Origin of the sequence: Ideonella sp. A 288, from assembly GCF_002198735.1 — a bacterium.
Taxonomy (GTDB): Bacteria; Pseudomonadota; Gammaproteobacteria; order Burkholderiales; family Burkholderiaceae_C; genus Pseudaquabacterium.
Window position 1 is genome coordinate 57,500 of sequence record NZ_MWLO01000117.1, and the last position, 43,976, is coordinate 101,475.

Here is a 43,976-nt window from a genome sequence, read left to right on the forward strand (position 1 = left end):
ACGCCGATGCCGAAGGCCTCCATTGCCTCGGGCTTGAGGTAGACGTTGATCTCGCGCTTGACCCCGCCCACGCGGGTGACCGAGCCCACGCCGCGCACGTTCTCGAGCCGCTTCTTGACCACTTGGTCGGCGTAGGTGGTCAGTTCCTGCACGCTGCGCGACCCGTCCGGCGAGGTCAGCGCCAGCGAGAACACCGGCCGGCTGGCCGGGTCGAAGCGCGACACGCGCGGCTCCTTCACCTCGTCGCGGAAGCTGGCCTTGACGATCGACAGCTTCTCGCGCACGTCGTCGGCGGCCTTGCGGCCATTGACGTCCAGGTTGAACTGCACGATGACCACCGACACGCTCTCGTAGCTGCGCGAGAACAGCTGGTTGATGCCGGCGATGGTGTTGACGGCCTCCTCGACCTTCTTGGTCACCTCGCTCTCGACGATCTCGGGCGACGCGCCGGGGTAGTCCACCTGCACCACCACGGTGGGGAAGTCGATGTCGGGGAACTGGTCGACCTTCAGCCGCTGGTACGAGAACAGGCCCATCACGACGAAGGCCAGCATGACCATCACGGCCATGACGGGGTTGCCGATGGAGACGCGGGTGAACCACATGGCGGCGCAGGCTCAGCGCGCCGCAGCAGGCTTCAGGCCTGGCGGCACGGTGGCCTTCAGGTCCTGCGGCGTGGCGGCGGCCGACGCTGCCGCGGCGGCAGGCGCGGGCGCTGCCACGCGCACCATCACCCCGCTGGGCACCAGGCCGACCGAACCAGCCAGCACCGTGTCACCGTCGGCGAGACCGGACAGCACCTCCACCGATTCGACGCCGCCGGACTGGCCGCGGCTGCCCAGTTGCAGGTCGGCGCGCTCCGTGCGGCCCTGGGCCAGCCGGATGGCATAGGGGCGCGCCTGGTCGCTGCGCACGGCCGACAGCGGCAGCAGCAGCGACTGCCGGCGTTCCAGGTCGATGCGGCCCCGGGCGAACAGGCCCTGGCGCAGCGCCGGGTGCGGCGCCAGGGCCAGGTAGGCGGTCACCGTCCGCGAGCCGGCCTGCGCGCTGGGGTTGATGCGCGCCACCGTGGCCTGCAGGGGGTCGGTGCCGCCGTCGATGGTGAGGGTGGCGACCTGGCCGACCCGCAGCGCGGCCAGCTCGGCGGGCGGCACTGCGGCCTCCAGTTCCATGCGCGAGAGGTCGACGATCTCGAGCAGGCGGCCGTCGACCGGCACGCGCTCGCCCGGTTGCACCAAGCGCTGCGCGACAAGGCCGCCGATGGGCGCTTCGATGGTGGCATCGCCCCGCGCCTTGCGTGCCAGTTCCACCGCCGCCATCGCCGCCTGCAGCGTGGCCTGCGCGCCGGCTTCGCTGGAGACGGCGGTATCCAGTGCCGTGGGCGAGATGAAGCCCTGCGCCACCAGGGCCTGGTTGTTCAGCAGTTGGCGGCGTGCGATGTCGAGCTGCGCCTTGGCAGCGGCGGCCTGCTGCTCGGTCTGGCGCAACCGCCATTCGAACTCGGTGGTGTCGAACTGGCCCAGCACCTGGCCCGCGCGCACGGTGTCGCCCTCGCGCACAGACAGCGCGCGCAACTCGGCGGCCACCTTGGCCTTGACGAAGGCGCTGTTGACAGCCTTCAGAGTGCCCGACACCTCGATGCCACGGACGAGCTCACCTTTCGAGGTGCGCAAGACATCGGTCGGCGCGAGTTCCAAGCGCTGCTCGGCCGGTGCACTGGCCGCCGAGGCCGCGGCCTGGGTCGCCTGGCGGCCCGACATCACACGGGCGATGCCCAGCGCCACGCCGACCACGGCGACCGCCACCAGTGCGCCACGCAGGCCCTTGTTCATGCGCGTCCTTTGTGCATCACTCTACCCGGCCACCCGGCGCGCACAGGCCGTCGAGCAGCAGGTTGATGTGGTCAGGGATGAAGCGATGCCCGTCGATCTCCATGCTGCACGGTGCACAGGCGCCGAGCGAGTGCTTGTGCAGGCAGAGCATGATCAACGGGAAGACCAGCGAGTGAACCGCGACGTTCACGTCGACCGCGCGGAATTCGCCGCGGTCGATGCCTTGCTGGATCACGCCACCCAGCAGCACATGGGCCCGCTCCACCACCTCGCGGTGGTAGTAATCGGCGATCTCGGGAAAGTTGCGCACCTCGGTGATCACCAGCTTGAACACGCCGGACGCCGGGCTGTCGTAGAGCTGGGTCCACCAGGTCGTAAGGAGGTCGCGCAGCAACTGGGCGCTGCTGCCGCTGAAGCCGGCGGCCAGCGCAGCGCCCTCCGAGATGCGGTCCGACAAGTGCTGGGCGATCACCGCCTTGAGCAGGTCTTCCTTGCTGGGGAAGTAGAGGTACAGCGTGCCTTTGGAGACCCCTGCCTTCAGGGCCACCTCGTCCGTGCGTGTGGACGCGAAGCCCTTCTCGACGAAGAGTTCGAGCGCCGCGTCCAGCAGTTCCTGCGGGCGCTCGTCCTTGCGGCGGCGGCGATGGGGGGCGTCGGTGGCGTTCACAGTGGAGGCGGCATCGTGGATCGCGTGAGCGATTCACAGTTCGACGGCTTTTTAATGACTGACTGGTCAGTAATATAAACCAAGCCAGGGCCGGCCGCTATGATCCGCGCCTTTGACCGGAGAGACGTGTTGGACGCTGTGCTGCTGCTGAAGGCCGCCATCATGGGGGTGGTCGAAGGCCTGACCGAGTTCCTGCCGATCTCGTCCACCGGCCACCTGATCCTGGCGGGCTCGTTGCTGGGCATGGCCGACGCCAAGGCCAAGGTCTTCGACATCGCCATCCAGACCGGCGCCATCGGCGCGGTGATCATCGTCTACTGGCAGCGTCTGCGCGACGCGGTGGTGCAACTGCCCAGCAGCGCCCAGGCCCGACGCTTCGTGCTGAACGTGGCCATCGGCTTCCTGCCGGCGGTGATCCTGGGACTGGCGTTCGGCAAGGCGATCAAGGCGCACCTGTTCACCGCGCCGGTGGTGGCCAGCACCTTCATCATCGGCGGATTCATCATCCTGTGGGCCGAACGCCGGCCCGCGTCGTCGGTGCGCATCGCCACCGTCGACGAGATGGGGCCGCTGGATGCCTTGAAGGTGGGTCTGGTGCAGTGCCTGGCGATGATCCCGGGCACCAGCCGCTCGGGCGCCACCATCATCGGCGGCATGTTGCTGGGCTTGTCGCGCCAGGCCGCCACCGACTTCAGCTTCTTCCTGGCCATTCCCACGCTGGTGGGGGCCGGCGCCTACAGCCTGTACAAGGAGCGTGCGCTGCTCAGCATGGCCGACCTGCCGATGTTCGCGGTGGGTCTGGTGGCGTCCTTCATCAGCGCCTATGCGTGCGTGCGATGGCTGCTGCGCTACATCGCCAGCCACAGCTTCGTGCCCTTTGCGTGGTACCGCATCGCCTTCGGTCTGGTGGTGCTGGTGACGGCCTGGACGGGCGCGGTGCAGTGGGCCGAGTGACCGCGGCCGATTGACCGCGACCGGCTGAGCGCGACCGGCCGCCGGCCTTTCGCGGTCGAATCGTGTCAGCCGCCCTGGCGACGCCAGAACCACCACACCAGCACGGCAATCACGGCGGCGACCAGCGGCCACACGCTGTCACGCGAACGCGGCACTTCGCCGGGCGACAGCCCGCCGCTGCCAGCGACCATGCTCAGCGGCGAGGCCTCGATCGCATCCTTGGCTTCCTTCAGGCCGAGGCCGCTGTGCTCGCGCAGCAGACGGATGGCCTCGAGCTTGTGGCCGTGAGCGAGCGCGGTGACCACCGCAGGCGGGAAGCCCACACCGGTGTGCAGGGCCGGCCGAACGGTGGCCGACGCCGTGGGCAGTGCGGCCGCCTGGCTGGCGCCCGTGCGCGCCTGACCGTCGATCAGTCGCTTGGCCTCGCGCAGGCTCACGCCGCCAGCGGCGCGCAGGCGCTTGACGGCCTCGAGGATGTCACCGCGGCGCAAGGCCTCGATCACGTCGTCGGGGAGTGGACTGCCGGTTGCGGCCATGGAGCCTCCGTGCCTCGGGGGAAGGATCGAGTATGCGGCGGGCGGCCCCGCCCCGCGAACCGATCGGGCTTCAAGCCCTGCGGCGGAACAACAGATCCCAGACGCCGTGGCCCAGCTTCAGCCCGCGCTGCTCGAACTTGGTCAGCGGGCGCATCTCCGGTCGCGGCGCATATGCCTCGGCCGTGTTCTCCAGCGCAGGGCAGGCGGACAACACCTCCAGCATCTGTACGGCGTAGTCTTCCCAGTCGGTGGCGCAGTGCAGGGTGCCGCCCGGCGCCAGGCGGGACGCCAGCAAGGCCACCAGTGCAGGCTGGATCAGGCGCCGTTTGTGGTGACGCTTCTTGTGCCACGGGTCCGGGAAGTACACATGGATGCCGGCCAGCGAGTCGGGCGCCAGCATGTGCTGCACCACCTCGACGGCATCGTGCTGGATCAGCCGCAGGTTGCCCAGCCCGCGCTCGTCGATGCGCTGCAGCAGGGCGCCCACGCCGGCCTCGTGCACCTCGACCCCGATGAAATCGATCTCGGGGTGGGCCGCGGCGATGGCGGCGGTGGCGTCGCCCATGCCGAAGCCGATCTCCAGCACCACCGGGGCCTGTCGACCGAACAGCGCCACTGGGTCCAGGCAGGTGGCGGCGTAGCCGATCGAGTACCGCGGCGCCAGTTCCTTCAGTGCGCGCACCTGGCCGCTGCCCATGCGGCCGGCCCGCAACACATAACTTCGGATCGGGCGGCGCGGGTACGGCGAGGGGTCGGTGCTCATGGTCGGCGGGGTCGGGGCAGACGGAACGCGCGCGGGCCTGGGGTGGCGCACGAGATCTCGTTCAAACGGGGGAGGAGCCGGTACTTCTGCGTTTGAGAAGCCGGTGGCGGGGACTATTCTTCAGGTGTGAGGAATTTTGCCCGATCGTTGCCCCGTCACGCCCTTGGCCGGCGCGCTTGCCTGCTGGCGGCGGGCGCGTGGCTGGCCGAAGCGGCTCTGGCGGCCAAGGCCCCGGCCCCCAAGGTGCCGGTCGTGGTCGAGCCTGCCGTCGACTGGAGCAGCCTGCCTGCCGCGCTGAGGCCCGTGGTGGCGTCGGCAGGCCTGCCGCCGCACAGCATCGGCCTGATGGTGCAAGCCATGGGGCCGCGTGCCACACCGCTGGCCGCCTTGAATGCCGAGTTGCCGTTCCAACTGGCCTCGACGGCCAAGGTCGTCACCGTGCTGGCCGCGCTCGACCTGCTGGGGCCGCACTACCGCTGGCGCACCCATGCCTTCCTCAGCGGACCGATCCACGAGGGCCGCCTGCTCGGTGACCTGGTCATCGTGGGTGGGGGCAATGCCCACCTGCGTTCGTCCGACCTGCAGCAGTGGTTCGCGTCGATGCAGTCGCAGGGCTTGCGCGAGGTGTGGGGCGACATCGTGCTCGACCGCTTTGCGTTCCGACTGACCGAGCACGACCACGCCCATACGCCCGAACCCACCGCCGAGCGACCGCACCATGCGCGCCCCGACGCGCTGACGCTGGACGAAGGCGTGCTGCGCGTCGCCGTGCAGGCCGAACCCAAGGGCCCCCCGAGCGTCACGCTGACGCCGCCGATGGCACGCGTGCGTGTCGACAACGCGGTGTCGACCAAGGGCCCGGGTTGCACGGTGTTTGCCCAGGCCACGCGCGACGCCGATTTTCCGCAGGTCAGCGTGCAGGGCCGATGGGGCCCGCAATGCGGCACCCGGGAACTGATCATGGCGCCGTGGTCGCACGGCGAGTTCAGCGTGCGTGCGGTCGAAGGCCTGTGGCGCGCGGCCGGAGGCAAGCTCAAGGGCCGTGTGATCGACAAGCGCAGCCCCGACCGCGAATCTCCCCTGCCCACCGGGCCCGACGGCGAGGCCCTGCTGCCCTTCATGGTGCACCAGTCGGATGAACTGCCCGCGGTCATCCGCGACATCAACAAGACCAGCGACAACCTCGGGGCGCGCAACCTGATGCTGTCGCTGGCCAACGACTTCCCGAACCGGGCGGCGACGATGGCCGAGGCCCGGCGCCGCGTCGACACGTGGCTGCAGCGCCAGGGCCTGCAGCCTGGTGACATCGCGCTCGAAAATGGCTCGGGGCTGTCGCGCGAGGAACGCGGCAAGCCGCGCGCCATGGTTCACCTGCTGCGGCGCGCCTGGGCATCCACCCAGTCGAAGGCCTTCGTCGATTCCCTGCCGGTGGCCGGTGTCGACGGCACGCTGGCCAACCGCATGACCGACGGGCCTGCACGCGGCGTGGCTTTCCTGAAGACCGGCAGCCTCATCGACACCCGGGCACTGGCCGGCTACGTGCGCGCCCGCAGCGGCAAGGCCTATGCCGTCACCGCGCTGGTGAACCACCCCGAGGCACCCCGGGCCACCCCGGCCCTGGACGCCTTGATCGAGTGGGTGGCGACGAACGGTTGAATGCCGTCCGCCATACGACACAGGGCCCGCGAGGGGCCCTTTGTCTTGTCTGGAGCGGGTGAAGGGAATCGAACCCTCGTATGAAGCTTGGGAAGCTGCCGTTCTACCATTGAACTACACCCGCGGTGCGGGGCGTAGTGTAGCGCGGGCACCGGGCTTTCCAGCGTGGCGGACGCCTGTTCCGTGCGGCAGCATGGCGTGCACGACGTCACCGGGCGTCGTTCTCCTGGGCACCGCAACCAATGACCGCACGAAACTTCCTCGTCGCCCGACACGACCTGCATCGCACGCAGGTGGTCGACGATCCCCTGGCCTCACAGCCACTGGCCGACGGGCAGGTGCGCATGGCCATCGTCAGCTTCGGGCTGACCGCCAACAACATCACCTACGGAGCCTTCGGCGACGCCATGCGCTACTGGGGCTTCTTTCCGAGCGGCGACCCGGCCTGGGGGCGCATCCCGGTGTGGGGCTTCGGCGACGTGGTGGAGTCGCGCGTCGACGGCCTGGCGGTGGGCGAGCGCTTCTACGGCTACTGGCCGATGAGCCACCAACTGGTGCTGCAGCCCGATCGGCTGGGACCCGGCGGGTTCACCGATGCCACGGCCTGCCGCCGCGACCTGCCGTTGATCTACAACCAGTATGTTCGGTGCAGCACAGACCCCGGGTACGCCGTCGAGCACGAGGCCCACATCGCGCTGCTCAGGCCGCTGTTCACCACGTCCTTCCTGCTGGCCGACTTCCTGGCCGAGCACCGGGCCTTCGGCGCCGAGACGGTGCTGGTGTCCAGCGCGTCCAGCAAGACGGCCTACGGCATGGCCTTCTGCCTGCGCGGCAGCGGTCCGCGACTCATCGGCCTGACGTCACCGAGCCACCTGGCATTCACCCGTTCGCTGGGCTGCTACGACGAGGTGCTGCCCTACGATGCGGTGGGCACGCTGCCATCCGGGTTGCCCGTGGTCTATGTCGACTTCAGCGGCAGCGCGACCCTTCGGCGCGCGGTGCATGGACATTTCGGCGATGCGCTGCAGCACAGCGCGGCCGTCGGTGGCACGCACTGGGCCGACCTGGCCGGCCAGGAGCGGCTGGCCGGGCCACGGCCGACCCTGTTCTTCGCGCCGTCGCGGGCGCAGCAGCGTCTGGCCGACTGGGGCCCGGTGGCCTTCCGACAAAAGCTCCATGCGCGATGGGAGGGCTTCATCGCCGCCCTGCAATCGGCCGACCCGCCGTGGATGACGGTGACGCACAGCCATGGTGCGGCTGCTGTGCAAGCCGTCTACCTGCGGCTGCTGGACGGTCAACTCGACCCGACCGACGGCCAGATGCTGTCGATGTAGCCGGCGTCGGCCATCGGCGCCGTCAGCGCGTGGCAATGCACCGGATTTACCATCGTGGCGACGACGCAGTCGCTGCGGCATGATCGCCGTCGAATCTCCCAAATGAACCCTCCTGTTCAACTGTTGCTGCTCGGCTCCAGCGCGCCGGACCTGGCCACGTCGGCCTACGGCCCCTTCGTCGTGGAGACGGTCGCGCGGCTCGACGACGTCTCGGCCGAACTCGACCAGCAGCGCTACGACGCCATCGTGCTGCAGTTGCCCTCCACCGCGTCGCTGGCGGCCTGGACTGGCCTGGCCCGCGCGGTGCTGGAGTCGGCCGTCGTGGTGGTGGTGCCCGAGCCCGAGGCCGTCGATGCGTTGCGTTTGCTGCGCCTGGGCGTGCAGGATGTGTTGCCGCAGCGCGAACTGGTGGGCGTCGGCGCGCTGGCCCGGGTGCTGCGCCTGGCGGTCGAACGCAAGCGCCTCGAGCGCGGGGCCCGCAAGGCCTACGCCACCGACCTGGCCACCGGCCTGCCCAACCATGCCCAGTTCATGGAGCACATGACCCACCTGCTGGCCCTGCGAGAACGCGAGCCCGCCGCGATGGCCCTGCTGGCCGTCAGCATCGATGGCCTGGCGGCCACTGAAGCCCGTCTGGGTGCCGAAGCCGCCAATGTGCTGCGACGCAAGGTGGCGGTGCGGCTGCGCTCGGGCCTGCGCGCCAGCGACGTGGTGGCCGCCATCGGCGTGGACAGCTTTGCGGTGATGCTGGCCTGGATCGACGATCCCGAAGACAGCAACCGGGTGGCGGCCAAGCTGGCCGCGTCGCTGCAGCGCCCGTTCTCGGTCACCGGTCAGGACGTGGCGGTGGCCGTGCGCCTGGGTGTGGCCCGCTACCCCGACCAGGGCAAGGATGCCGACTCGCTGCTGCGCCTGGCATTGGGGCAGGCGGGCGACGTGAATGCGCTGGGCCGGGTCGGCCTGGCACCACGGGGCGGCAGCCCGGCGGCCAACGACGAGTGATCAGCGGCGGCGGTGACCCGGCCGGGCCGCCACCGCAACTCACTTCAGCACATCGCCCAGGCAGAGGTACTTGACCTCGACATAGTCGTCGACGCCCTGGCGGGCGCCTTCGCGGCCCAGGCCCGATTGCTTGACGCCGCCGAACGGCACCTCGGTGGTCGAGATCAGGCCGGTGTTGATGCCCACCATGCCGTACTCCAGCGCCTCGCCGACGCGGAAGATGCGGCCGATGTCGCGGCTGTAGAAGTAGCTGGCCAGCCCGAACTCGGTGGCGTTGGCCAGTTCGATGGCCTCGGCCTCGGTCTCGAAGCGGAACACCGGGGCCACCGGGCCGAAGGTTTCTTCCTTCGAGCACAGCATGTCCGACGTGACGTCGGCCAGCACCGTGGGCGTGTAGAAGCGATCGCCGATGCGCGTGCCGCCCACCACCACCCGCGCGCCCTTCGACACCGCGTCCGCCACATGCGATTCGACCTTGGCCAAGCCCTGCTCGTCGATCATCGGGCCCTGGTTGACGCCTGGCTCGAAGCCATTGCCCACCTTGATGCCACCGGCCTTGGCGGCCAGCTTGGCGACGAAGGCGTCGTACACGCCGGCTTGCACGTACATGCGGTTGGCGCAGACGCAGGTCTGGCCAGCATTGCGGTACTTGCTGACCATCGCGCCCTCGACGGCCGAGTCGATGTCGGCGTCGTCGAAGACGATGAAGGGCGCATTGCCGCCGAGTTCGAGCGAGATCTTCTTGATGGTTGGCGCGCACTGGCGGGCCAGGATGCGGCCCACTTCGGTGGAGCCGGTGAACGACAGGTGGCGCACCACGTCGCTCGAGCACAGCACCTTGCCCACCTCGATCGAGCCCTCGGCATCGGCCGTGACAATGTTGAGCACGCCGGCCGGCATGCCGGCGCGCTGGGCCAGTTCGGCCACGGCAAGCGCCGACAGCGGCGTGGCCTCGGCCGGCTTGATGATCACGGTGCAGCCGGCGGCCAACGCTGGGGCCACCTTGCGCGTGATCATCGCGATCGGGAAGTTCCACGGCGTGATCGCCGCGCACACGCCGATGGGCTGCTTGATGACGATGTAGCGCTTGTTGGCGTCGGTGGTGGGGATGGTCTCGCCGTAGATTCGGCGGGCTTCCTCGGCAAACCACTCGATGAAGCTGGCGCCATAGGTGACCTCGCCCTTGGCCTCGGCCAGCGGCTTGCCCTGCTCGGCGGTCATGATGCGCGCCAGGTCGTCCGCGTGCTGGTGCAGCAGGTGGAACCACTTCATCATGATCGCGGCGCGTTCCTTGGCCGTCTTGGTGCGCCAGGGGCCCCAGGCCTTGTCGGCGGCGACGATCGCGGTGTGGACCTGGGAGGGGTCGAGGTTGGCCACGTCGGCCAGCTTCAGGCCGGTGGCCGGGTCGGTGACGTCGAAGCGGCGGTTGCCGGCCACCCACTCGCCGCCGATCAGGGCGTCGGTCTTGAGCAGACTCGGGTCGTTCAGCGTCGACAGGGGGGAAGTCTTCATGTCCATCGGGTTCTCCAGAACAATCGTGCGACTCTAGCGCGTGGCGTGCCGCGCCAACGACGCGCAGGCGTCAGCGGGTCGTCACGCCCGGCAACACGCACAGCATCTCGTACAGCAGGTTGGCGCCCAGCAGCGCGGTGTTGCCGCTGGTGTCGTAGGGTGGCGAAACCTCGACCAGGTCGGCGCCGACGAGGTTCAGGCCGTGGCAGCCGCGGATGATCTCCAGCGCCTGTGGCACCGACAGGCCGCCGATCTCGGGCGTGCCGGTGCCGCCGGCGTAGGCGGGGTCGATGCCGTCGATGTCGAAGCTGAGGTAGCACGGCCGGTCGCCGATGCGCTCTCGCACCGTGGCCATCAGCGGCGCCAGCGACTGGAACCACACCTCGTGCGCGGGCACCAGCGTGAAGCCCTGGCGGCGTGGCCAATCGAAGTCGTCCGCCGCGTAGCCCGTGCCGCGCAGGCCGATCTGCCACACGCGATCGGTGAGCAGCAGACCTTCCTCCACGGCACGGCGGAAGGGCGTGCCGTGGGCGATGCGTTCGCCGAACATGTCGTCGTTGACATCAGCGTGGGCGTCGACATGCACCAGCGCCACCGGGCCGTGTGTGGCGGCGACGGCGCGCAGGATGGGCAGCGCGATGGTGTGGTCGCCACCCAGCGTCAACGGCCTGCAACCGGCGGCCAGCACCGGCCGGTAGAAGGCCTCGATGAGGGCGACCGACTTCTCGAGCGAGTAGGTGTTGATCGGCACGTCGCCCAGGTCGGCCACCTGCAGGCTGTCGAACGGCGCCGCGCCAGTGGCCATGTTGTAGGGGCGGATCAGTGCCGACTCGGCGCGGATCTGCCGCGGACCGAAGCGTGCCCCGGGGCGGTGGCTGGTGCCGATGTCGAGCGGCACGCCGATGAAGGCCGCGTCCAGCCCCAGTGGCGATTCGGCCTGCGGCAACCGCATCATCGTGGCGATGCCGCCGAAGCGCGGCATCTCGTTGCCGCCCAGCGGCTGGTTCTTCATGGGAGCACCCGTGGGCCTGCGGCCCGTCCCGCCAAGCGGGCATGAGCCCCTTCGGACGGCCGGGCGGGGCTCATGCCCTGCGACCGCGGATCCATTCGAGCGCCAGCATCAGTGCCGTGGTGAAGATCGTCAGCAGCGTGGCCACGGCAGCGATGGTCGGGTTGATGTTCTCGCGGATGCCGGTGAACATCTGCCGTGGCAGCGTCACCTGCGTCGGCCCGGCCAGGAAGAGCGTGACGACGACCTCGTCGAATGAGGTGGCGAAGGCGAACAGCGCCCCCGAGATGACGCCCGGCGCGATCACTGGCAGCGTGACGCGGAAGAAGGTCTCCACCGGGTTGGCACCCAGACTGAGGCTGGCCCGCACCAGGTTGTGATTGAAGCCCTGCAGCGTGGCCAGCACGGTGGTCACGACGAAGGGCGCCCCCAGGGCCGCATGCACCAGGATCAGCCCGAGGTAGGTGTCGGACAGCCCGATGCGGGCAAAGAACAGGTAGGTGGCCACGCCGACCACGACGATGGGCACCACCATCGGCGCGATCAGCACGCTCATCAGCAGGCCCTTGCCCGGGAACTGCACGCGCGCCAGTCCCACCGCGGTGAGCGTGCCCAGCACGGTGGCGACGAGCGTGGCGGCCGGGGCCACGATGAAGCTGTTTCTCGCGGCGCGGCCCCACTCGGGCGAGGTGAAGAGGTTCTCGTACCACTGCAGGCTGAAGCCCGGCATCGGGTACGACAGGAACGAACTGGCCGAGAACGACAGCGGCACGATCACCAGGATGGGCAGCAGCAGGTAGGCCAGCACGGCGATCGCAAACAGGCGCAAGGCCCACCAGCCTGCCTTGTCGAACGGCGTGTAGTAGGCGGGGAAGATGGGCAGCTTCATCCCTGGGTCATCCGAGACTGAGTTCAGCCCTGGCGAAGCGCCGGTACACCGCGTACAGCACCAGGGTGGCGGCCAGCAGCACGGTGCCCAGGGCGCAGGCCATGCCCCAGTTCACGTCGACGTTGGTGTACTGGGCGATGTAGTACGACAGCATCTGGTCGTTGGGCCCGCCCAGAAGCGCAGGCGTGACGTAGTAGCCGATGCTCAGGATGAAGACCAGCAGGCCGCCGGCGCCGACGCCCGGCCAGGTCTGCGGCACATAGACGCGGAAGAACGCGGCCAGCGGAGGGCTGCCCAGCGACACCGCCGCCCGCAGGTAGGTGGGCGGCACCGACTTCATCACGCTGTACAGCGGCAGGATCATGAAGGGCAGCAGGATGTGCGTCATCGAGATGATCACCCCGGTGCGGTTGAACAGCAGCGCGATCGGCTCGGCGACGACGGACAGGGAGACCAGCGCCTTGTTCACCAGCCCCTCGCGCTGCAGCAGCACGATCCAGGCGGCCACGCGCACCAGGATCGAGGTCCAGAACGGCACCAGCACCAGGATCATCAGCACGTTGGCGCTGCGCGCGGGCAGGGTGGACAGCCAGTAGGCCAGCGGGTAGCCCAGCAGCAGGCAGGCCAGCGTGACGACGGCGCTGATCTCGAAGGTGCGCAGCAGGATGCGCGAGAACACGCGCTGGTCGGGCGCCACCTGCTCGATGGCGCCATCGACGCTGCGCTTCAGGTCCACCGACGTGAGCAGGTAGTCGGGCGTCCAGCGCGCGGCGTTCTTCGCGATCGCCTGCCAGTAGGGCAACTCGGCCCAGCGTGGGTCGAGCGCCAGCATGCGCTCGCGCACCTGGAAGTCGTTCGACGCGGGCTGGTCCTTCCAGTCGCCCACGGCGGCGCGATAGGTGCCCATCACCAGCGAACGGCCGCCGGGCACCTCGCTGTTCAGGCGGCGCGCCAATGCGCCGGCCTGGGCGCCTTCGTCCAGGCTGGCGAGGTCCTTGGCGATGGCTGCGAAGGCCGCCGCCGGCGGTTCGGACGTGCGGTCCCAGCGTGCCAGTGCCTCGCCGGTGAGCGGCAGGCTGCGCGCCACCTCCGGGTTCTCGATGGCGCGCACCAGCAGCGCGCCGATGGGCACCAGCAGCGTCAACAGCAGGAACACCAGCAGCGGCAGCGTCAGCGCGATCGCCGTCCACCGGCGCCGGGCCTCGGCGCGCTGCAGCGAGCGCGCCAGTTCCGGCGATCCGATGGTGGCGGGCGCCGCGAGCGTGGCGGTGGTCATGGCGCGGCTAGGCCCGGACGCAGCGGCTTACTGGGTGGCCCAGGACGCGAAGCGCTTCTCGAGCGCCTCGCCCTGGTCGGCCCAGAACTTGATGTTGAACTCCAGGCTACCCGCCGCATTGGCCGGCGCCGTCGGCAGGTTGCCCAGCGTCTTCGGGTCGAGCTTGGCCAGCGCCTTGGTGTTGGTGGGCCCGTAGGCGATGTTGCGGGCGTACTCGGCCTGGGCGTCGGCGCCCAGCGCGAAGGCCAGGTACTTGTAGGCGGCGTCGCGGTTGGGCGACCCCTTCACGATGCCGTAGTACTCCAGGTCATAGATCTGGTTGGCCCAGTTGATCCTGAGGTTCTTGCCCTCGCGCGCCGCGGCATCGATGCGGCCGTTGTAGGCCGTGGCCATGACCACGTCGCCGGCCACCAGGAACTGCGGCGGCTGGGCGCCGGCCTCCCACCACTGGATGTTGGGCTTCAGTTCGGTGAGTTTCTTGAACGCGCGTTCTGCACCAGCCGGCGTGGCCAGCACCTTGTAAACGTCCTCAACCTTCACGCCGTCGGCCAGCAGCGCGAACTCGACGTTGTAGCGGGCGCCCTTGCGCATGGCGCGCTTGCCGGGAAACTTCTTCACGTCCCAGAAATCGGCCCAGGTCTTGGGGCCGTCCTTCAGCTTGTCGCCGTTGTAGGCCATCACGGTGGACCAGACGAAGATGCCGACGCCGCAGTCGGTGACCGCGGCCTTGGGTGCGAAGTCGGCCTTGCTGCCGATCTTGGTGTAGTCGAGCTTCTCGAACAGGCCTTCGTCGCAGCCGCGGCCGACGTCGGGCGATTCGAGCTCGACCACGTCCCAGGTGACCTTCTTGGCCTCGACCATGGCCTTGACCTTGGCCTGCTCGCCGTTGTACTCGACCGACACCACCTTGGTGCCGCTGGCCTTCTCGAAGGGCTCGTAGTAAGCCTTCTTCTGCGCATTGGCATTGGCGCCGCCGAAGTTGACGACGGTGAGCTGCGACTGGGCCAGGACAGGTCCGGCGAACAGGGCGGCGATCAGGGCGACGAGGTGCGTGGTTTTCATCGGAGGGTCTCCTTCTCTCGGGGGGTGAAGCGATGCGATGCAGCTCAAGCGTACAACCGCAGGTAGGGCGTGGGAAAGTGCAGCCAGACGGTCTGCCCGGCCACCGGTTGCTCGCCTGACGACAGCGGCAGCTTGACGGTGGCCGGCGCCTGGCCGGGCAGGGCGCAGCGCAGGCGCAGGTGGTCGCCGAAGTAGATGACGTCGTTGACGGCGGCCTCGAGCGTGTTGCCGCGGTTCTCGGGCGGGGTGAAGAGGGCTTCGATGCGTTCGGGCCGCACCGAGGCCACCACCGCCGCGCCCGACAGCGCGCCGTTGACGTTGACGCCGGCCAGCCGCTCGCCCGTGGGCAGCACGAGTTCGGCACTGAAGGCATTGGCCGCCCCCACGGTGCCGGTCAAGGCCGTGCTGTCGCCGACAAAGCCCGCGACGAAGCGGTTGGCCGGGGTCTCGTAGAGCCGCTCCACCGCGTCGATCTGCTGGATCTCGCCATCGTTGAACACGGCCACCCGATCGCTCATCGTCAGCGCCTCGCCCTGGTCGTGGGTGACGTAGACGAAGGTGACGCCCAGCGCGCGGTGCAGTTCCTTCAGCTCGATCTGCATGTGCTCGCGCAGTTGCTTGTCGAGCGCACCGAGCGGCTCGTCCATCAGCACCAGCTGTGGCTCGAACACCAGCGCACGGGCCAGGGCCACGCGCTGCTGCTGGCCGCCCGACAGCTGCGACGGGTAGGCCTGGTCGCGGCCCGACAGCTGCACCATCGCCAGCGCCTTGGCCACGCGATGCTCGATCTCGGCCTTCGGCACCTTGCGCACGGTCAAGGGATAGGCCACGTTGTCGGCCACCCGCAGGTGCGGGAACAGCGCGTAGTTCTGGAACACCATGCCGAAGTTGCGCTTGTGCGGCGGCGTGCGGGTGATGGGCGCGCCGTCCAGCAGGATCTCGCCCGCGGTGGGCGATTCGAAGCCCGCCAGCATCATCAGGCAGGTGGTCTTGCCCGATCCCGAGGGGCCCAGCAGGGACAGGAATTCGCCGCGCCGGATGTCCAGGTCGAGCGATCGAACGACGAGCGCCCGACCGTCGTAGGTCTTCTGCACCCCGCGGAACTGGACGAGGGCATCGGGGGCGGGTGGCGGGGTGTGCGGCATGGTCTCGTGGTCTGGGCGCCGCGCAATGTAGGGCGGGGGCCCCCGGGGCGCCATGTACAGAGCGGCGCGGCGCGGAGTGCACTGTATCGGGAGATGGGCCGGTACAGAACCCGGCCGTGTCGCGGGTGCGCCATCGGGGTGCGCGCAGGCATGCACCGCGATGGCGCGAACCGGGAGCAACCCCCAGGCGCGGCACACCGGCCGGCCCCTAGAATGCGGCGCCTTCGAGGCTTGCCTTTGCAGCCTGGTGGCAGGGCAGGGCGCTCGGGCCACCCCTTCGAGACCGGTGCACCTGGAGTGTCCGCATGCGCGGCGATGTGTTGGATGGCAGTGATCGAGCAGGCCTTCGGGCCAGGGCCTGGGGCACGATGGCCCGGGTCGTGCTGCTGTGCATGCTGCTCACCGGCTGCAACAACAGCCCCTATCCGGCCGGCGCGGAGCGTGAGAACACGCTGTTCTATTCGTTCGACGAGCGCTCGCCGCGCTACCTGGATCCCACGGCGTCCTACTCCAACCCGGAGTCGGCCTACACCTTCCAGATCTATGAGCCGCCTTATGGCTACCACTACCTGAAGCGTCCGTACACGCTGATCCCGAAGTCGACGCTCGAGCTGGCACGACCTCGCTATCTCGACAAGGACGGCAAGACCTTGCCCGACGACGCCCCTGCAGAGGCCATCGCCGAGAGCGTGTACGACGTGAAGATCCGTCCCGGCGTGAAGTTCCAGCCGCACCCGGCGTTCGCCGTCGACGCGCAGGGCAAGCACCTGAACCTGGCCTTGACGCCAGGCCAACTCGGCACCAGGCGATCGCCTTTCGACTTCGAGCACCAGGGCACGCGTGAACTCGTGGCCGACGACTTCGTCTATGCGCTCAAGCGCCATGCCACCACGCGCATCGAGGCGCCGGTGTTCGCCGTCTTTGCCGATTACGTGATCGGCCTGAAAGAGTATGCCGACCTGATCAAGCGCGAGGACGCCAAGCTCCTGAAGGGTCTGCCCGAGGACGTGCGCGACAAGCCCTTCCTCGACTTCCGGCAATGGCCGCTGGCCGGCACCAGCGCCGTCGACAAGTACACCTGGCGCATCCGGCTGAAGGGCAAGTACCCGCAGTGGAGCTACTGGATGGCCTTGCCTTTCCTCGCGCCCGTGCCCTGGGAGGCCGATGCGTTCTATGCCCAGCCGGGCATGAGCGAGAACGGCCTGTCGCTCAACCAGTGGCCGGTGGGCACGGGCCCGTACATGATGGCCGAGTTCGTGCGCGACCGCCGCCACGTGATGAAGCGCAACCCCAACTACCGGGGTGAGCCGTATCCCTGTGAGGGCATGCCCGAGGACAAGGCCGCCGGATTGCTGGACGACTGCGGCAAGACCATGCCCTTCATCGACACGCTGTACGTGACGATCGAGAAGGAGAAGGTGCCGCGCAAGGACAAGTTCAAGCAGGGCTTCTTCGACGTTCCCGAGATCGAGCGGCCGGAATGGGGGGTGGACTTCCGCAACGACGCCGACGATTCCGACGACGTCAAGCGGCTGTACGACGAGCGGGGCTTCCAGTTCCCGGTGATGACGGACATCTCCAACTGGTACCTCGGCTTCAACATGCTCGACCCGGTGGTCGGCAAGGGCGACACGCCGGAGCAGGCCGCGAAGAACCGCAAGCTGCGCCAGGCCATCTCCATCGCCATCGACTGGGAGGAGGGCTATGGCCGCATCTTCAAGCACAAGGGCGGCATGGCGGCACACAGCCCGGTGCCGCCCGGGCTGTTCGGATCGCGCGAGGGCAAGGACGGCTTCCACAACCCCGTCACCCACGTGCTGGTCGATGGCAAGCCGGTGCGGCGCCCGATCGAGGACGCCCGCAAGCTGCTGGCCGAGGCCGGCTACCCGGGGGGGCGAGACGCCGTCAGCGGCAAGCCCCTGGTGCTGAACTACGACTTCCAGCGCGCCATCACGCCCGAGTTCAAGAGCGAGAACGACTGGATGGCCAAGCAGTTCGCCAAGCTGGGCGTGCAACTGGAAGTGCGGGCCACCGACTTCAATCAGTACCAGGACAAGACGCTCAAGGGCAAGCACCAGATCTTCTGGGGCGGCTGGCTGGCCGACTACCCCGATGCCGAGAACTTCCTGTTCCTGCTGTACGGCCCGATCGCGCGTTCGAAGCACCAGGGCGACAACTACGCCAACTACGACAACCCCGACTACGACGCGCTGTACCGCCAATTGCAGACGCTGGAGGACGGCCCGGCCAAGCAGGACCTGGTCGATCGCATGGTGGCCATCGTGCAGGCCGATTCGCCCTGGTCCTTCGGCTACTTCCCGTGGGGCGGTCTGGCCTTCCAGCAGTGGGTGCACAACGGCAAGCCCAGCATCATGATCCGCGACATGGCCAAGTACTACCGGCTCGACCCCGCCCTGCGGGCCCGCAAGCAGGCCGAGTGGAACCAGCCGGTCGTCTGGCCGATGGCGCTGCTGGCGCTGGTTCTGCTGGCCGCGGCCTGGGGCGCCCGCCGCAGCTTCCTCGCCCGCGAGACCGCCACCGCGCGCCGCGCGGCGCGGGCCTGAAGGGCACACACGCATGCTTGGCTACATCGCGCGCCGCCTCGGCTACGGGGTGCTGATCCTCATCGGCGTCAACCTGCTCACCTTCTTCCTGTTCTTCACCGTCAACACGCCCGATGACATGGCGCGGCTCAACATCGGTGGCAAGCGCATCACGCAGAACCAGATCGAGAAATGGAAGTCCGAGCGCGGCTACGACAAGCCGCTGTACTGGAACCCCGCGGCCCAGGGCACAGACAAGGCGACGCGCACCGTGCTGTGGGAGCGCTCGGTGTCGCTGATGATGCTGAACTTCGGCCGCAGCGATTCGGCGCGTTCCACCGACATCGGCCATGAGGTGGCCACGCGCATGGGGGTGAGCCTGCAGTTGGCGGTGCCACTGTTCATCTTGCAGCTCATTGTCAGCGTCACGTTCTCGCTGATGCTGGTGTTCTTCCGGCACAGCCGCATCGACTTCTGGGGGGTCGTGCTGTGCGTGCTGATGCTGTCGATCTCCAGCCTGTTCTACATCATCGTCGGCCAGTTCATGTTCTCGCGTGTGCTGCGACTGGTGCCCATCTCGGGTTTCGCGCCAGGGCTGGATGCGGTGCGCTTCCTGGTGCTGCCGGTGGTGCTGTCACTGCTGTCGCGCCTGGGCGGCGAGGCGCGGCTGTACCGGGCCATGTTCCTCGAGGAGATAGGCAAGGACTACGTGCGCACCGCCCGCGCCAAGGGGCTGTCGGAGACGGTGGTGCTGTTCCGCCATGTGCTGCGCAATGCGCTGATCCCGATCATCACCAGCGCGGGCTCCTACCTGCCCTATGTGTTCCTCGGGAGCCTGGTGTTCGAGAGCTTCTTCGGCATCCCCGGCCTGGGCGCCTTCGTCATCGAGGCGATCAGCGGGCAGGATTTCGCCATCGTGCGCACGATGGTGTTCCTGGGGTCGGTGCTGTACATCCTCAGCAATGTGCTGATCGACATCGCCTACACCTGGGTCGACCCGCGCGTGAGGTTGTCGTGATGGCCGATTTCAAGTTCGTCCTGCTCTGGACCGATGCGGCGCTGTGGGCCATGTTCGCGTCCATCGCGGGCTATGCCTGGCGCGTATCCCGGCACGACCACCTGCGCGCCACCTGGCGCAAGGTGCTGCTCGACCCCGCAGCGTTGTGCGCCGGCCTGGTGCTGCTGGCCTTCATGCTGCTGACCGCGATCGACAGCGTGCACTTCCGCCGGGCCCTGCCGGCCGAAGCCAGCCGCCCCGGCGGGCAGGTGTTCTACGACAGCCGCACCGAATCGCTGCTCGACCTGGTGCTGGCCAGGCAACTGGCGATGCGCGAGACCAGCTACTCGGCGCCATTGGCCTACCGCGGCATCACCAAGGAGACGGTCACTCGCGACGGGCAGACCCTGCGCGAGCTGCCACGCCTGCTGCATGGCGGTGCCCATCTGACAGATCCCGAGCGTGAATGGCGAGCCGACGTGGCAACGCGTGCCGGCGTCGGCCTGTTGGGCGGGCTGGCCTTGGCAATGGTCGCCGCCGCGGTGGTGGCCGCGGCACTGGGGCGCCGTCATGGAGGCATGGCGCAGGCCTGGCACGACATCGCCGCCGACCGCACGCGCTACCCATTGCGGTCGGCCCTTCTCACCGTGGCGGTGGCCTGCGCCGTGGCGGGCCCGGTGATCGCGCTGATGGGCCACTACCATGTCTTCGGCACCGACCGCACCGGCAACGACGTGCTGGTGCAGACGCTCAAGAGCGTGCGCACCGCCTTCGTCATCGGCATGCTCTCCACCCTGGCCACGTTGCCCATCGCCGTGTCGCTGGGCATCCTGGCCGGCTACTTCAAGGGCTGGGTCGACGAGGCCGTGCAATACCTCTACACCACGCTGTCGTCGGTGCCCAACGTGCTGCTCATTGCCGCCTGCGTGCTGATGGTGCAGGTGGCACTGGACAAGCACCCCGAGTGGTTCGAGACCGGTGCCGAGCGATCCGATCTGAAGGTCTTCCTGCTCTGCGCCATCCTGGGCATCACCGGCTGGGCCACGCCGTGCCGCCTGGTGCGGGGCGAGACGCTCAAGCTGCGCGAACTCGATTTCGTGCAGGCGGCCACCGCCTTCGGTGTCAGCGCCCCGCGCATCATGGGCCGCCACATCCTGCCCAACGTGATGCACCTGGTGCTGATCACCACCGTACTGAACTTCAGCGACTTGATCCTCTACGAGGCCGTGCTCACCTACGTGGGCGTGGGTGTCGACCCGTCGACCAGCAGCTTCGGCGGCATGATCAACATGGCGCGCAACGAGATGAGCCGCGACCCGGTGGTGTGGTGGTCCTTCGCCGCCGCCTTCGGCTTCATGGTGGCGCTGGTGCTGGCGGCCAACCTCTTCGCCGATGGCGTGCGCGATGCCTTCGACCCGCGCGCCCGCGCGCTGCGGCCCCGCCTGGGCCTGCGCAAGCCCGCCTGAGGACGCCACCATGCTGACGATCGACGCACTCGAGGTCGAACTGGATGCCGAGTCCGGCGTGGTCCGGGCCATCGACGGCCTGGCGCTGTCCATCCAGCGCGGCGAGACCTTCGCGCTGGTCGGCGAATCGGGCTGCGGCAAGAGCATGACGGCGCTGGCCTTGATGCGGCTGTTGCCCGACAACGGCGTGGTCACCGCCGGTCGCATCGGCCTGGACGACACCGAGGTGCTCGACCTGGCCGAGGCGAGCATGCGCAGCGTGCGCGGCGCGCGCATCGGCATGATCTTCCAGGAGCCGGCGACCAGCCTGAACCCGGTGATGCGGGTGGGCGACCAGGTCGTCGAGGCCATCGAGGCACACACCCCGTTGCGGGGCGACGCGGCACGCGCCAAGGCCATCGACTGGCTGCGGCGCGTGGGCATCCCCGAGCCCGAACGGCGCATCGACGACTACCCTTTCCGCATGAGCGGCGGCCAGAAGCAGCGCGTGATGATCGCGATGACGCTGGCGGGCGAGCCCGACTTCCTGGTGGCCGACGAGCCCACCACGGCGTTGGACGTGACGATCCAGAAACAGATCCTCGACCTGCTGAAGGACCTGCAGCGCGAGCAGGGCCTGGGCCTGCTGCTCATCACCCACGACCTGGCGGTGGTGGCGGGCATGGCCCACCGGGTGGCGCTGATGTATGCCGGCCAGATCATCGAGGTGGCGCCGGCCGACGAGTTCTTCGCGTCGCCGAAGCACCCTTATGCGCGTGCGCTGCTGCAGGCGCTGCCCGACAGCGGTCGGCGTGGCCAGGCGTTGGCGGCGATCCCGGGCACCGTGCCCCCGCTGACGATGCGGTTCCACGGGTGTCGCTTCGAGCCGCGCTGCGCCCATGCCACGCCGGCCTGCGGGCAGACCGTGCCCGAACTGGTCGACCTGGGCGGGCGGCAGGTTCGTTGCCTGCTTCTGCAACCGGGCGGTGTCGGGCTGGGCCCGGCAACCCGGGCTGCGGAGCCATCCGTTGGGCGCAGCACAGACTTGCCAGTGGCGCCGGACAACGCGGAACCGCTGCTGCAGGTGACCGACCTGTGGGTGCGCTTCCCGATCCGCCAGGGACTGCTGCAGCGCGTGAAGAGCCACTTCGAGGCCGTGCGAGGCGTGTCGTTCTCCGTGGGTGCCGGCGAGACCTTGGCGCTGGTGGGCGAATCGGGCTGCGGCAAGACGACCACCGGCAAGGCCATCGTGCAATTGCTGCGGCAGCAGGCGGTGATCAGCGGCCAGGCCCGTCTGAAAGGCAGCAACCTGTTCGATCTGCAGGGCGAGGCGCTGCGCCTGGCGCGTCGTGAGGTGCAGATCATCTTCCAGGACCCCTATGCGTCCTTGAACCCACGCATGCGGGTGCAGGAGATCCTGGACGAGGGCATCGCCGCCCTTCAGCCCGACACGCCGCCCGACGTGCGCCGAGCGCGCATCCTGCGCATCGCCGAGCAGGTGGGCTTGCGTCGCGATGCGCTGCAGCGCTTTCCGCACGAGTTCTCGGGCGGCCAGCGCCAGCGCATCGCCATTGCCCGGGCCCTGGCGGTCGAACCGCGGTTGATCGTCTGCGACGAGCCGACCTCGGCGCTCGATGTCTCGGTGCAGGCGCAGATCCTCAACCTGCTAGGCGAACTGCAGCGCGAACTGGGTGTGTCCTACCTGTTCATCACCCACAACATCGGCGTGGTCGAGTACATCGCCGATCGGGTGGCGGTGATGCAGTCGGGCCGGATCGTCGAACAAGGCCTTTGTGCCGACGTGCTCGAGCGCCCGGTCGACGAGTACACGCGCCTCCTGCTGGCGGCGGTGCCAAGGATGTAAGTCCGGCCACGTCCGCGCGGCGTCAATGACCTGGGCGACGGTGCGACCGCTGTCTTTTGGCCCTTGTTCGGTCACAGATGTTGCGTGTCACCAACGACTGCCGCGAGCGCCAGTAGAGTGGCTCCCCTAGGAGGGACCGAATCCCAGCACTGTTCAGGCTTGGATTCAGGCACAAATCACGTGTTTCGCGTGACGTTCTCGGTGCGATCCGCCCCTCTGCAGAGCGCCGATGCGAGGTGGTGTGCACCGGCTGGTTTCGCTCAGGGTTTCCCTAGTGCAGAGCGCGTTGAGCCACCATTCACAATGCAGTAACAACGGCTCGACCTATGCGTTCCAGGGGTGGTGTGGTTCCCTGTCGGATCGGTTGAGTTGCTCCCCACCACACCCACAGGAGTGAAACGGATGTTCAAGAAGACTCTCATCAGCCGGGCGGCGTTGCTGGCAGTTGGCGGCACAGTGGCGCTGGCCGCCATGCCGTCTTTGGCCCAGACCTCGCAACGTGTCGAGATCACGGGTTCCGCGATCAAGCGAGTCGACGCCGAGACTGCTGTTCCGGTCACCGTCATCAAGATCGAGGAACTGAAGGCGCAGGGCGTCACGTCGGTTGAGCAGATCATGTCGTCGCTCAGCGCGGTTCAGATGACCCAGGGTTCGAGCCAGCAAGTAGGTGCTGGCACTGGCGGCGCGGCGTTTGCCGACCTGCGCGGCATCGGCAGCAGCAAGACGCTGGTGCTTTTGAACGGCCGCCGCATTGCCAACAACGCGATCGACGGTGCCGCACCTGACTTGAACATGATCCCGTTCGCCGCGCTGGCGCGGGTAGAGGTGCTGCGCGACGGCGCCTCGTCGCTGTACGGTACCGATGCCATCGGCGGGGTGATCAACTTCATCACCAGCAAGGAATTCACCGGCGGGTCGGTCACGGTCGGCATGGACGTCCCGGCCGAAAGTGGTGGCAAGAGCCGGAACGCCAACGTCGGCTTCGGTTTCGGCGACCTGAGCAAGCAGGGTTTCAATGTCTTCGGCTTCATCGACCTCGCCAAGACCGACCAGATCACCGGCCTCGACCGGCCATTCAACTCGCGTTTCCCGGGCGGCCTGTCGCCCACGCCGTTCCCGGCCAATTACTTCCAGGGCGGCGCGGTCGGCAACCCTGCGGCGCCGAACTGCAATGACCCGAGCTTCCTGGTGCCCGTGACGGGCGGCACCTCGTGCAACATCGCCACGTCGAAGTTCGTCGACTACACCGCCAAGACCGAGCGCACCTCGGCCATGCTGCGTGGAACGTTGCGCCTGGGCCAGGACCACAACGCGACCGTTGAGTGGTTCGGTACCCGCAACGAGTCCACCACCGGCATCGCGGCCGTGCCGTACGGCGGCCTGTGGATGAATCCGAGAAAGCCTGACGGCACGCCGAACCCCTACTACCCGGGCAATCCGGGCGGCCTGTCGATCACCCCCAACATCCCGCTGGATCCCAATTTCGTGCGCGCCGCGGGCATGACGCCTCGGCCCGGCGTGACCCTGCAGCCTGGCTTTGTCAACGTGCGCTGGCGCGCCCTGGCGGGCGGGCAGCGCAGCAATACCTCCGTCAATGATCAGCAACGCCTGTTGGCGGGCCTGGAAGGCGTGCTGGGCGGATGGGATTACCAAGCTGCCATCAGCTACAACGAGAACAAGATCAAGGAACTCGTCAGCGGCTATTCCGATGGCAACAAGATCACCCAGGGCATGCTGAACGGCATCATCAACCCGTTCGGCCCCCAGGACGCGGCGGGTGACGCCTTCATTGCCGACGCGCTGATGGGCGGCAACCTGCAAAACCACAAGGGCAAGGTGACCACCGTCGACACCCGCGTCAGCCGTGAACTGGGCGACTGGTTCGGTGCGGGCCGCGGTGCTGCCCTGGCTGTGGGCGGCGAGTTCCGTCGGGAAGACTTCAAGTCGGCCGCCAACCGGCCGGTGGCCGAGTTGCTGATCGCCAGCACGGGCGTCGATCCGAATTCGCTCTCCGAGGGCACCCGCAACGTCACGGCGTTCTACACCGAGTTGAGCGTGCCGGTCACGAAGCAACTTGAGGTCACCCTGGCGGGACGGTTCGACAAGTACAGCGACTTCGGCAACACCACCAACCCGAAGATCGGCATCCGCTTCCAGCCGAACAAGGACCTGCTGGTGCGAGGCAGCTTCTCCACCGGTTTCCGTGCGCCGTCGCTGTATGAACTGAACGCATCTCAGGCCTACACCAACACCGGCACGGTGGATGACCCGGTCAACTGCCCGAATGGCGTGCCGATCCCTGGCAAGCCTGCGGTCCTGAACTGCGAGGTGCAGTTCCAGCGTCTGACGGGCGGCAACCTGGATCTCAAGCCCGAGAAGTCCAAGAGCATGACCATGGGCATCGTGTTCGAGCCCATGGCCAACCTGTCGGTGGGTGTCGATCTCTGGTGGGTGCAGCTGAAGGACACCATCGGTGCGCTGTCGGAAAACACGGTGCTGGGTGATCCCACCACGTTCGGCCGCTACATCAATCGCAACGCATCCGGTGACCTGTCCACCGATGGCTTCTCGTGCCCCGGCAACAACTGCGGCTATCTCGACTTGCGCCAGCAGAACCTGGGCGGCACCAATGCCAACGGCGTTGACCTGAGCGTGCTCTTCCGCAAGGGCTTGGGCAGCATGGGCTCGGTGACGCTGGGCTTGAACAGCACCTACATGACCAAGTTCGAGTACCAGGACTACAAGGACGGTCCCTGGAACCAGAACGTCGGCGTCTACTCTGGATCGAACCCCGTGTTCCGCTGGCAGCATGCCGCGACAGCCACCTGGATGATGGGTGCGTGGTCGGCGGGCGCCACGGCGTACTACAAGAGCAGCTATGTCGACCAGGATCCGTCGAACACGGTCAGCCAGTACGCGACGCTCGACGCGTACCTGGGCTGGAATGCCATGAAGGGTCTGAAGCTGACGTTCGGCATCAAGAACCTGACCGACCGCGATCCTCCGTACTCGAACCAGGGTGAAGTGTTCCAGGCCAATTACGATCCGCGCTTCGCAGATCCGACCGGCCGCAAGTACTACCTGCGCGCGAACTACAACTTCTGATCGCTTTTCGAGGCTGCAGTCACCGGGGCCTCAATCTGGCCCCGGCGACCTGCTGATTCGATGCTCGACAAGAAAGGCCACTCCTGCTCCGCGGGAGTGGCCTTTTCGTTATTGGCCTGATCGGCTGTCCAGGGCCGGCGGTGCCTTGGCCGAAGCGTTCGCAGCGCGCCGCCGCGTGGTTCGTCGAAATCAACTGCGCGACACGATGGGCTCGAACCACTCGGTATGCCGCACGATCGATGTACCCCAGACCTTGCTTGCCCGGTCGATGCATGCAATCCATGCCGGCGGGAGCCCGCCCTGCATGCTGTAGATTTCCATCAGCGTTAACTCGTCATTCGACGTCCCGGTTCGCCTCAGCAACTGGGCACGGAGGCCCGGGTGCGCCTTCACCAGTTGCGACTGCATGGCCAGCGCGTCGCTCACGACGTCTTCCAGCCTACCGACTGGCACCCGGTAATACACGTACAACAGGGGCTCGGCCGAGTGCTTGGTCACGCCGCGTCTGAGGGAATGTCGTAGGGCAGCGGGGCGCGAAGCAGACTGGCCCCGTCGGGCGATCCGGCGTGCAGTGTTCCCTGGACCAGGGCCGCCAGCTTGACCTCGACGAGCGCCGACATGCCGCCACCGGGCCGCGTCGCGGCATTGGCCACCATGCCGGCCGGCTGCCCGGGGTCGTCTGAATGAAACACTTCCTGGCCCGCATGCACCGGCACGTCGGCATCGAACAGCACGGTGCGGCGTTTCAGGGTGCCGCGGTACTGGCTGCGGGCCACCACCTCCTGCCCCGGATAGCAGCCCTTCTGGAAGTTGACACCGCCGACGAGCTCGAGGTTCACCATCTGGGGCACGAAATGATCTGCCGTGGCGGCGGTGATGCGCGCGATGCCGCTGCGCACCTCCAGCCACTGCCAGTGGTCGGCCTCCAACAGCGGCAGATCGGGGGGCGCTGCGTCTGCGCTCTGCACCAGCAGGTAGCGCGCCTGGCCTTCGGCATCGGGCAGCCGCAGGACTTGGGTCGAGCCCGATCCGTCGCTGGCGCCTTGCGTTGCAGACGAGACACGAACCGCCCAGGGCGCCAGCGGCGCACCGTTGCCGAGCCAAGCCGTGGCTGCATCGCCGACCAGGCCGTAGAGCGCATGGCTCTGGCTGGCGTCGACGAGCTTGCATTTCGCGCGCAGCACGAACATCGACAGGCGCTTGAGCGTCGACGCCAGCAGGTCGCCGCTGCAGGCCAACTGCAGCGTCTCTTTGCCCGAACGCCAGATGACGAACGTGGCCAACAGGCGGCCCTTGGCCGAGCAGTACCCGGCGAGCCTGGCCTGGCCCTCCGCCAGGTGGGTCACGTCCTGGGTGAGCTGACCGTGCAGGAAGCTGGCCGCATCGGGCCCTTCGGCCCGGATGAGGCCCCAGTCGGCCAGCCGCAAGGCGCCGGAGGGCAGGGAGTTGGGTTGCATGGGCCGATTATCATCACGCCCCATGCCTTTGACCGACGTCGGGTCTCCTGCCCGGCCGCGCGCTTGACGCGATGAAACCTGCGCGCCTGCTCCTGGTGCTGATGACGTTGATCGTTGCGGCCACGGCCGCAGCATCAGTGGCCGCTTGGTGGTGGCTGCAGCGGCCACTGGATCTGGCGACCGCGCGCGTCGAGTTGTCGATCGAAGCCGGCACCTCGCCTCGCGAAGTGGCCCAGGCCTGGGTGAGGGCGGGGGTGCAGACCGAGCCTTGGCTGCTGTACCAGTGGTTTCGCGCCTCAGGGGATGCCCGGCGCATCCGCGCGGGCAGCTACGAGATCGAGCCAGGGGTCACGCCGCGGGGTCTGCTCGACAAGTTGGTGCAAGGCGACGAGGCGTTCGAACGCGTGCGCTTGATCGAGGGTTGGACCTTCCGGCAGTTCCGAGCGGAGATGGCCCGCGCCCCGCACCTGAGGCCGACCAGTGCCGGCCTGGACGAGGCGCAGCTCATGGCCGCCGTCGGGCTGCCCGGTCAGCGGGCCGAGGGCCGTTTCTTTCCCGACACCTATGTCTACAGCCGGGGAGTCAGTGACCTGACGGTGCTCAGGCGCGCTGCGCACGCCATGCAGCGCCGCCTCGAATCTGCCTGGGCCGAACGCGCTCCGGGCCTGCCCTTGAAGTCGCCCGACGAGGCCCTGGTGCTGGCCTCGATCGTCGAGAAGGAGACCGGTCGCCCGGACGAACGGGGCCGCATTGCCGGCGTCTTCGTCAATCGGCTGCGCATCGGCATGCCCCTGCAGACCGACCCGAGCGTGATCTACGGGCTGGGCGAGGCCTTCGACGGCAACCTGCGCAAGCGCGACCTGCAGACCGACACCCCCTACAACACCTACACCCGTGGCGGCCTGCCGCCGACGCCGATCGCCATGCCAGGTCTGGCCGCCCTGCGGGCCAGCGTGCAGCCCGAGCCGACCCGTGCGCTGTACTTCGTCGCCCGCGGCGACGGCAGCAGTGTCTTCAGCGACGACCTCGCCGCGCACAATCGGGCGGTGAACCAGTTCCAGCGCAAGACACCATGAGCCCGAGCGGCCGATTCATCACCTTCGAGGGCATCGACGGGGCGGGCAAGTCGTCGCACATCGAGTCGTTGGCCGATTGGCTGCGAGGGCAGGGGCGCCAGGTCGTGCTCACGCGGGAGCCCGGGGGCACGCCGCTGGCCGAGGCGGTGCGCGAACTCTTCCTGCACCGCGAAATGGACGCGCTGACCGAGGCGCTGCTGGTGTTTGCGGCGCGTCGCGACCACCTCCAGCAGGTCATCGAGCCGGCGCTCCAGTCCGGTGCCGTGGTGCTGTGTGATCGATTCACCGATGCCACGTTCGCCTACCAGGGCAGTGGCCGTGGTTTCGATCCCCAGGTGCTGTCCCAGTTGGAGCAGTGGGTGCAGGCAGGTCGCCAGCCCGACCTGACGCTGTGGTTCGACCTGCCGGCCGACATCGCCGCCGAACGCCGTGCGGCGGCCAGGGCCGCCGACCGGCTGGAGCGTGAGGAGCAGGCCTTCTTCGAGCGCGTCCGTGCCGGCTACGCCGCGCGCGCGGCGGGGGCGTCGCAGCGCTTCGCCCGCATCGATGCCGATCGGCCGAAGCCGCAGGTGTGGCAACAGGTGGCCGCGGCGGTGTCATCCCGCCCGTGGTGGTGAGATGGCGACGAATCCCGCCGCGCCGACGCTGGGTGTCGATGAACACGGGCAGTTGCCTTTGCCTTGGCTGGGCGATGCCCTGCAGCGCGCGAAGGCCCTGACACGGGCTCATGCGCTGCTGGCCCATGGCCCGGCTGGCAGTGGCCACCTCGAGTTTGCATGGCTGTGGGCCCAGCACCTGCTGTGCGAGGAGCCGGGGCAGGCACCTTGCGGACGTTGCACCGGTTGTCACCTGGTGCGTGTGCGCGCCCATCCCGACCTGCTGGTGGTGTTGCCTGCTGCCCTGCGGGATTCGTTCGGGTGGGAGCCCGATGAGGTCGGCGCCAAGACCCGGTCCGACGCAAAGCCCAGCCGTGACATCCGCATCGCGCAAGTCCGCCATGCCATCGACTGGGCGCGGCAGACCCCTGGCCGCGGTCGAGGCAAGGTGCTGGTGCTGCACCCAGCCGATGCCCTCAACGGGCCTGCCGGCAATGCGTTGTTGAAGACGCTGGAAGAACCACCGGCCAGCCTGCGCCTGATGCTGACCAGTGTCGACCCCGAGCAGTTGCTGCCCACGGTGCGCAGCCGCTGCCAGAGGCTGCCCTTGCCCTTGCCCCCGCCGGACCAGGCCCAGGCCTGGCTGGCCGCCCAGGGCGTGGCCGACCCGGCTTGCCTGCTGGCCCTGGCCGGCGGCAGTCCGCTGGAAGCACTTGCGCTGTCCGGCGAGGGCATCGATGCGGCCTGGGTGGCGGCGCTGCCACGGGCAATGCTTGCCGGCGACGCCCGCGCGCTGCAGGGTCGGCCGGTGCCCCGTGTCGTCGAACTGTTGAGCAAGCTCGCCCACGACGCGATGGCGTCGTCGGTTGGGGGCGTACCACGGTTCTTTCCTGGCTCGAGCGTGGTGCCTGCAGCGGACCACGCGGCCTGGTCGGCCTGGCAGCGTGCGCTGGTGCGCACCTCCCGCCACGACGGCCACCCCTGGCATGCGCCCTTGCTGATCGAGTCGCTCGTGACGCAAGCCTCGACCGTGTGGCCAGCGCCAGCGCCGGGTCGAGCAGGCCGGGGCACGGCCCGGTAGACTTCGGTCATGAGCGAAGCCCCGATCCGTTCGGCCTCGGCCAGCAACTCGTCCCGTCCGAGTGTCATCCAACTCGTCTTCCGCGAGAAAGGCGCGCTCTATGCGGCCTACATCCCGCTGTTGAGCGACGGTGGCCTGTTCGTACCGACCGCGCGCGAATACCGTCTGGGCGAAGACATCTACCTGCTGTTGTCGTTGCCCGATGATCCGCAGCGCTACCCGGTGGCCGGCAAGGTGGCCTGGCTCACGCCGGTGAATGCGTCGGGCGGCCGCACCCAGGGCGTTGGCGTCCGGTTCCCTGCCGACGAGAAGACCCGCCTGCTCAAGCTGAAGATCGAACAGATCCTCGGCACCTCCATTGCGTCCGCCAAGCCCACGCAGACGGTTTGACGCGTGACACGTCCACGGAATCGCCGCACCCACCACCCGTGCGAGGCGAGTCGGTCCGGTTGGACGACCGGGCACCGCTGAGCCCCAACCCAAGCTTCTGAGCCGGCTGTCCGCCGGTGCTGCTCCCATTCACTCATGTACGTCGACTCCCATTGCCATCTCAGCTTTCCGGAACTGCGGAACCGCATCGATGAGGTTCGTGCCGAGATGGCGTTGGCCGGGGTCGACCGGGCCCTGGTGATCTGCACCACGCTGGAGGAGTTCGACACCGTGCATGGGCTGGCCCTGGCACACGACAACTTCTGGGCCACGGCGGGCGTCCACCCCGACAACGAAGGCGTCGAAGAGCCCAGCGTCGAGCGCCTGCTGGCGTTGGCCGCGGCGCACCGGGTGGTGGCCATCGGCGAGACCGGCCTCGACTACTACCGGCTCAATGGCCGAAGCGTGGCCGACATGGCCTGGCAGCGCGAGCGCTTCCGGGTGCACATCCGCGCGGCGCGGCAGAGTGGCCTGCCCCTGGTGGTGCACACGCGCAGTGCCTCGGCGGACACCTTGGACATCCTGCGCGACGAGCAGGGTGCCGAAGCCGGCGGCGTGTTCCATTGCTTCACCGAGACGATCGACGTGGCTCGGGCGGCACTCGACCTCGGTTTCTCGATCTCGTTCTCTGGCATCCTGACCTTCCGCAATGCGCACGAACTGCGTGAGGTGGCCCGTTTCGTGCCGCTGGACCGTTGCCTGATCGAAACCGACAGCCCGTACCTCGCGCCGATGCCGCACCGCGGCCGCACCAATCAGCCGGCCTGGGTGGTGCCCGTCGCGAAGCAACTGGCGGAGTTGAAGTCCCTGCCGCTGGAGGCCGTGGCCGACGCGACCAGTCGCAACTTCGAGCGCCTCTTCCCCCGAACGATGACCAGAAGCGGAGATGGGCATGCGCCGTGAGTTCCTTCAACGCACTGCGGTACTGGGCCTGGCGTTGTCGCTGGTGCCGACGGCGCTCTCGGCCGGCGCCTACGAGGATTTCTTCAAGGCGGTGAGGGACGACGACGCCGGCACGGTGATCCGCCTGCTGCAGCGTGGCTTCGACGTGAACTCGCGCGACGAGAAGGGCCAGCCCGCGCTGCTGACGGTGTTCCGCGACGGCGGCTTCAAGGTCGCCGAGGTGCTGCTGCAGCACCCCCAACTCGAGGTCGATGCGCCCAACGCCGTGGGTGAGACACCGCTGATGATGGCCGCACTGAAGGGCCACACCGACTGGGCGCGCCGGCTGCTCGACAAGGGCGCCAGGCTGGAGAAGGATGGCTGGACGCCATTGCACTACGCCGCCACCGGCCCGGCGGTGCCGTTGGTCGAGTTGTTGCTCGATCGAGGTGCGCGCGTCGATGCGCGGTCGCCGAACGGCAGCACACCGTTGATGATGGCGGCCCGCTACGGTGCCGAGGGTTCGGTGACGGCCCTGCTGGCGCGCGGGGCCGATCCTCGGCTGCGCAATGACAAGGACATGACGTCGGGCGATTTCGCGCGCTCGGTCGGCCGCGACAAGCTCGGCGAGCGGCTGGACCGCGCCATTCGCTGACAGGGCGTGTCGGGCAATTTCCGACGCAGTTCTTGGCGCTGCGCCGACTTCATTCTCGCGGGGCCGCTGCCTACAGTGGGGCACCATTCCAGGAGCCTGCCATGGCCACCGTGCGTCGCGAAGTCAATCCGTTCATGCTGATGACGGATCCCCAGGCCGTGCTGGCAAGCATCGAGCACTCCGAACGCCTCGACCGCCTGCAGCGCAGGGTCTGCCGACCGCTCGACCGGCCACAGCTGCCGCTGGCCGGCAACTCTGACCTGGCCATCCACGACCGCGCCATCGATGAGCAGGACGACGTGTCGTGACTTGCCGACGGCATCGGGCCGTCTGCGCCCGATCGATCGCCCTGGGTGCCACGCTGCTCGTGCTGTCCGCCTGCAGCACCCGGATGGACGTGCGCAGCCAGGTCCACGGCAGCGGCCAGACCGCCTATGAGCTTCGGGGTCACGACCTGGCTGCCCTGCAGGCCGAGGCCAAACGCCTGTGTCCTGGCGGCGTCGACGTGCTGCGGGAGTGGCAACGGGTGCAACCGGCCGAGGCACGCTCGGGTTTCGTGCGCCGCTGGACGCTCGACCTCATCGAGCCGGCGCCCCTCGGCGAAGCGCAGATGCAGGTGGTGTGTCGCGCTTGACGACGCGACAACATCGGCGCGCGTTACCTTAGTCACCACGGGCCTGCCCGCAGGCTGATTATTCTCAGCCATCGCAGATGGAAGAGGCAGACGATGGCGGTGGTCATGGCGGCTCGAAGCGCCTGGTTGGTGGCATGGGCCATCGGCTTGGGCCTGGGAGGGTGCGCGTCCGGGCCTCCCAAGCCGGCGACGGTGTCGGGGGCCATCGAAGCCTCGGCTCAGCTCAATCCCACGGCGAACAAGCGGCCATCGCCGATCCTGCTTCGGGTGTACGAGCTGAAGACGGCCGCGGCCTTCAACAGCGCCGATTTCATGGCGCTCTACCAATCCGACCAGGCCACGCTCGGGGCCGAGATGCTCGCCCGCGAAGAGTTCACACTGCGCCCCGGCGAGAACCGCCCGTACACCAAGTCCTTGTCCGGCGACACGCGCTTCATCGGCGTCGTGGGGGCTTATCGCGACCTCGAGCGCGCCACATGGCGCGCCATCGTTCCTGTGCAACCCGGCAAACCGCAGAAGCTGACGATCAAGGTCGGCGACCTGGCGGTGTCGGCCACGATGGCGCCATGACGGGACGACGCGGAGTCGGTCGATGAGCTTGCGCAGCAAGGTCGTGTGGTCGCAGGGCATGTTCCTGCAGCCCCACCATTTTCAACAGGAAGCCCGGCACGTCGATCACCTGGTGGACATGCGCGTGCGCGCCGCCGAGCCCTTTGCCTGGGGCTTCTCTGAATTGGTGCTCGACGAAGGCGGACTGGCGCTGGGGCGCATCGGCCTGGTTCGGGCCGCGGGGGTCTTGCCGGACGGTGCGCCTTTCTCCTTTCCCGACCTCGACGCATCGCCGGCAGCGCTGGAGGTGCCGGCCGACGTGAAGGGCGAGGTCATCTACCTCGCCGCGCCGGTGTCGCGGCCCGGCACGAATGAGTTCGACCTCGGGCTGGACGAATCGGCCGACATGGCCCGGTACCGCGCGACGACCCAGGACGTGCGTGACCAGAGCCACGCCAGCGATGACCCCGAGCCGATCCAGACCGCCGAGCTGACGCTTCGACTGTTGCGCGCCAAGGACCGCACCGAGGGCTTTGCCGGTGTCGGCGTGGCGCGGGTGCTCGAGCGGCGCAGCGACGGCCAACTGGTGCTCGACCGCAACTACATCGCCCCGCAGACGCGCATCCAGGCCAGTGGCCAGTTGTCGGCCGTGGCGTCGTTGCTGCACGGTCTGATCCGGCAGCGGGTCAGTACGATGGCCGGCCGGATGGGCCAACTCACCAGCGGCGTGTCGGAGATGTCCGAGTTCTTGACCCTGCTGGTCATGAACCGATCCGAACCCTGGTTCTACCAACTTGCCGGGGCGCCCAGTGCCCACCCGCGCGAGCTGTACCTGGCGTGCCTGCAACTGGCCGGTGAACTGGCCACCTTCGCCAACGACCAGCGGGTGCCGCCCGTTTACCCGCTGTACGACCACGACGACCTGCAGAAGGTCTTTGCACCGGTGGTCGAGGACTTGAGGCGCTATCTTTCTGCGGTGCTCGAACGGCACGCCATCCAGATCGAACTCATCGAGCGCAGCCACGGCGTGCGCACGGCCGTCGTGCGCGATCTCGAGCTGTTGCGCAGTGCGGGCTTCGTGCTCGCCGTGTCGGCGCAGGTGCCACCGGAGCAGCTTCGCCAGCGTTTCCCGGCGCAGTCCAAGCTCGGGCCGGTGGACCGCATCCGCGACCTGGTCAACCTGGCGCTGCCCGGCGTGGCCATGCGCAGCCTGCCCACCGTGCCGCGTGAGCTGCCCTACCACGCCGGCTTCCACTATTTCGAGCTCGAGCGCAACGGCGACCTGTGGAAGCAGCTCGAAAAGGGCGGCAGCATGGCCCTGCACGTGGCGGGAGACTTTCCGGGGCTCGAACTCGAGCTCTGGGCCATCCGTCAGCAGCCCTGAGCACGCGGTCCGCCGCACAAGCCCATGGACCCGAATTCCAGCGACGATCCGTTTGCGCAGCTCGACGGCCAGCGCACCTTCATCCGCCCCAAGCCCGGTGGCTGGGGCGGCACCAAGCCGGCCGAGTCCGACGCCACGTCGGGCTTCCGGGATCCGGGCGACGCGCCGGTGCCCGAGCACGGCCTCAACCCCTTGCTCGCCGTCGCCAACCGGCTGCTGCTGCTCGCGCCGCAACTCCGCCAGACCCGCCACGTGGCCGACCCTGCGGCGCTGAAGCAGTCGCTGTCCCAGGGCATTCGTGATTTCGCCGCCGACGCGCAGGCCCGTGGCATCCCGCCCGAACGCGTGATGGCGGCGCGCTACGTGCTGTGCACGGTGCTCGACGAGGCCGCCTCCGACACCCCCTGGGGCGGGTCCGGTGTGTGGGGCCAGTACAGCCTGCTCGCCGGCTTCCACAACGAGGCGTTCGGGGGCGAGAAGGTGTTCCAGTTGATGGCTCGGCTCGCCGAGGCACCCGAGGCCAATCGCGACCTGCTCGAGCTGATCTATGCGGCCACCACCTTGGGCTTCCAGGGGCGGTACCGCATCATCGACAACGGCCTGGCCCAGCTCGACCTGGTGCGCGACAAGCTCGCGCAGATCCTGCGTCAGCAGCGTGGACCCTATCCGCAGCCGCTGGCCCAGCATTGGGCGGTGCAGGCCGTCGGCAAAGGCAAGGCATTGAGCTGGTTGCCGATGACCGTCACCGCGGTGGTGACGCTGCTGGTGCTGGGCGCGGCCTACTGGGCCTTCGCGATCTCGCTCAGCAATGTCGCCGAGCCGGTGTTCGGTCGCGTCCAGGGGCTGCGACTGACACCACCGGTCGCGCCGGTGGCCCAGCCTGCCCCGCAGCCTCGCCTCGCGCAGTTCCTCCAGTCCGAGATCAAGGCGGGAACCGTGGCCGTGCGCGACGAGGTCGATCGCAGTGTGATCACGCTGCGCGGCGAGGGCCTGTTCGCGGGCGGCAGTGCCACCCTGGTGCCCGAGCGCGAGGCGCTGATGCTGCGCATCGCAGAGGCGCTGGCCAAGCAGCCAGGCCAGGTGCTGGTCACGGGGCACACCGACAACTCGCCGATCCGCACCGCCCGGTTTCCGTCCAACTGGCACCTGTCCGAAGACCGTGCGCGGTCGGTGATGAGCCTGCTGGTCAGCGGCGGCGTGGCGGCCGAACGCGTGCAGGCCGAGGGCCGGGCCGATGGCGAGCCCGTGGTGCCCAACGACTCTCCCAGCAACAAGGCCTTGAATCGACGGGTGGAGATCACCTTGATGGTCACGCGCACGGGAACGCCACAGGTGCGGCCCGCCACCTCGCCGGCACCGGCTACGGCCGCTTCCGGAGGCCGGTCATGAAGAAGGTGCTCGGCTGGATCTTCAACCGCTGGGTGCTGGGCGCGGTGCTGTTGCTGGCACTTCTGGCGGTGCTCTGGATCGTCGGGCCGCTCGTCTCCATCGGCGAGGCACGCCCTCTCGACACCGACCGTTCGCGCTGGATCGCCACGGGCGTGCTCCTGCTGGTGGTGGCGCTGGTGGTGGGCTGGCGGATGTGGGCGGCACGTGCCGGCAACAGCAAGGTCGTCGACCAGTTGATGGCAGCGCCCAAGGGCGACGTTGCTGCATCAGAGAGCGCCGACATGGCGGCCGTGCGGCAGCGTTTCGAAGAGGCGCTGGGCACCTTGCGCAAGGCGCGCTTCGGTGCGGCAGGCGAGGGGCTGCTGGGCCAGTGGAAGGCCCGCTTCGGCGGCCGCTACCTGTACGAGCTTCCCTGGTACGTCATCATCGGTGCGCCCGGGTCGGGCAAGACCACGGCGCTGCGCAATTCCGGGCTTCGTTTCCCGCTCGCCGACCGCAACGGCGAGGCGGCGGTGAAGGGCGTGGGCGGCACGCGCAACTGCGACTGGTGGTTCACCGACCAGGCGGTGTTGGTGGACACCGCCGGCCGCTTCACCACGCAGGACAGCGATCAGCAGACCGACAGTGCCTCCTGGGCCGGGTTCCTGGCCTTGCTGAAGAAGGCTCGGCCGCGGCAACCGTTGAATGGCATCCTGGTCACCGTGTCGCTGTCCGACCTGCTGGCACGAGGCGCTGCGGATCGCGCGCGCCACGCAGCGACCGTTCGCCAGCGCGTACAAGAGCTTCATGAGCGTCTGAACATCCGGTTCCCGATCTACCTGCTGGTCACGAAGTGCGATCTGATGTCCGGCTTCATGGACATGTTCGGCGCGCTCGACAAGGACCAGCGTGCCACGCCCTGGGGATTCACCTTCCCGCTCGACGCCGCCGGCGAATCAGTGGGCTTCGGCGGATTCGGCGAGGAGTTCGATGCACTGGTCGCCCGGCTCGACAACGGCCTCATCGATCGCCTGCAGGCAGAGCCCGACCCGCAGCGGCGGGCCCGCATCTACAGCTTCCCTGGGCAGTTTGCCGGCCTGCGCGACATGCTGCGCGAGTTCGTCGAGGCGGTGTTCTCGCCTTCTGCCTTCGAAGCCAAACCCTTGCTGCGTGGGGTCTATTTCGTCAGCGGCACCCAGGAAGGCACCCCGATCGATCGCGTGCTGGGTGTGGTGGCGCGCAAGTACCAACTCGAGCGGATGGTGCTGCCCCCCAACCAAGCCAGCGGCAAGAGCTTCTTCCTGTCGCGCCTGCTGGGAGAGGTGGTCTTCGCCGAGCAGGGGCTTGCCGGCACCAACCGCAAGTGGGAGCGTCGCCGGTCGATCCTGGTGATGGCAGGCTACGCAGGCGTCGCAATCCTGGCGATCGGCACCCTGGCGGCCTGGTTCATCAGTCATGGCAACAACAGCCGCTACATCGAGGCCGTGTCGGCCCGCACCGAATCGGTGAGGCGACTGGTGCAAGAGACGCCGAACCGACATTCGCCCGATCTGGTGCCCATCGTTCCGGCGCTCGAGGCCACACGCAACCTGGCGGCGGCCGGTGCCGTCGACGGCAGCGTGCCGTGGTCGATGGGGTTCGGCCTGTACCAGGGGCGCAAGCTCGACACCGCTGCGCGTGCCGCCTACGAGCGCATGCTGATCGACGCCGTGCTGCCACGGCTGGCACTGCGCGTCGAGGAACAACTGCGTGGAGGTGACCAACCCGAGTCGCAGTACGAGGCGCTCAAGGCCTACCTGATGATGTACGACACCGGACGCTTCGAGGCGGCCGCACTCAAATCGCACATCGAGGGCGACTGGGACAACCGGTTGGGGCGCGAGATCACGCCCGAGCAGCGCGAGCAACTCACCACCCACCTCGATGCGCTGTTGAGCCTGGGGGCCGCGGTCTCGCCGCTCAAGCAGGATGTGGCACTGGTCGAGTCGGTGCGCGCCCGGCTTGCCGCCGTGCCATTGCCGCAGCGGGTGTACAACCGCATGCGCCAGCACAACCTCGGCAGCGAGTTCCCCGACTTCACGGTGGCTAAGGCGGGAGGTGGCAATGCACCGCTGGTGTTCACACGGGTGAGCGGCGCGCCGTTGACCAAGGGCGTGCCGGGCCTGTACACCTACAACGGCTACCACAAGGGGTTCCAGACCTTGGTGGGTGACGTGGCCAAGCAACTCGCCGACGAACAGGAGTGGGTGCTGGGCATCAAGCCCGAGGCGGGCAAGGCGATCGAGGCCCTGGGTGCGTCGGACAAGCTGCGCGACGATGTGCGGCGCATCTACCTCAACGAATACGCGTCCAAATGGGAAGAGTTCATCGCCGATGTGCGCCTGGTGCCGGTGACCAGCATCTCATTGGCGGTCCAGACCACACGCGTGCTGGCGGCGCCCGACACGCCACTGATACCGCTGCTCAGGGCCATGTCGCGCGAGACCACGTTGCTGGCCGGCACCACGGTGGCCGACGTCACGTCCGGCAAGCTTCGTGAAGCAGTTCAGGTGGGCAAGGACAAGTTGCTGGGCAGCCTTGGTGCAAAGGCCCTGACCTCCGGCGCGCCCACCACGCGCATCGAGAGCATCGTCGACGACCGTTTCGAGCACCTTCGGCGGATGGTCACCGCGCCCGACGGAGGCAAGGCGCCGATCGAAGGCGCTGTGGCCCGGCTCGGCGAGTTGCAGGTGCACCTCACCGCCGTCGATTCCGCGCTGAAGGGCGGCGCCGCGCCGCAGCCTTCGCCACTGCCCAATCAGATCAAGAATGACGCGGCCAACGCGCCGCAGCCCTTGCGAGGCCTGCTCGAAAGCCTGGGCAACACCAGTTCGAAGGTGGCCCTGATGCAACTGCGCGAGTCGCTGTCGCGCGAGGTGCGGGCGCAGGTGGGCGAGTTCTGCCAGCAGGCCATCACTGGCCGCTATCCGTTCGATCGCAGTTCCGCTCGCGACGTGACGCAGGCCGACTTCGCCGCGGTCTTCGGCCCCGGCGGGCGATTCGAACAGATGCAGACCAAGCTGGCGCCCTACATCGACACGAGCACCCGCCCGTCCTGGACCTTCCGCGCCGTCGATGGCACGCCGCTGGGCACGGATGTCGGCACGCTGCCGATCTTCCAGCGCGCGGCGGCCATCCGCGAGACCTTCTTCGCCGGGGGCAACACGCCGTCGGTGCGGCTGGAGTTCAAGCCGGTCGAGATGGATCCGGCGCTCACCCAGTTCGTGCTGGACGTCGACGGCCAGGTGGTGCGCTATTCGCACGGACCACAGATCCCCAGTACCGTGCAATGGCCGGGGCCGCGAGGTTCGGGTGTCGTGCGGGTGATGGTCACGCCCGCAGGCACGACGGGCCTGTCCCAGGAAGGCCCGTGGGCCCTGTTCCGCCTGTTCGAGCGGGTGAGCATCCAGCCCGGACCGAGCCCCGAGCGATTTCGCGCCGTCTTCGACCTCGACGGACGCAAGGCCAGCTTCGATGTGACGACCAGCAGTGTGCGCAATCCGTTCCGCATGCGCGAGCTGGGCGACTTCTCATGCCCGAACGGCTTGTGATCCCTGCAGTACCCGCCTTGGTGCCACGATGATCAGAGACGCGAGTACTGCACCTGGCTGGTATGGCAAGCTGTCGTCGCTGGGAGACTTTGCGTCGCGCCGGCTGGAGCCGGCATGGATCGAGTCGTGCGACGAATGGCTGGCCAGATCGATGACCGCGAGCCGGGTGCAACTGGGCGGCAACTGGCTGCAGACCTACCTGTCTGCACCGGTGTGGCGATTTGCCTGGGCCCCGGGCGTGGCGGACCACCGCTGGTGGTTTGGCGTGCTGATGCCCAGCTGCGACAACGTCGGGCGGTACTTCCCGCTCATCGTTGCGCAGCCGCGAGATCGGCCACCGCTGGACCGCATCGGGCTGGACCACCTCGACCTGTGGTGGGCGCATGTGGCCCGGGCCGCCGTGCAGACTCTCCAGGACCACGTGTCACTGGACGATTTCGAAGCCGAGTTGATGGGTGCCCCGCCGTGGCCGACGAGCCGTGCCGTGGCTGCCGTGACCACCGCGGCGTCCGCGGATCGCGTTCGCATCCAGGTCGAACAGGGCAGCAGTCTGGTGGACGTGGCCGGGGCATGGGCGTCGCAGGAAATGATGGCCCGCCTCTCGGGCAACACGCTGTGGTGGCCCCTGGCCAATGGCAGGGCCAGCGGTGCGATGACAGTGTCGACAGGCTTGCCGGAAGTCGCGCGCTTCACCGACCTGTTGACCGGACACTGGTAGAGGCGCCAAGGCGCGCGCAAGCGCCGCGGTGGCGGCGCAGTCTCAGCGCATCAGGCGTGGCACGGTGTCGTCGGACGACTGATCCATCGACACCAGCGGGTTGCCGGCCCAAACGGCGATGGCCGTGAAGTTGTCCTGGCGTGGGGCCTGCCGTTCGTCGATGCGGGCCTCCATCAGGGCCAGCCATTCGTCCGGTGAGCGGGCCCGCTCGAGGGCAGCCGCGATGGCCGTGGTGTCGAAACTGTCCCACCAGCCGTCGCTGCACAGCAGGAAGGCATCGCCTTCCTTCAGCTCGATCGGCCGGACGACCGTGTGCGGGTCGACCTCGCCCTCGACGCCGAGGGCCGCCACCAACTGATTCTTGTGCGGGTGATGGCGTGCCTGGTCGCGGGTGATCAGCCCTGCGGTGACCATCTGCTGAACGACGCTGTCGTCGGTGGTGATCATGTCGATGAGCCCATGGCGCACCCGGTAAAGGCGGGAATCGCCGACATGGGCCCACAGGGCATGTCGACCCACCGCATCGATCCAGAGCACGACCACCGTGCTGTGCATCGCAGCCGATGGATCGCCAGGCACCTGATGTCGCTGCAGGTCGGCGTGGGCACCGCACACCACGCGAGAGAGCGTGTCGGGCGAGAACGCATCCGGTGCGGCGCTGTGCAGCATGGCCTCGATGCTGCGGATGGTTCGATGCGAGGCTTCGGCGCCGCGACGATGCCCGCCGGCCCCATCGGCCACCACGGCGTACCAGCCGCCGGCGGCTTGGCCGAAACACAGGCTGTCTTCGTTGTTGCTGCGCTGACCCTGGCCCGTGCGGGCGGCCATCACGATGTCGAGCATGGGTGTGTCCGGGTGTCGGCGACCGTCAAGGTGTTGTCGGTGGCGTGCGCGACTGCCGCAGGCGCTCGAGTTGCTGTTCGTAGGCGGCCAGGAAGGCCCTGCCGAACAGGGTGTGGAAATCGTCCTGTGCTTCGTCACGTATGGTGTCGAAGTGCTGCAGGTACAGGTCCCAGAGCCTGGCCTTGCGGTTCATCGGCAAGACACTGTCGAGCAGCGACTTGCCGCTCAGCTTGGATTCCAGCTCTGACGGGGTGAACCGGCCGAGAACACCGTCGAGCGCGGCCCGCATGCCCGCCATCGTGCCGATCGAATGGCCGACAAGGTCGTTCATCGCATCGGTCATCGCGGCAGGACCCGGCAGGAAGCCACGCATCGGCGGGTTCAGCAACTGCTCGAGGCCGGTCTGCACGTCTGGCGAGAACTTCAGCGGGTTGTTGGCGCGCTGCTGGATCATCGTGACGTCGGCCCGCAACTCCTGCTTGGTGCTGGCCCTCACCGCAATCAGTTGAAGCGTGCCGCTCACGGCCGCATTCAGCAATTGCCCGATGGTGCGCATCGCCTCGGCGTCGAGTCCGCGCGGCAACTGGATGTGGACGCCGGCGCCTTCGCAGAACGCGGTCCACAGCACCTCAGGCGAACTGCCTTGCAGGCATTCGGCAGAGGGCGCCGGCACGGCGGTGGGCACTGGCGGTCGGGCGACAGGGGGCGGGTGCGATGGCATCACCGATGCGCCATCGATGAGCAACTCGTTGGCGTCGCGGCGCGGCGATCGGATCTCCGCGATGGCAGGCGCGACGGGTGGCACCGGTGCTGGCGCGGGCTCGGCGACAGGGCGCACCGGTGCCGCCTGGACCACGGTATCGGGCTCGATGTCGAAGGCGAACGGATCGGGCTGAGGTGCCGGTGTCGCCACGGGCTCCGGCGGCGCCATGCTGGCGGGGCGCGGCTTCAGCCAGGTGGCGTCCGGCGGGATGATCGGGGCCGGCGGCATCACGTTGCGCACCGGCGCAGGCGGCACGGGCGGGGTGGGTGCAGGCGATGACGGACCGGCATCGGCGCTGGTCCAGCGTGGGGGTGCAAACGACCCGTGGATCTGGGGCGTGCGGTCGACGGCGGGAGGGGCCGCAAAGGCAGGAGAGGGCGCAGGACTGGCCCCGAAGAGGGCCAGAGGATCGGTCGAGATGCCGCCCTCCTGTCGGGCGCCCCCGCCAGCCGGCATGTCGGCCGTGAACTTGGCGAGCGGTCCCTGGGGACTGTCGGACAGGCCCAGGTTGATCATCGAATCGATCGACGGCGGCGCCGCTGCCGGGATCAGGTCGGCGAAAGGGTCGGACGGCTGAGAGGAACGTGCCGTGGTTCGGGGTGGCGCCGGCGCCTTGAAGGGGTCGAAATCATCGGGCAGCAAATCCTCTTCGGGCCGTGCAACGTCGCGTACCGCTGCCGATCCTGCCGTCAGGCCAGAGGGAGGTGGCATCAGGTCGGCAAACGGATCGGTGCTCGCCGTTGGCTTCTGGAGCGGCCCAGGCTGCGGTCTGGCAGGCGGACTGACCTCACCGACGCCCAGCAGATCGGCAAACGGATTGCTGCTCGACAATGGGCTGGAAATGTCCGGCAAAGGTTGCGGCGACAAGTTGGCGGGTCGAGGCGGCGTCGGCGTGCTGTAGGGCGACGCGCTCGGCTGAGGCTTGGCCAGATGCAATCCCGGTGCGGTGATGTGGCCAGCCAGGGTGTCGTTCACCATGGCTCGTCCGCGGGCGATCTGGGCGCCACTCGGGTCGGCATCGACATCGTCGATCACCCGCAACAGGTATCCGCCGATGCGCACCTCGACGTGGTGGCCCAACGGTGCCGATTCGCCAGCCGACAGTTGGCGACCCGCCACGACGATGGGATTGGCCGCTCCGACGTTCTTGATGAAGTATCGCGGCCCATTGACCACCACCTCGGCCTGCAAGCGCGAGATGTGCCGCTCTGGATCGGGCAGCGCCATCGTGTTGTGATCGGCACGGCCGATCGTGCCCCCGCGGGCATCGAAGCTGGCGGTGATCGGCTGGGACAGCGGGTTGTCGTTCAGCGACACCGCAAGCAGCGTGATCGTCATGGTCGTCTGGCGCGAAGGGATTCGGTCACGGCCGTGAAGCGACCGATGGACTGCATGGTCGGGCGGGCGGTACCTCGCGGCAATGACCGAAAGTCACGCGCCGCGGGTGATCACGGTGTCGTGCGATGGAGCCAGTACGACACGGCAGAGAAGATCAAGGCCACCGTGAACCACGTTCGTGAGGCCGGATCGAGCCGGCCATTGCGCAGGGTGCGCCACAGGGCCATCAGGGCAAACGCCAGCGCCAGGACAGGAAAGATCCAACGGGGGTTCATCGGCCGATGGTGCCCGAAACCCGGCTTGGTGCCATGGGGCAGACCCGCAATCGAAGGGGTTCCTTCTGACGCAGATCGGATCGGACGATCAGGGTAGGTGATATCCTGCCCTTTGGCGAATGAATTGGATGTTCGCCGAGGCAGAATTGGATTCCATGACGATGATGAGGGAAACGCACGCCCGCCTGCGGACATTGTGGAGCTTGGCCGCCTGCGCCGGGTTGATGGCGGGTTGCGCCAGCCCGCCCCCCACGCCGGCGCCGAGTGCACCACCTGTGCCGACACCGTCGGCCGCGCCATCGCCCATAGAGGCAAGCCGTCCCGACGCCGCGGCCCCTGCCACGCCGACGCCTGGAGCACCGGTCTCGGCCGCTTCTGCGGCCGCATCGCAGAAGCAGGCCACGTCGGCCATCGAACTTCTCGAGGCCGGCAACGAAGAGCAGGCAACGGCCGAGTTGCAGCGTGCCCTGCAGGTGGATCCCAACAACAAGCTGGCGGCCAGCCTGTTGCGCCAGATTCAATCGGACCCGGTCGCCGTGTTGGGCCGTGAGAACTTCCCGTACCGGGTTCAGCCGGGCGAATCGATCTCACGCATCGCACAGCGGTTCCTGGGGGATGTTCATCTCTTCTACATCCTGTCCCGCTACAACGACCTCAAGGTGCCCAAGCAGTTGCACGCCGGGCAGGTGATCAAGGTTCCTGGCAAGGCGCCCCCGCCGGCTCCGGCGCCTGCGCCTTCCCCCCCAC

At 68.3% G+C, this 43,976-nt stretch carries 39 protein-coding genes and 1 tRNA gene (1 of these 40 cut by a window edge); 23 read left to right on the forward strand and 17 right to left on the reverse strand.

All coding sequences use genetic code 11. The annotated features are described in order from the left end of the window. The 3 genes in view from EOINJALH_RS12455 to EOINJALH_RS12465 are tightly spaced (at most 16 nt apart) and all read right to left on the reverse strand, a layout consistent with a single transcriptional unit that may run on beyond the window. Positions 1 to 605, reverse strand: the 5' portion of a protein-coding gene (locus EOINJALH_RS12455) for an efflux RND transporter permease subunit (RefSeq protein ID WP_088280682.1). The gene continues 2,551 nt to the left of window position 1, outside the view; the window shows 605 of its 3,156 coding nt (coding positions 1-605); it begins with the start codon at positions 603 to 605; its stop codon lies off the left edge, out of view. Between the two features lie 12 nt (positions 606 to 617). Then, on the reverse strand, positions 618 to 1,832 hold the full coding sequence (locus EOINJALH_RS12460) for an efflux RND transporter periplasmic adaptor subunit (protein ID WP_088280683.1): 1,215 nt from the start codon (positions 1,830 to 1,832) through the stop codon (positions 618 to 620). A 16-nt stretch (positions 1,833 to 1,848) separates the two neighbouring features. Further along, on the reverse strand, positions 1,849 to 2,499 hold the full coding sequence (locus EOINJALH_RS12465; RefSeq protein ID WP_088280684.1) for a TetR/AcrR family transcriptional regulator: 651 nt from the start codon (positions 2,497 to 2,499) through the stop codon (positions 1,849 to 1,851). Positions 2,500 to 2,628: 129 nt separating this feature from the next. On the opposite strand from EOINJALH_RS12465, the gene EOINJALH_RS12470 reads away from it, so the two are divergent. Further along, complete coding sequence (locus EOINJALH_RS12470; RefSeq protein WP_088280685.1) at positions 2,629 to 3,453, forward strand: undecaprenyl-diphosphate phosphatase; 825 nt, start codon at positions 2,629 to 2,631, stop codon at positions 3,451 to 3,453. Between the two features lie 65 nt (positions 3,454 to 3,518). Here EOINJALH_RS12470 and EOINJALH_RS12475 read toward each other — a convergent pair whose 3' ends face one another. Further along, positions 3,519 to 3,989, reverse strand: coding sequence for a ribosomal protein L7/L12 (locus EOINJALH_RS12475; protein WP_088280686.1), 471 nt, complete (start codon positions 3,987 to 3,989; stop codon positions 3,519 to 3,521). A gap of 70 nt (positions 3,990 to 4,059) precedes the next feature. After that, positions 4,060 to 4,752 (reverse strand): tRNA (guanosine(46)-N7)-methyltransferase TrmB, encoded by a 693-nt coding sequence (gene trmB / locus EOINJALH_RS12480; protein WP_088280687.1) that lies wholly within the window; start codon positions 4,750 to 4,752, stop codon positions 4,060 to 4,062. 252 nt (positions 4,753 to 5,004) lie between these two features. Between trmB and dacB the strand changes: the two genes are divergently transcribed. Beyond that, positions 5,005 to 6,408, forward strand: coding sequence for a D-alanyl-D-alanine carboxypeptidase/D-alanyl-D-alanine-endopeptidase (gene dacB, locus EOINJALH_RS12485; protein ID WP_144289994.1), 1,404 nt, complete (start codon positions 5,005 to 5,007; stop codon positions 6,406 to 6,408). A 50-nt stretch (positions 6,409 to 6,458) separates the two neighbouring features. Here the strand turns inward: dacB and EOINJALH_RS12490 are convergent. After that, positions 6,459 to 6,532, reverse strand: a tRNA-Gly gene (locus tag EOINJALH_RS12490). 118 nt (positions 6,533 to 6,650) lie between these two features. Here EOINJALH_RS12490 and EOINJALH_RS12495 point away from each other — a divergent pair. Beyond that, positions 6,651 to 7,742, forward strand: coding sequence for a DUF2855 family protein (locus tag EOINJALH_RS12495; RefSeq protein ID WP_088280689.1), 1,092 nt, complete (start codon positions 6,651 to 6,653; stop codon positions 7,740 to 7,742). A gap of 102 nt (positions 7,743 to 7,844) precedes the next feature. Next, complete coding sequence (locus EOINJALH_RS12500; RefSeq protein ID WP_144289995.1) at positions 7,845 to 8,744, forward strand: GGDEF domain-containing protein; 900 nt, start codon at positions 7,845 to 7,847, stop codon at positions 8,742 to 8,744. Between the two features lie 39 nt (positions 8,745 to 8,783). On the opposite strand, the gene EOINJALH_RS12505 is transcribed toward EOINJALH_RS12500, so the two are convergent. From EOINJALH_RS12505 to EOINJALH_RS12530, 6 genes are all read right to left on the reverse strand, one after another. Next, a complete protein-coding gene (locus EOINJALH_RS12505; protein ID WP_088280691.1) occupies positions 8,784 to 10,262 on the reverse strand; it encodes an NAD-dependent succinate-semialdehyde dehydrogenase in 1,479 nt (492 codons plus the stop codon). A 64-nt stretch (positions 10,263 to 10,326) separates the two neighbouring features. Continuing rightward, positions 10,327 to 11,268 carry an agmatinase gene (gene speB, locus EOINJALH_RS12510; RefSeq protein ID WP_088280692.1) on the reverse strand — a complete coding sequence of 314 codons (942 nt, stop codon included), beginning with the start codon at positions 11,266 to 11,268 and terminating at the stop codon, positions 10,327 to 10,329. Between the two features lie 70 nt (positions 11,269 to 11,338). Beyond that, positions 11,339 to 12,154 (reverse strand): ABC transporter permease, encoded by an 816-nt coding sequence (locus EOINJALH_RS12515; protein WP_088280693.1) that lies wholly within the window; start codon positions 12,152 to 12,154, stop codon positions 11,339 to 11,341. A 7-nt stretch (positions 12,155 to 12,161) separates the two neighbouring features. After that, positions 12,162 to 13,430, reverse strand: a complete 1,269-nt coding sequence (locus EOINJALH_RS12520; RefSeq protein ID WP_088280694.1) for an ABC transporter permease — start codon at positions 13,428 to 13,430, stop codon at positions 12,162 to 12,164. A 27-nt stretch (positions 13,431 to 13,457) separates the two neighbouring features. Next, on the reverse strand, positions 13,458 to 14,492 hold the full coding sequence (locus EOINJALH_RS12525) for an ABC transporter substrate-binding protein (protein ID WP_088280695.1): 1,035 nt from the start codon (positions 14,490 to 14,492) through the stop codon (positions 13,458 to 13,460). A 44-nt stretch (positions 14,493 to 14,536) separates the two neighbouring features. Then, on the reverse strand, positions 14,537 to 15,637 hold the full coding sequence (locus tag EOINJALH_RS12530) for an ABC transporter ATP-binding protein (protein WP_088280696.1): 1,101 nt from the start codon (positions 15,635 to 15,637) through the stop codon (positions 14,537 to 14,539). Between the two features lie 368 nt (positions 15,638 to 16,005). Between EOINJALH_RS12530 and EOINJALH_RS12535 the strand changes: the two genes are divergently transcribed. From EOINJALH_RS12535 to EOINJALH_RS12555, 5 genes are all read left to right on the forward strand, one after another. Beyond that, positions 16,006 to 18,201, forward strand: a complete 2,196-nt coding sequence (locus tag EOINJALH_RS12535; protein ID WP_088280697.1) for an ABC transporter substrate-binding protein — start codon at positions 16,006 to 16,008, stop codon at positions 18,199 to 18,201. Positions 18,202 to 18,214: 13 nt separating this feature from the next. Next, positions 18,215 to 19,198: an ABC transporter permease gene (locus tag EOINJALH_RS12540; protein ID WP_088280698.1), complete on the forward strand. Its 984-nt coding sequence runs from the start codon at positions 18,215 to 18,217 to the stop codon at positions 19,196 to 19,198. Continuing rightward, positions 19,198 to 20,643, forward strand: coding sequence for an ABC transporter permease (locus tag EOINJALH_RS12545; protein WP_088280699.1), 1,446 nt, complete (start codon positions 19,198 to 19,200; stop codon positions 20,641 to 20,643). Before EOINJALH_RS12540 ends, EOINJALH_RS12545 begins: the two co-directional genes overlap by 1 nt. Before the next feature lie 10 nt (positions 20,644 to 20,653). Next, a complete protein-coding gene (locus EOINJALH_RS12550) occupies positions 20,654 to 22,486 on the forward strand; it encodes an ABC transporter ATP-binding protein (protein WP_088280720.1) in 1,833 nt (610 codons plus the stop codon). 402 nt (positions 22,487 to 22,888) lie between these two features. Further along, positions 22,889 to 25,591, forward strand: coding sequence for a TonB-dependent receptor (locus tag EOINJALH_RS12555; protein ID WP_088280700.1), 2,703 nt, complete (start codon positions 22,889 to 22,891; stop codon positions 25,589 to 25,591). Between the two features lie 189 nt (positions 25,592 to 25,780). On the opposite strand, the gene EOINJALH_RS12560 is transcribed toward EOINJALH_RS12555, so the two are convergent. Next, positions 25,781 to 26,089 carry a DUF4936 family protein gene (locus EOINJALH_RS12560; RefSeq protein WP_088280701.1) on the reverse strand — a complete coding sequence of 103 codons (309 nt, stop codon included), beginning with the start codon at positions 26,087 to 26,089 and terminating at the stop codon, positions 25,781 to 25,783. Further along, entirely contained in the window at positions 26,086 to 27,048 is a 963-nt protein-coding gene (locus EOINJALH_RS12565) for a folate-binding protein YgfZ (protein ID WP_088280702.1), read from the reverse strand. Before EOINJALH_RS12565 ends, EOINJALH_RS12560 begins: the two co-directional genes overlap by 4 nt. A gap of 71 nt (positions 27,049 to 27,119) precedes the next feature. On the opposite strand from EOINJALH_RS12565, the gene mltG reads away from it, so the two are divergent. The 13 genes from mltG to tagF all read left to right on the forward strand — a co-directional run bounded on the left by mltG (position 27,120) and on the right by tagF (position 40,010). Further along, positions 27,120 to 28,124: an endolytic transglycosylase MltG gene (gene mltG / locus EOINJALH_RS12570; RefSeq protein ID WP_088280703.1), complete on the forward strand. Its 1,005-nt coding sequence runs from the start codon at positions 27,120 to 27,122 to the stop codon at positions 28,122 to 28,124. Continuing rightward, positions 28,121 to 28,741, forward strand: coding sequence for a dTMP kinase (tmk, locus tag EOINJALH_RS12575; RefSeq protein ID WP_088280704.1), 621 nt, complete (start codon positions 28,121 to 28,123; stop codon positions 28,739 to 28,741). Before mltG ends, tmk begins: the two co-directional genes overlap by 4 nt. A gap of 1 nt (position 28,742) precedes the next feature. Beyond that, a complete protein-coding gene (locus tag EOINJALH_RS12580) occupies positions 28,743 to 29,801 on the forward strand; it encodes a DNA polymerase III subunit delta' (RefSeq protein ID WP_088280705.1) in 1,059 nt (352 codons plus the stop codon). Positions 29,802 to 29,810: 9 nt separating this feature from the next. Beyond that, positions 29,811 to 30,191 (forward strand): PilZ domain-containing protein, encoded by a 381-nt coding sequence (locus tag EOINJALH_RS12585; RefSeq protein ID WP_088280706.1) that lies wholly within the window; start codon positions 29,811 to 29,813, stop codon positions 30,189 to 30,191. A 135-nt stretch (positions 30,192 to 30,326) separates the two neighbouring features. Beyond that, positions 30,327 to 31,133: a TatD family hydrolase gene (locus EOINJALH_RS12590; RefSeq protein ID WP_088280707.1), complete on the forward strand. Its 807-nt coding sequence runs from the start codon at positions 30,327 to 30,329 to the stop codon at positions 31,131 to 31,133. Beyond that, positions 31,123 to 31,767, forward strand: coding sequence for an ankyrin repeat domain-containing protein (locus tag EOINJALH_RS12595; RefSeq protein ID WP_088280721.1), 645 nt, complete (start codon positions 31,123 to 31,125; stop codon positions 31,765 to 31,767). Before EOINJALH_RS12590 ends, EOINJALH_RS12595 begins: the two co-directional genes overlap by 11 nt. A gap of 101 nt (positions 31,768 to 31,868) precedes the next feature. Next, the gene (locus EOINJALH_RS12600; RefSeq protein ID WP_088280708.1) at positions 31,869 to 32,075 is read left to right on the forward strand and encodes a hypothetical protein; all 207 of its coding nucleotides are present in this window, start codon (positions 31,869 to 31,871) and stop codon (positions 32,073 to 32,075) included. A gap of 83 nt (positions 32,076 to 32,158) precedes the next feature. Next, complete coding sequence (locus EOINJALH_RS12605; protein WP_144289997.1) at positions 32,159 to 32,401, forward strand: hypothetical protein; 243 nt, start codon at positions 32,159 to 32,161, stop codon at positions 32,399 to 32,401. Positions 32,402 to 32,506: 105 nt separating this feature from the next. Continuing rightward, entirely contained in the window at positions 32,507 to 32,971 is a 465-nt protein-coding gene (gene tssJ, locus EOINJALH_RS12610; protein ID WP_234413818.1) for a type VI secretion system lipoprotein TssJ, read from the forward strand. 22 nt (positions 32,972 to 32,993) lie between these two features. Further along, positions 32,994 to 34,334, forward strand: a complete 1,341-nt coding sequence (gene tssK / locus EOINJALH_RS12615; RefSeq protein WP_088280711.1) for a type VI secretion system baseplate subunit TssK — start codon at positions 32,994 to 32,996, stop codon at positions 34,332 to 34,334. 24 nt (positions 34,335 to 34,358) lie between these two features. Beyond that, positions 34,359 to 35,723: a DotU family type VI secretion system protein gene (locus tag EOINJALH_RS12620; RefSeq protein ID WP_088280712.1), complete on the forward strand. Its 1,365-nt coding sequence runs from the start codon at positions 34,359 to 34,361 to the stop codon at positions 35,721 to 35,723. Next, the gene (gene tssM, locus EOINJALH_RS12625) at positions 35,720 to 39,292 is read left to right on the forward strand and encodes a type VI secretion system membrane subunit TssM (RefSeq protein ID WP_088280713.1); all 3,573 of its coding nucleotides are present in this window, start codon (positions 35,720 to 35,722) and stop codon (positions 39,290 to 39,292) included. The genes EOINJALH_RS12620 and tssM overlap by 4 nt, the downstream gene beginning before the upstream one ends. Before the next feature lie 28 nt (positions 39,293 to 39,320). Beyond that, positions 39,321 to 40,010 (forward strand): type VI secretion system-associated protein TagF, encoded by a 690-nt coding sequence (gene tagF, locus EOINJALH_RS12630; protein ID WP_088280714.1) that lies wholly within the window; start codon positions 39,321 to 39,323, stop codon positions 40,008 to 40,010. Between the two features lie 42 nt (positions 40,011 to 40,052). Here the strand turns inward: tagF and EOINJALH_RS12635 are convergent, their stop codons facing one another. From EOINJALH_RS12635 to EOINJALH_RS32170, 3 genes are all read right to left on the reverse strand, one after another. After that, complete coding sequence (locus EOINJALH_RS12635) at positions 40,053 to 40,853, reverse strand: PP2C family serine/threonine-protein phosphatase (protein ID WP_088280715.1); 801 nt, start codon at positions 40,851 to 40,853, stop codon at positions 40,053 to 40,055. 25 nt (positions 40,854 to 40,878) lie between these two features. After that, positions 40,879 to 42,954 (reverse strand): type VI secretion system-associated FHA domain protein TagH, encoded by a 2,076-nt coding sequence (gene tagH, locus EOINJALH_RS12640; RefSeq protein WP_088280716.1) that lies wholly within the window; start codon positions 42,952 to 42,954, stop codon positions 40,879 to 40,881. A 110-nt stretch (positions 42,955 to 43,064) separates the two neighbouring features. Next, positions 43,065 to 43,229: a hypothetical protein gene (locus tag EOINJALH_RS32170; protein ID WP_199873350.1), complete on the reverse strand. Its 165-nt coding sequence runs from the start codon at positions 43,227 to 43,229 to the stop codon at positions 43,065 to 43,067. 128 nt (positions 43,230 to 43,357) lie between these two features. On the opposite strand from EOINJALH_RS32170, the gene EOINJALH_RS31185 reads away from it, so the two are divergent. After that, on the forward strand, positions 43,358 to 43,976 hold a 619-nt coding region (locus EOINJALH_RS31185; RefSeq protein WP_158219734.1), incomplete at its 3' end, for a LysM domain-containing protein.

Bases quoted from the DNA above. Each gene is read 5' to 3' on its own strand.
- EOINJALH_RS12500 (WP_144289995.1), top strand. From the start codon at position 7,845: ATGAACCCTCCTGTTCAACTGTTGCTGCTCGGCTCCAGCGCGCCGGAC.
- tmk (WP_088280704.1), top strand. From the start codon at position 28,121: ATGAGCCCGAGCGGCCGATTCATCACCTTCGAGGGCATCGACGGGGCG.
- EOINJALH_RS12595 (WP_088280721.1), top strand. From the start codon at position 31,123: ATGCGCCGTGAGTTCCTTCAACGCACTGCGGTACTGGGCCTGGCGTTG.
- EOINJALH_RS12535 (WP_088280697.1), top strand. From the start codon at position 16,006: ATGGCCCGGGTCGTGCTGCTGTGCATGCTGCTCACCGGCTGCAACAAC.
- tagH (WP_088280716.1), bottom strand. From the start codon at position 42,954: ATGACGATCACGCTGCTTGCGGTGTCGCTGAACGACAACCCGCTGTCC.
- EOINJALH_RS12530 (WP_088280696.1), bottom strand. From the start codon at position 15,637: ATGCCGCACACCCCGCCACCCGCCCCCGATGCCCTCGTCCAGTTCCGC.
- EOINJALH_RS12565 (WP_088280702.1), bottom strand. From the start codon at position 27,048: ATGCAACCCAACTCCCTGCCCTCCGGCGCCTTGCGGCTGGCCGACTGG.
- EOINJALH_RS12475 (WP_088280686.1), bottom strand. From the start codon at position 3,989: ATGGCCGCAACCGGCAGTCCACTCCCCGACGACGTGATCGAGGCCTTG.
- EOINJALH_RS12525 (WP_088280695.1), bottom strand. From the start codon at position 14,492: ATGAAAACCACGCACCTCGTCGCCCTGATCGCCGCCCTGTTCGCCGGA.
- EOINJALH_RS12600 (WP_088280708.1), top strand. From the start codon at position 31,869: ATGGCCACCGTGCGTCGCGAAGTCAATCCGTTCATGCTGATGACGGAT.
- tagF (WP_088280714.1), top strand. From the start codon at position 39,321: ATGATCAGAGACGCGAGTACTGCACCTGGCTGGTATGGCAAGCTGTCG.
- tssK (WP_088280711.1), top strand. From the start codon at position 32,994: ATGAGCTTGCGCAGCAAGGTCGTGTGGTCGCAGGGCATGTTCCTGCAG.
- EOINJALH_RS12540 (WP_088280698.1), top strand. From the start codon at position 18,215: ATGCTTGGCTACATCGCGCGCCGCCTCGGCTACGGGGTGCTGATCCTC.
- tssJ (WP_234413818.1), top strand. From the start codon at position 32,507: ATGGCGGCTCGAAGCGCCTGGTTGGTGGCATGGGCCATCGGCTTGGGC.
- EOINJALH_RS12505 (WP_088280691.1), bottom strand. From the start codon at position 10,262: ATGGACATGAAGACTTCCCCCCTGTCGACGCTGAACGACCCGAGTCTG.
- EOINJALH_RS12550 (WP_088280720.1), top strand. From the start codon at position 20,654: ATGCTGACGATCGACGCACTCGAGGTCGAACTGGATGCCGAGTCCGGC.
- EOINJALH_RS32170 (WP_199873350.1), bottom strand. From the start codon at position 43,229: ATGAACCCCCGTTGGATCTTTCCTGTCCTGGCGCTGGCGTTTGCCCTG.
- tssM (WP_088280713.1), top strand. From the start codon at position 35,720: ATGAAGAAGGTGCTCGGCTGGATCTTCAACCGCTGGGTGCTGGGCGCG.
- EOINJALH_RS12545 (WP_088280699.1), top strand. From the start codon at position 19,198: ATGGCCGATTTCAAGTTCGTCCTGCTCTGGACCGATGCGGCGCTGTGG.
- EOINJALH_RS12635 (WP_088280715.1), bottom strand. From the start codon at position 40,853: ATGCTCGACATCGTGATGGCCGCCCGCACGGGCCAGGGTCAGCGCAGC.
- EOINJALH_RS12580 (WP_088280705.1), top strand. From the start codon at position 28,743: ATGGCGACGAATCCCGCCGCGCCGACGCTGGGTGTCGATGAACACGGG.
- mltG (WP_088280703.1), top strand. From the start codon at position 27,120: ATGAAACCTGCGCGCCTGCTCCTGGTGCTGATGACGTTGATCGTTGCG.
- EOINJALH_RS12520 (WP_088280694.1), bottom strand. From the start codon at position 13,430: ATGACCACCGCCACGCTCGCGGCGCCCGCCACCATCGGATCGCCGGAA.
- EOINJALH_RS12555 (WP_088280700.1), top strand. From the start codon at position 22,889: ATGTTCAAGAAGACTCTCATCAGCCGGGCGGCGTTGCTGGCAGTTGGC.
- EOINJALH_RS12590 (WP_088280707.1), top strand. From the start codon at position 30,327: ATGTACGTCGACTCCCATTGCCATCTCAGCTTTCCGGAACTGCGGAAC.
- EOINJALH_RS12620 (WP_088280712.1), top strand. From the start codon at position 34,359: ATGGACCCGAATTCCAGCGACGATCCGTTTGCGCAGCTCGACGGCCAG.
- EOINJALH_RS12605 (WP_144289997.1), top strand. From the start codon at position 32,159: ATGGACGTGCGCAGCCAGGTCCACGGCAGCGGCCAGACCGCCTATGAG.
- EOINJALH_RS12460 (WP_088280683.1), bottom strand. From the start codon at position 1,832: ATGAACAAGGGCCTGCGTGGCGCACTGGTGGCGGTCGCCGTGGTCGGC.
- speB (WP_088280692.1), bottom strand. From the start codon at position 11,268: ATGAAGAACCAGCCGCTGGGCGGCAACGAGATGCCGCGCTTCGGCGGC.
- trmB (WP_088280687.1), bottom strand. From the start codon at position 4,752: ATGAGCACCGACCCCTCGCCGTACCCGCGCCGCCCGATCCGAAGTTAT.
- EOINJALH_RS12495 (WP_088280689.1), top strand. From the start codon at position 6,651: ATGACCGCACGAAACTTCCTCGTCGCCCGACACGACCTGCATCGCACG.
- EOINJALH_RS12585 (WP_088280706.1), top strand. From the start codon at position 29,811: ATGAGCGAAGCCCCGATCCGTTCGGCCTCGGCCAGCAACTCGTCCCGT.
- EOINJALH_RS12515 (WP_088280693.1), bottom strand. From the start codon at position 12,154: ATGAAGCTGCCCATCTTCCCCGCCTACTACACGCCGTTCGACAAGGCA.